Raw genomic sequence first — 57671 nt, forward strand, 5'->3', positions numbered from 1 at the left:
TTCAGCGGATAGCCCGCCACCTCCATCTCCATCTTCACGAAGCCGAGCGTCTGGTTGTTGAAGACCAGCACCTTGATGGGCCACTCGTAGCGCCCGGCAGTCACGAAATCCTGCATGGACATGCCAAAGCCGCCGTCCCCGCAAAAGGCCCAAACCTCGCGCTGCGGATCCAGTGCGGCGGCTCCCAACGCCGAAGGCAACCCGGACCCCAGTGACGAATGGTTGAACGACCCCACCATGCGCCGTCCGCCTTTCATCCGGGTATGACGCGCCACCCAGACCGTGCATTCGCCGATGTCCATTGCAAATATCGCGTCATCGGCAGCCTGGTCGGAGACCTGCCGCGCGAACAGCTGCGGGTGGAGTGGCTCGGTGTCGCGCTCGAGGCTGGAGTCGCGGTCTTGCTGCGCAAGCCATTTCGTACACAGCTTGACCTGGTGATCGGCAAACGACCTGTCATCCTTCGCTGCCAACTTAGGCAAAAGCAGATCCAGCGTCGCGCCCACATCCCCCAGCAATCCCGATGCGATGGGCGCGCGGCGTCCCAGATGTTCTACGTTGCGATCGATCTGGATGATTTTTGCTTTTTCCGGCAGGAACCACTCGTATGGGAAGTCCGTTCCCAGCATCACCAGAACATCGCAGTCGCGCACTGCATGATACCCGCCGGGATTGCCGATCAACCCAGTCATCCCGACCACGTTGGGATCATCATAGTCAAAGATGTCCTTGCCCTTGAGGGAATGCGTGATCGGCGCATTTAGCCGCTGGGACAGAGCCAGAACCTTCTCCCTGGCTTCTCGACATCCCACGCCGGCGAAAAGGGCGACTTTCTTGTCCGCGTTGATGATCTCGGCCGCACGGTCGATTTCGGATTCGGGCGGAATCAGCGTTGATGGCGTTTTCAGGATCGGGTGCAGTTGGTGCAAGCTGGGCACCTGCTGTTCGGATACGTCGATGGGCAGTTCGATCCGCACGACCTCGCGGTTGATCAAGGCGCGTTGCACGGCGATCTGAGCCAGTCGCGGCATCTGGTCCGGCGAATTGATTACGGCCTGATAGCCGCAGACATCCTCGAACACTTTCTCAAGATTGACTTCCTGGTGGTACCCGGTCCCGCGTTCCCGATGGGCGACCTGACCTGTGATCGCCACGACCCCTGCACCCTCGCGCCGGGCATTGTACAGCCCATTGATCAGGTGAAGCGCTCCGGGACCGACAGTTCCGGCACAAATCCCGATCCCGCCGGTCAGATGCGCCTGGGCATAGGCTGCATAGGCTGCGTTTTCCTCGTGCCTGACTCCAATCCATTCGAACCGGCCATCCCCGCGCATGGCTTCGAGCAGGGGGTTGAGCGCATCGCCCGTCACGCCAAAGATCTGGCGCCCTCCGGCATCCGAGAGAATATCCAGCAATACCTTGCATACGGAATTCGACGTCATGACCTGCCCTCTGGTTCCGACCCCATCGGGCCTGTCCCGATAGATCGTGGGCAGGTTGCCCTTTGATTGCAAGCCTTTGTACGGCCACCCCAAGCATCGGGCGGATTTGCGGTGGCTTAGTTGCGGCGGTTGAACCCGGGCGGCACAGCCGCTATCCAAATCCAAACCCCACAGGCGGAGAAGCGTCCTTGGCCAAAACTCAGGCGGCAGTTTCGGGGAAGCCCATGATGTACGCCGCCGTCTTTGTCGGCGGGGCGGCTGGGTCGATCCTGCGCGAACTGTTTGCGCTGGAAATCCCGGGGATGCCGTTGCTGACATCGACCTTCGGCATCAATGTCGTGGCCTGTTTCATTCTGGGATGGCTCTACGCCATACGGGGCCGGGTGCATGCCCATGTTCTGCACCTCGGGGCCGTTGGTTTCTGCGGCGGATTGTCGACGTTTTCGTCCTTTGCCGCCGAACTGGAACGGATCGCCGAAACCGACGGCTGGTCGGTCATCTTGCCGTTGGCGGCCGAAGTCATCTGCGGTTTGGGCGCGGCCATTCTGGGCGAGGCAATTGGACGCCGCCGCCACTCAGGAGGGCGGGCCGAATGACCGATCTGTATCTGCATGCGGTGTTTGGGCTGGGCGGCGGACTGGGAGCAGTCCTTCGCCACTGGGTCGCGCGGGCCATCACCCACGACCTGCCGGTTTCAACACTGGTCGTGAACGTATTGGGCAGCCTGTTGTTGGGGCTTTGGATCGGGTACCTGGGCGGGCCCGTGGAGATGGCCGAAGAAGAAAAGCGCCTGGTTTTCGGCTTTTGCGGAGGGTTCACGACATTCTCCAGCTTTGCCTACCAGTCTCTTGAACTGCAGCGCGAGCGGACGATTGTCCTTGCGGGTGGAAACATGCTGCTCAGCCTCGGACTGTGCTGGCTGGCCCTGTGGCTGGGACTGTGGGTGATGGGCTAGCCGGACGCTACATGCCCGGCATGTGCATCCGCATGGCCAGATTGCCCAGGATCCAGACCGTTCCAAGAATGATGATCAGCAGAACCAGCGTCGAGAACAGGACCAAATCCAGATCTTCGCGGCTGCTGCGGCGACGGTCGATATGCAGGAAATAGACCAGTTGAACGATTAGCTGCGCCAAACCCAACAGCCCAATTGCAAGGTAGACACCCTTGGTCTCGATGCCGAACCAGTAGGCGATCGCAAACACGGTGAGTGTCAGCAACAGCGAGCCGCCATAGCCGATCACATACCGGCGCCGCTCGCGCCTGTGCATCTCGGACCGTTTATCCATAGGTCAGCCCTCCGAAATACACGATGGTGATGATGCCGATCCAGATCAGATCAAGGAAGTGCCAGAACAGTGCCAGCCGCACCACGCGCGAAATCACGAGGTCGGTCATCCCCATGACCCGCAGTTGAATGCCCAGAACGACCAGCCACACACAGCCCGCCGCCACATGCAGCCCGTGCAGAGGCACCAACCCGTAGAAGGCGGACAGGAAACCGCTGCGCTGCGGGATGCCACCCTTTTCCGCCATCGACATGAAATCGCGGATTTCGAGGACCAGAAAACTCAGCCCAAGCAGCAGCGTAACCCCGAACCACAGGACGATCCGACCGCGCGGCAGGTTGTATTTCAGCGCCAGCATGGCAAGTCCAACAGTCAGGCTGCTGGTCAGCAGGATCAGGGTCTGGGCAAAGATGCTGTAGAGATCGAACAAGTCGTGCGGGCCAGGACCACCGGCCTGCGCGTCGATCATGGTGATGTAGACGCCGAACATCAGCCCGAAATAGACCAGGTCGCTCATCAGAAAGACCCAGAAACCGAAGGTCACCACTTCGGTCGCCTTGTGGGCGCTGGCATGACGCCGCCCAAGGTTCAGACCTGGGTAACTGTGGGTTGGTGCAGGCTTCATGTCGCTGCCTCCAGATCCGGTCGGGCAAGCCCGGTGTTTTCTGGCGCACCTTCGTGATCCCGGTTCACAGGGGTCGCGTTGCGAACCAAGTCCAGCCAGGCCTCGTGCTGCCTGCGCACGTCTTCAGCTGAAACCACTTCTTCGGTATCGGTCTGAAAGGTCCACAGGATGAATGACAGGATCATCATCACGGTCATCAGCGCCGCCAGCCACCAGATCCACCAGACCAGCGCAAACATCCACGCACCGCTGAGCACGCAGAGCACGAAACCGATACCGGTGTTGCGTGGCATAGTGATGTCCTCGTACCGGTCGGGGTGCGGGTAGGCCTCGCCACGCTCTTTCGCGGCGGCAAAATCGTCGCGGTCCGTGACATGCGGGATGATCGCGAAATTGTAAGGCGGCGGCGGGGCCGGGATCGACCATTCCAGCGTGCGGGCGTCCCAAGGGTCGCCAACCGATACGCGGCTCTGTTCGCGGTTGCGGATGCTGACCCACAGCTGCACGACGACCGACAGCAAGGCCGCCAGAATGACCAGCGCGCCGATGACGGCCGTGATCATGTAGGGGTGAAAGCTCGGGTCCTCCCAACTGTAGGAGCGGCGCGGCATACCCATCAGGCCCACGAAATACAGCGGCAGGAAGGTCAGCATGAAGCCCACCGTCCACAGCACGACCGATATCCGCCCCCAAGCCTCGTCCAGGCGGAAGCCGAACGCCTTGGGAAACCAGTAGTTGTAGCCCGCAAGCAATCCGAACAGGACACCTGGCAGCAACACGTTGTGGAAATGCGCGACCAGGAACAGCGTATTGTGCACCTGATAGTCAACGGTTGGGTTGGCCAGGATCACCCCGCTGAGCCCCCCGATCACGAATAACATCAGAAAGGCCAGCCCGTACAGCATCGGCACCGAGAACCGGATGCGGCCGCGATACAGGGTGGCCATCCAGTCATAGACCTTGACGCCGGTGGGTATGGCGATCAGCATCGTGGCGATGCCGAACACCGCATTGATCAGGGCGCTTTGGCCCATGGTGAAGAAATGGTGCAGCCAGACGGTGAACGACAGTACCGCGATCGACATGGTCGCGATCACCAGCGAGTTGTAGCCATAGAGCCGCTTGGCCGAGAAAGTCGCGAAGACTTCGGAATAGATGCCATAGGCCGGCAGAACCAGAAGATAGACCTCGGGGTGGCCGAACAGCCAGAACAGGTTGGCATAGTTCATCATGTTGCCGCCCAGGTCATTGGTGAAGAAATGGAAATCAAGATACCGGTCGGCGGCCAGCAACAGTGCCGCCACCCCCAGGGGCGGCATGGCGAACACGATCAGGATCGAGCTGCAGATGATCGTCCAGCAATACATCGGCAACCGCATGAATTTCATCCCCGGCGCGCGCAGCTTGTAGATCGTGACGGCAAAGTTGATCCCCGTCAGGGTGGTGCCAATGCCCGACACCACGATCGCCCAGATCCAATAGTCCGGCCCCACGCCTGGATTGAAGGCCGCGCCGGTATAGGGCGGATAGGCCGTCCAGCCGCCGGTGGAAAACTCGCCCACCACCAGGCTGACCATCAGCATCATCCCCGCCGAAACCGTCAGACCGAGGCTGATCTGGTTCATCACCGGAAAGGCCACGTCGCGCGCGCCGATCATCAGCGGGACAAGGAAATTCGCCAGTCCGAACACGAAAGGCACCGCAACGAAGAAGATCATGATCGTGCCGTGGGTGCTGAACAGCTCGGCAAAGTGTTCGGCCTCGAGGAACCCCTCGCCCGGCCCGGCCGCCTGTTGGGCACGCATCACGACGCCTTCCAGAACGCCGCGCGCCAGCATGACGATGGCAAAGACGATATACATGATGCCGATCTTCTTGTGATCCGCGCTGGTCAGCCAGTCACGCCACAGCGGCCCCCACAGGCGAAACCAGGTGAGCAGCCCCAGAACCGCGACCACACCGACGATCACGACGCCCGCCGCGGCATTGGCCACGATTTCATTCGTATTGGGATCCTGGATCAGCCCGGCGATGGGGAAGGCATCCCAGTTCAGACGGCCGAAGAAACCGGACTCGGCAGATGTCATTGCTTGTCCTCCTGCCCGTATTGAGCGGTTCCCGGTTGCTGATCCTGTGGCAGAGGTTGCCCGTTGTGATACCGACCCAGAATGCTGTGGAACAGGTCGCCGTCATCCAGACGGAAATACAGCGCATTGTCCGGCATCTGCGCGGTGCCAAGCGCGTTCTGAACTTCGTCCCGGTCCGTCCGCATGGCCAACGTCCGGTAGGTTGAAGGGTCCAGAACGATACCGTTCTGCCGAACACGGTCGACCCATGAGTCGAAATCCGGCGGCGGCATCGCGACCGTCTGGAACTTTTGCTTGGTGAAGCCGCGCCCGTTGTACTGGGTGTTTTCGCCCTGCATTTGTCCGGGGGCATCAGCCACGAGATGCAATTGGGTCGTCATTCCCGGCATCGCATAGATCTGCCCGGCCAGGGCTGGAACCATGAACGACTGCATCACCGTGTCCGTCGTCAGTGTCAGGGCGACCTGTTGTTTTGTCGGTACCCCGAACTCACCCACCGTCGCGATGCCCAGGTCGGGGTAGATGAACAGCCATTTCCAATCCAGCCCCACCACCTGCACGCGCAGGGCCGGTTCATCGCCGAACGGGGCCGCGTAAGGGTCCAGCCGATGGGTTGCTTTCCAAAGATAAAAGGACAGCAGCGCCACGATCACCACCGGCACACCCCACATCGCGGTTTCCAGCATGGGCGAGAAATCCCATTTGGGCCGATAGGCAGCCGGGCTTTGCGCGCCGCGCCGATAGCGTAGAGCGATCAAGGGGACCAAAACCAAAACCGGAATGACCGCGATCAGGATCAACGCGGTTGCGCGCACCAGGTGTTTTTTTTGGACCGCCGCAATAGGACCTTGAGGATCCATGAAACTGTCGCTGGCCAGAGCCGATTGCGCCGTGCCCAACCACAATACGACCACGATCAGCGCTGTCAGTACCGCAGGTATAGTCCTGTTTCCACTCACGCCGGATCGCCCTCATCAAACCTCAGGTTGGTGCAACTATCGGCAGAGTCAGCAAATTTCACAAGGTTTTTCCCCGGCGGCCAGGAACCACGTCACCGTCGAGTTGACTTGACCGGTGGCTCGGGTCAGTCATTGTGTCATGCGTTTACTGCTTTTTCTGATTGGACTGATCGCGTTTTCCGGCGCAGCGATCGCGCAGGACCGAGCTGTGGTCGAGCGGCAGTTTCAAAACTGGTTGCAGCAACAGGTGTGGCCGTTGGCCCGGGCACAGGGTGTATCGCGCCGCACGTTTGACAGCGCAACCGACGGGGTTCGCCTGAATTGGGAGCTGCCTGATCTTGTTCCGCCGGGCTCTCCTACACGGGCACCCAAAAAGCAAGGGCAAGCCGAGTTCGGGTCCCCCGGCCGGTATTTCAACGCAAATTCGGTTCAGGGTGCCGCCACCGGCGGTCGGGGTATGGCCAAGCGTCATGCGGAAACGCTGCGCCGGGTCGAGGAACAGACCGGCGTTCCCGCCCGGATCATCCTTGCGGTCTGGGGCCGAGAAAGCGGCTATGGGCAGGTTCCGATCCGGCATGACGCGATCCAAGTGCTGGCCACCAAAGGTTTCATGAGCACGCGCGCGGATTATTTTACCGGCGAACTGATCGCCGCGCTGCAGATCGTCCAGGGCGGTCACGTGAATGGCCGCGCGATGAAAAGCAGCTGGGCCGGCGCGTTGGGCCAGCCGCAATTCATGCCGACCAGCTTTTTGAACCACGCGGCCGACGGCAATGCAGACGGCCGGGCCGACATTTGGGGGTCGGCAGACGACACGATTGCGTCGATCGGAAACTACCTCGCGCGGCACGGTTGGGTCAGCGGCCGCGATTGGGGCTTCGAGGTGACTGTACCGGCGTCTGTGTCCTGCGCGCTTGAGGGTCCCGACCAGGGCCGGGCGATCCGCGACTGGGTTGCCATGGGCATCACACGCGTCTCGGGCCGCCCCTTCCCCGAACACGAGCTGCGCGGCGAGGGCTACCTGATGATGCCAGCTGGCCGGAACGGTCCGGCCTTTGTCGTAACGCCCAATTTCTACGTTCTCAAAGACTATAACATGAGCGACCTCTACGCCCTGTTCGTGGGCCATGTGGGCGATCGCATTCAGTATGGCGTGGGCGATTTCAAAGGCCGCTGGAGCAAGGTGGGCGGTCTTAACCGGTCGGATATCGCGACCATGCAGCAGGCGTTGATCGCGATGGGGCACGACGTGGGTGGTGCCGACGGGCTTCCGGGGTACAAAACCCGCCGGTCGATCGGCCGCTGGCAGGAAGAAACAGGCCAGCGCGCCACCTGTTTCCCAGAGGCCGACATGAAATCGCGGTTGCGTCCCTGACCGCTGGCGATTCGCCTGATTGGGCGAAAGCGGGCGGCGAAATTCTGCCGAAACAGACCGCGCCACAGACTGCAATCCTAGCGGCCTGGGCACGAAAATATCGCAACGATACACGCCATCGTTACAAAATTTCAGCGACCACGCGTCACGAAGTTTCTTTCTACCTTTAGGCGATCCGGACTCATGGGAAGGCTTTAACCCTGCCCAAAATAGTGGCACGGTCTCGGCCAGCGAGAGGAAGCTCTTGCATCCACTTCACCGACTGCAATCCAAAAAGCTGCGACGCAGTGTTCCTTGCGAATTGGCACAACCCAAAATCGAAAAGAACCGGGTCCCAGCGGATGTCGGGCAACCAGGGCCGCCGGACGCCATCCCATATGGATGCGCAGACCGCCGCCACAATAATTGGGAGAAGATCATGAACACCATCCTTCGAAACTCGGTGGCGGGCCTGCTGTGCTCGACCTTCATCACCGGTGCCGCGCTGGCCGCGGGCACCCATCCAGTCACCGGCGAGCCGCTGGCCGACGACCAGACCTTCGTCTACCGCGTACTGGATGAGCACAGCTCGGTCGACCCGCAAGTGGTCGAGGACGTGTCGGGCGCCGAGATTGTCCGCGACCTGTTCGAAGGTCTGATGAACCAGGACGAAGACGGCAACCTGGTTCCGGGCGTGGCCACCGGCTATACCACCAACGAGACCAAGGACGTTTACACCTTCACCCTGCGCGACAACGCCAAGTGGTCGAACGGCGATCCGGTCACCGCACATGACTTCGTTTTTGCCTGGAAGCGTGCCGTCGATCCGGCGCTGTCCTCGCCCTATGCCTGGTTCATGGAGCTGATGTCGATCGAGAACGCCGCCGAGATCATCGCAGGCGACAAGCCGGTCGACGACCTGGGCGTCAAGGCGATCGACGACCACACGCTGGAAGTGAAACTGAGCGCGCCGCTGCCCTATTTCCCGCAGATGACCACGCACTCGACCACCTTCCCGGCCCCGCAGAAGGTCATCGAGCAGTTCGGCGATGAATGGACCAAGCCCGGCAACATCGTCTCGAACGGCGCCTATGTCCTGACCGAGCACCTGCCCAACGAACGCTCGGTGCGCGAGCGCAACCCGATGTACTGGGACAACGACAACACCATCATCGACAAGGTCGTGGCCCTGGTCATCAACGATGAGAATGTGGCCCTGACCCGTTATCTGGCCGGTGAGCTGGACCGCACCGAGGTTCCCGCAGGCCAGTTCCCGCGCCTGAAGAAGGAATACCCGAACGAGGCGATCAGCTTCCCGCGCCTGTGCAACTACTACTACACGTTCAACCTGTCCGACGGCGGCCCCGAGGCCTTCAAAGACCCGAACGTGCGTCAGGCCCTGTCGCTGGCGGTTGACCGCAAGATCATCACCGAGAACATTCTGGCCGGCGGTCAGCCCGAAGCCTACACCTTCGTGCCCGAAGCAACCGCTGGGTTCACCCCGCCGGTCGTCGAAATGGCGTCGATGACCCAGGCCGAGCGCGACGAGCTGGCCAAGGAACTGCTGGCCGAGGCCGGATACGGTCCCGACAACCCGCTGAGCTTCGCGATGGTCTACAACACCTCGGAGGCGCACAAGAAGGTCGCCGTGGCTCTCAGCCAGATGTGGAAGCAGAAGCTGGGCGCACAGGTGGAACTGGCCAACATGGAATGGAAGATCTTCCTGGAAGAGCGCGGCAACCAGAACTTCGAGCTGGCCCGCGGCGCATGGTGCGGCGATTACAACGAAGCCTCGACCTTCCTGGATCTGCTGCAGTCGGATTCCGGCTATAACGACGGTAAGTACAACAATGCCAAGGTCGACGAGCTGCTGGCCCAGGCCAAAACCTCGGACGATCCGGCCCCGTTGTACACCGAGGTTGAGCGGATCATCGCACAGGAAACCCCTGTGATCCCGATCTACCACTATGCCGGTGTCTACATGATGGACAGCGACGTGGGGAACTGGCCGGTGAACAACGTCGAGCAGAACTGGTACTCGAAGAACCTCTACAAGATCGCCGAGTAATCATCATCCTTTGATCGCGCCCTGCCCCGGACATGCTCTGGGGCAGGGCCAATAATTGGGGGCATGAAATGCTTGCCTATGTCATCCGGCGACTGCTGATCGCCGTTCCGACGATCCTGTTGCTGATCGTCGCCAGTTTCTTTCTGATGCACTTCGCGCCCGGCGGGCCCTTCACCTCGGAGCGGCCGTTGCCGCCGCAGGTTCTGGCCAATATCGAGGCGCGCTACGGGCTGGATCAGCCGCTGTGGAAACAGCTGTGGGATTACCTGTACAACATCGTCGTGCATTTCGATTTCGGCCCATCCTTCAAGTTCAAGGACCGCGACGTGAACGACATCATCGCGCAGGGCTTTCCGATTTCGCTGACCTACGGAATGCTGTCCTTCCTCGTGGCCACGCTGGTGGGTGTCAGCTTGGGCATCGCCGCTGCGATCCGCCACAACAGCTGGATCGACTATTTCGCCGTGGGTCTGGGCATCGCCGCCCAGGCGCTGCCGAACTTCATCATGGGCCCGATCCTGATTTTGACCTTCACCCTGTGGCTGGGCTGGCTGCCGGGCGGCGGCTGGAACGGGGGTCAGTGGCAATACCTGATCATGCCCGTCATCGCGCTTGCGACATCGTACATGGGCTCGATCGCGCGGATCACCCGGTCGTCGATGCTCGAGGTTCTGAATTCGAACTTCATCCGCACCGCGCGGGCCAAGGGCCTGCCGACCCGCACCGTGATCTGGCGTCACGCGCTGAAACCCACGCTGCTGCCGGTAGTGTCCTATCTGGGCCCGGTCTTCGTCTATGTGCTGACCGGTTCGGTCTTCGTTGACATCTATTTCTCGACCGGCGGGCTGGGGCAGGCCTATGTGGGTTCGGCCCTGTCACGCGACTATGCGGTGTTGCTGGGGGTCACGATCCTCTATGGCGTTCTGACCGTTCTGGTGAACCTGCTGACCGACCTGGCCTATGCCTGGTTCGATCCGAAAATCCGTTACTGAGGGGTCTGGCAAATGCTTGGAAAATCTCAGAAAGCCGCCCATCTGGCCGAAGACATCACCGATTACACGGTCATTCAGGGCCGGTCGCTGTGGCAGGACGCGCGGATGCGTTTTGTCCGCAACAAGGCCGCCATGGCCAGCGTGTTCATCCTGGGCTTGATCGTGCTGTTCACGATCATCGGGCCTTACTTCGCCGTCTGGAACAACGAGGAAATCGACTGGAACGTCATGGGCGACGTGGCCGGCATGGGCATGCCATCCATCGAGACAGGGCACTATTTCGGCGTCGACGATCTGGGGCGCGACCTGTACAGCCGGGTCATCCAGGCCACCACCACCTCGTTGCTGGTGGGCCTGATCGGGGCGGCCACCGCGCTGATCGTCGGCACCTGCTACGGCATCGCCGCCGGCTACATCGGCGGGCGCGTCGATGGCGTGATGATGCGCTTCGTCGACATCCTGCTGGCCATTCCGGCCACGCTGGTCATCATCCTGCTGCTGGTCGTGGCGGGGCGGTCGTTCTTCATGCTGTTCATCGCGCTGGGTGCGGTGGGCTGGCTGACAATGGCGCGGATCGTGCGCGGCCAGACCCTGACCCTGAAGAACCGCGAGTTCATCGAGGCCGCCCGTGCCGCCGGTGTCAGCGAGTTCACCATCATGTACCGCCACATCCTGCCCAACCTGCTGGGCGTTGTGATCGTCTATGCTTCGCTGCTGGTGCCCGAGATGATCCTGACGGAGAGCTTCATCTCGTTCCTGGGGCTGGGGATTTCCGAGCCCTATACCTCGTTGGGTCGTCTGATCGCCGAGGGCGCCGGAACCATGGGTTACGGCACGTTGTGGCAACTGATGTACCCCCTGGCATTTTACGTCACCATCATCATCACGATGTTCTTCATCGGCGATGGCCTGCGTGACGCATTGGATCCGAAGGACCGCTGACATGAGCCTGCTTTCCGTAAAGAACCTGAGCGTTCAGTTCGACACGCCCGACGGGGTGGTCGAGGCCGTCAAGAACATCAGCTTTGACATCGCGCCGGGCGAATGCCTGGGCATCGTCGGCGAAAGCGGGTCGGGCAAAAGCCAGACCTTCATGGCCGCGATGGGCCTGCTGCCGCCGGCGGGCCGGGCCACCGGGTCGGTGCTGCTGAACGGGCAGGAAATTCTGAACCTGCCCGTGAACAAGCTGAACCAGATCCGCGGAGATGACGTGGGCATGATTTTTCAGGACCCGCTGACCGCCCTGACCCCGCATTTGCGGGTCGGCCAGCAGATGCGTGAAGTCTTGCAGGTGCACGAAGGCCTGCAGGGTTCGGCCGCGCGGCAACGGTGCCTGGAATGGCTGGACCGCGTGCGCATCCCCGAGGCCGCGCGCCGTCTCGACCAGTTCCCGCACGAGCTGTCGGGCGGGATGCGCCAGCGGGTGATGATCGCCATGTCGATGCTGTGCAATCCCAAGCTGCTGATCGCCGACGAACCGACCACCGCGCTGGACGTGACCGTTCAGGCCGACATTCTGGACCTGATGGTACGTCTGCAAAAGGACGAAGGCACGGCCATCGCCCTGATCACGCATGACATGGGCGTCGTGGCCCGCATGTGTGACCGGGTGCAGGTCATGCGATTGGGTGAGTTCGTCGAGGCCGGTGACACGCGAGAGATCTTTCACGCGCCCAAGCACGACTATACCCGCACCCTAATCGAGGCCATGCCCCGCATCGACGCGGGGGACGCGCCCAAGGCGGTAGAGACCGACGAGGCGCCGCTGCTGAAGGTCGATGACGTCAAGGTGCATTTCCCGATCCACGTTCCGGGCGGCATCTTCGGCCGCAAGGTGCCGTTGAAGGCGGTGAACGGCGTCAGCTTTGACATCCGCAAGGGTGAAACCCTGGGCGTGGTCGGTGAATCGGGCTGCGGCAAGTCCACCCTCGCCCGTGCCGTGCTGCAGCTGATCGAGCCGAGCGCCGGAAATGTCAGCTGGCTGGGCCATCCGATCGTCGGGCTGAAACGGGCCGAGCTGAACAAGTACCGCAAGGATCTGCAGATCGTGTTCCAGGACCCGCTGGCCAGCCTGGACCCGCGGATGACGATCTCCGCCTCGATCGCAGAACCGCTGAAGACCTATCGCCCCGACCTGACCGAGCGCGAACGCAAGCAGATGGTCGCCGAGATGATGGAACGGGTCGGCCTGAACGCCAACATGATCAACCGCTACCCGCACGAGCTGTCGGGCGGGCAGAACCAGCGGGTGGGCATCGCACGGGCGATGATCAACAAGCCCAAGCTGATCATCTGCGACGAGGCGGTCTCGGCGCTGGACGTGTCGATCCAGGCGCAGATCGTGCAGCTGCTGAAGGAACTGCAGCAGGAGTTCGGCCTGTCGATGATCTTCATCAGCCACGACCTGTCGGTGGTGCGCGCGGTGTCGAACCGGATCATGGTTCTATATCTAGGTCGGATCGTCGAACTGGGCGATGGCGAGGTGATCTGCGCGAACCCGGTTCATCCTTATACGCAATCGCTGATCTCGGCGGTTCCGATCCCGGACCCGGATGTCGAGCGCAGCCGCCAGCGGCTGAAATTGCCGGGCGAGTTGCCCTCGCCGATGGATCCCAAGGCAGCGCTGCGGTTCCTGCCCAGCCGTCTGGCGGCGGGTCAGACCGACTATGTTCCCGCGCTCAGCGAGATTTCGCCCGGGCATTTCGTGGCTGAACACGATCCGCTGGAAGCGATCATGGCGAGCGCTTGATCCAGTCCCCGAAGCCGGGCAACCGGCTTCGGGGTGCTTGCCCGTTAGGGCAGAGATATTGGAAATGGGTATTTTGACTTTGCCATGACCAGATGGCACCCTTCGGTCGTTTTCGGCCTGTTTCTTCGGGCATCATTGATTGATCCGGTTTCGCAGCCTAAGAGGAAGCCCCGGATGCACCACGTCCGCCGGCTAAGTTTTTGAATTTGAGAGGTCACATGTCACGCAAGGTCACCAAGGCGATTTTCCCTGTCGCAGGATTGGGCACCCGGTTTCTTCCGGCAACGAAATCCGTTCCGAAGGAAATCATGACGCTGGTCGACCGGCCCCTCGTTCAATATGCCATCGACGAAGCACGCGCTGCGGGTATTACAGAGTTCATATTCGTCACATCACGCGGGAAATCGGCGCTCGAAGACTATTTCGACCACAATCTCGTGCTGGAGCAGGAACTGAAGGCCAAAGGCAAGGATGATTTGTTGGAGGTTCTCGAGAACACCAACATGGAAAGCGGTGCTATCGCCTATATCCGCCAACACAAGGCTTTGGGCTTGGGACACGCCGTATGGTGCGCCCGCCGCCTGATCGGCGATGAACCCTTCGCGGTCATGCTGCCGGACGACGTTATTGCAGCCGACAAACCCTGCCTGCAGCAGATGGTCGAGGCTTACGAGGAAACCGGCGGCAACATGGTCGCCGCGATGGAGGTCGCACCCGAAAAAACCAGCTCGTACGGGATACTGGACGCCGCCGACAGTTCCGGCAAGGTGATCCGCGCCCGCGGCATGGTCGAAAAGCCCAAGGCCGACGAGGCTCCGTCGAACATGGCGGTCATCGGTCGATACATTTTGGGGCCATCGGTGCTGTACAACCTCAATCAGATGAAGAAAGGCAGCGGCGGGGAGATCCAGCTGACCGATGCCATCGCCGAAGACATCGGCAACGGTGTCCCGGTTTTCGGATACCGCTTCGATGGTCAACGGTTCGACTGCGGATCCAAGGCGGGCTTCCTGCAGGCCACCGTGGCTTTTGCCTTGGCCCGGAATGACCTGCGCGACGATCTGAGCGCCTATCTGAATGATATTGTTGCCACAGGTCGGGCCGCCCAATAAGCGGCGGTCCTTCACCCACCCTGTGATGACTGCGATAAAACGTCAGAAAACCAGCCGAAAAGCCCATTCGTCATGACCACCATCTATCCCGTCATTCTGTGCGGCGGCTCCGGAACCCGCCTGTGGCCGCTGTCCCGAAAAAGCTATCCCAAGCAGTTCGTGCCTCTGGTCGGAAGCAGCAGCCTGTTGCAGAACTGTGCGGACAGGATGCGAGGGCCCAAGGACGCACCGTACGCCAAGCCCCTGATACTCACCAATGAATCGTTCCGCTTCATCGTCACCGAGCAGCTTACCGCCATTGGTGTCGACCCCGGTCCGATCCTCATTGAACCTGAGGGCCGCAACACGGCTCCGGCGGTTTTAGCGGCCGCGCTTTACCTGTCGAAGGTAGACCCGGATGCTTTAATGCTGGTGGCACCTTCCGATCACGTCGTTCCCGAAAAATCCGCGTTCCACGCGGCGGTTTCGCAAGGTGTGACCGCCATCGAGAGGGACCGCAATCTGGTGACGTTCGGGATCACTCCGGACCGGCCGGAAACCGGATATGGATATCTGAAGCTAAGCGCTGCGCCCGACGCGACAGGTGCTGCGGTCGCATTGGACCATTTCGTTGAAAAGCCCGATCTGGATCGAGCTAAAGCCATGATTTCCGATGGCAGTTACCTGTGGAATTCCGGCATTTTCCTGTTTGCGGTGCGCGACATCATCGCTGCGTTCCAGGACCATGCACCCAACCTGTTGCCGCCGGTACAGACTGCAGTCGAGGACGCGAAGGCCGATCTTGGCTTTCTGCGACTGGACGCATTGGCCTGGGAGAAAGTCGAAGACATTTCGATCGACTACGCGGTCATGGAGCGGGCCAAAAACCTGAGCGTTGTTCCCTATGCCGCCGGCTGGTCGGATGTCGGCAGCTGGTCGGCCGTCCAGGAGCTGAGCAGCCCCGACGAAAACGGCGTTGCGACCACCGGTGAGGTGACGACGATCGACTGCAACAACGTGTTGATCCGGTCCGAGTCTGCCTCCCAAGAAGTCGTGGCCATGGGGCTCGAGAACATGATCGCGGTGGCCATGCCGGATGCCGTTCTGGTGGCCAGCATGGACAAGGCACAGGACGTCAAACAGGCCGTGGCCGCCCTGAAAGCCAAAGGGGCACCGCAGGCCGAAGCTCTGCCGGTCGACCATCGCCCCTGGGGCTGGTTCGAGAGCCTGGTTGTGGGCGAACGATTCCAGGTCAAACGGATTCACGTTAACCCCGGTGCGGCCCTGAGCCTGCAGTCCCACCACCACAGGTCCGAGCATTGGATCGTCGTGGAAGGTACCGCCAAGGTCACGATCGATGACGAGGTTCGTCTGGTCAGCGAAAACCAGTCTGTCTACATCCCCCTTGGCGCGGTTCACCGCATGGAAAACCCCGGCAAGGTGCCCATGGTCCTGATCGAGGTCCAGACCGGCGCCTACCTCGGAGAGGACGATATTATCCGATACGAGGATGTCTACGCCCGCAGCTGATCGTGGCTGAACACCGCGGCTCTGATCGCTAACGGTTCACGCTTTGGGCGAACAAGACAGAATCAGCTGACTTACCGCCATCGTAAAACCATACACAGCCGCCCCAAAAGGGCGGCTTTGTTTCGTTTTTGGAAATCCATAAGTAACCAAATCCTTTTTGTGCCGTTCGCACGTGAAAGCGGGGATTCATCCCATCCGCGGCAGGGTGGCGCGCAGCGAATTCCGTGAATCGATGGCCCAAGGAGGATCCCGCCCGTGTCCCAAATCACCCCCCGTTTGAATCTGCCGTTTCTGCAACCCTCACAGGCGCAAAAACACGTCACCCACAACGAAGCGCTGCGGCAGCTGGACCTGATCGTGCAGCTGAGTGTTGTGGCTCTGGATGAAACCATTCCACCTGCGGCACCAGATCAAGGTGCCATCTACGGCTTGGGGGCCAGCCCGACAGGCGCCTGGGCGGGGAAGCCTGGGCAACTCGCGGCTTGGCTGGACAATGCTTGGGTCTTTGTCACGCCGGCAAACGGATGGCGTGTTTGGGACCAAGCCGGCGCCGCGCTCAAGGTCTGGGACAACGGCGGATGGATCGATCCTCCGCTCAATACTGCGAACCTTGCCGGGGTCGGGGTCGCAACCGGATACGATCCGACCAACCGCCTTTCGGTTCGGAGTCCCGCCACATTGCTGAGCCATGACGGGAGCGGCCACCAGTTGAAGGTCAACAAGGCGAGCGCGACTGACACCGCCTCCCTCCTGTTTCAGTCCAACTGGACCGGTCACGCCGAGATGGGCCTTGCGGGCAGTACCGATTTTTCCATCAAGGTTTCACCGGACGGCGGCACTTGGACCGAGGCGGTGCGCGTGGATGCCACATCGGGAACGATCAGTGGCGCGGCCGTTCAAGCCAACCCTGAAGATGTAACACCCGGACGGCTGATGCGAGCCGACTACGGATATGGCCCGGGTAACCTCTTGGGTCCGGTGACGCAGTCTGGCGGGACCCCGACCGGCGCAGTGATCGAACGCGGCGCAAATGCGAACAGCGAATTCGTTCGTTTCGCGGACGGAACCCAGATCTGCACCCTCGCGGCGAGCGCGGTGGCCTGTACTGTCGGCAAGGGGCCACTGTTTGCAAGCGCCCAGAATACTTGGACTTTCCCCGCGCCTTTTGCTGTGGGCAGTACTCCAACCCTAAGCGGCAGCGGTAATGCCCTGGGACGGTTCATCAGCTTCGATTTGCCGACCGAAACGCAGGTAGCGTGGCAAGTTCTGTCGCCGGTATCCGATCCGGCGGCAATACCCCCGGCGGTCTCGGCCATCGGTCGCTGGTTCTGATCAGCGAACGCACCCGGTCTTTGGGCCGGGTGCCTATTTGGCCCGCAGGTCGTCGGCCGTTTGATCAAGGAACCAGGCATAGGTCTCGCGGATACCATCTTCGAGGCCTATGCGTGCCTTCCAGCCCATCTTGGCCAACCGGGAAACGTCCATCAGCTTGCGCATCGTACCATCTGGCTTGGTGGTGTCCTGCGTGATCCGGCCGGTATATCGGGTGATTTTGGCGATCAGTGCGGCCAGCTCGGCAATTGAAACGTCCTGCCCGCAGCCCACGTTTATGTGGCTCAGCATGGGTTGCGTATTGGCCTGATACACGTCCTGCGGCAAATCCATTACGAACAGCGATGCCTCGGCCATGTCATCGACATGCAGGAATTCACGCCGCGGCTTCCCAGTTCCCCAGATCACCACCTCGTCCAGCCCGTCTCGTTTGGCTTCGTGGAAGCGGCGGATCAGTGCTGGCAGAACATGGCTGTTCTCAGGGTGGAAATTGTCGCCCGGCCCATACAGGTTGGTCGGCATGACCGACCGGTAGTCGACCCCGTGCTGGCGGTTGTAGCTTTCGCACAGCTTGATTCCGGCGATCTTGGCGACCGCATAGGGTTCGTTCGTCGGCTCCAAAACACCCGTCAGCAACGCGTCTTCGCGCATCGGCTGCGCTGCTTCACGCGGGTAGATGCAGGAACTGCCCAGCTGCAAAAGACGCCGTACGCCGGCCGCAAAAGCCTGATGGATCACGTTGCACTCGATCATCAGATTTTCGTAAATGAAATCTGCAGGATACGTGTTGTTGGCGTGAATCCCCCCCACCTTGGCAGCGGCCAGGATCACGACGTCTGGCCGCTCGGCCTGCATGAAGGCGCGGACGGCCGCCTGATCGGTCAGATCCAATTCGGAATGGGTTCGGGTCACCAGTTCAAGCGCCTCACCATCAGCCTGGCGCGCCTTGAGCTGACGCAGGATTGCTCCACCCACCATGCCACGATGTCCGGCGATGTAGATCTTGCGCATTTCTGCCTCCTCAGCCGTTTTCCAGGCTGACCGGCAATTCGAACCCGTGCTCTTTCAACAAGGCGTGTCGCTTGGCGGTTTTGAGGTCTTCCAGAACCATCTCTGCGCACATTTCCTGCACGGTCAGCTCCGGCTCCCAACCCAATTTGGCCTTGGCGTTCGACGGGTCGCCCAGCAGCGTCTCCACCTCGGCTGGGCGGAAATACTGCGGGTCGATCCGCATGATCACGTCGCCGGGTTTCAGCGCTGGGGCGTTGTCGCCTTCAATCGCCGTCACCGTTGCGACCTCGTCCACACCGCTGCCCGAAAACTCCAAGGTGAGCCCAAGCTCGGCCGCCGACCATTCGATGAATTGGCGCACGGAATACTGCTTGCCGGTGGCAATAACAAAATCCTCGGGCTTGTCCTGCTGCAGCATCATCCACTGCATCCGCACGTAATCCTTGGCATGGCCCCAATCGCGCAGGCTGTCGATATTCCCCATGTAAAGGCACTTCTCCAAGCCCTGGGCGATGTTGGCCAGACCACGCGTGATCTTGCGGGTGACAAAGGTTTCGCCGCGGCGCGGGCTTTCGTGATTGAACAGGATTCCGTTGCAGGCATACATCCCGTACGCCTCACGGTAATTGACCGTGATCCAATACGAATACAGCTTGGCCACCGCGTAGGGCGAGCGGGGATAGAACGGGGTCGTTTCGCGCTGCGGAGTTTCCTGGACCAGCCCGTAGAGTTCCGACGTGGACGCCTGATAGAACCGGGTCTTGTTCTCAAGTCCCAGGAACCGGATCGCCTCAAGCAGGCGCAGAGTGCCGATGGCATCGACATCCGCGGTATATTCCGGAGACTCGAAGCTGACGGCCACGTGAGATTGGGCGCCCAGGTTGTAGACTTCGTCGGGCTGAACCTCCTGGATGATGCGGGTCAGGTTCGAGGTATCGCTCAGATCGCCATAGTGCAGGCGCAGCTTCGGATCAGGCTCGTGGGGGTCCTGATAGATGTGGTCGATCCGCTGGGTGTTGAACGAGGATGCCCGACGCTTGATCCCGTGAACCTCATAGCCCTTTGCCAACAGAAATTCGGCCAGGTAAGACCCGTCCTGTCCGGTAATTCCGGTGATCAGCGCTTTTTTGGTCATCAGTTTGTTCCACCAGTTTCATGGACGCCCATTTGTCGCCCCAAAAACAGCAAGATGTCATGGAATGCAACCCGAGGCCACTGTGAGGCATTGAAACCGGCGGAAGTTTCTCCGAATGTGTGGCCGCCCGAGGTGGCATTGGTAACAAGGGAATTTGAATAATGCGTATTGCGATGATCGGCACCGGATATGTGGGTCTGGTGTCGGGTGTGTGCTTCTCGGATTTCGGCCATGACGTCATTTGCGTCGACAAAGCCGAAGCTAAGATCCAGATGCTGCAGGACGGAAAGGTTCCGATCTACGAACCGGGACTGGATGTTCTGATGGCCAAGAACGTGGCCGCTGGCCGGCTGAGCTTTACCACCGATCTGGCAAATGCGGTGAAAGGCGCGGATGCCGTCTTTATCGCTGTCGGGACACCAACCCGCCGCGGCGACGGCCATGCGGATCTGACCTATGTGATGGCAGCGGCCGAGGAAATCGCCCATGCCATGGATGGCTACACCGTGGTTGTGACAAAATCCACGGTTCCGGTCGGAACCAACCGCAAGGTTCAGGAAGTTGTCGCAGCAGCCAACCCCGAGGCCGAATTTGATGTCGCCTCGAACCCGGAATTCCTGCGCGAAGGCGCTGCAATCGACGATTTCATGCGTCCGGACCGCGTCGTTGTAGGGGTCGAGAACGACCGCGCCGCCGAGGTGATGGCCGAAATCTACCGCCCACTTTACCTGCGCGATTTTCCGATCCTGACGACGGATCTGGAAAGCGCCGAAATGATCAAATATGCGGCAAATGCCTTTCTCGCCACCAAGATCACATTCATCAACGAAATCGCTGGCCTGTGCGAGCGGGTCGGTGGCGACGTCAAGGAAGTGGCGCGCGGCATCGGCTTGGATGGGCGAATCGGAAACAAGTTCCTGCATGCCGGCCCCGGCTACGGCGGATCATGCTTTCCCAAGGACACCGCGGCGCTTGCGCGGATCGGACAGGAACATGCCTTTCCAATGCAGATCACCGAAACCGTCATGCGCGTGAATGACGAGGTCAAAAAACGCATGATCGAAAAGATCCGCGAAGCTTGCGACGACAGTTTCAACGGCAAGACCGTGGCGGTTCTTGGGGTGACTTTCAAACCCAACACCGACGACATGCGCGACGCTCCATCACTGACCATCGTGCCCGCCCTGATCGGTGGCGGCGCCAAAGTTCGCGTGGTCGACCCTCAGGGCCGATCCGAGGGTGAGGCTCTGCTGCCGGGTGTAGAGTGGGTCGAAGACCCGTATGCCGCTGCCAAGGACGCGGACGCAGTGGTGCTGTTGACCGAATGGAATGAGTTCCGCGCGCTGAACCTGACGCAGATGGCCGCTGAGATGAAATCTCCACGCATGGTCGACCTGCGGAACATCTATTCACGCGACAAGGTCAAGAAATCTGGTTTCGAAACCTATGTCGGGGTTGGGCGCTAGGCGTCCAATCCCCTGGCCTTTGGGTTTCGAACCCGGCTCAATCATAGAGCGGAACGGTGGCCTTGGCCCCAGCTGCCAGCGCCTTGCCCAGATCGCGCCGCACCTGTTCGTACAGGGCAAGCGACTCGTCAGAAAACAGGGTGACGGGCGGATCGACATGGATGAAGTTTCCCTGCCGGTCCTTTCCGCGCGCGACCATCGCGTAGTCGCGGTCCGCCACCAACTGCTTCGCATTCGGGCTGATATAGCGGATGGCCATCCCGATACGTCGATCGTCCGACCGGTTCGGACCCGAGCCATGAATGGTCAGCCCGTGGTGAAGTGACATCTGTCCGGGCGCCAGTTCGATATGGGTTTTGTCTTCCTCGGCCACTTCGACCGCAATCTCTTGCCCGCGCGACAACAGGTTGGTTTCGGAATAGGTGTCATTGTGCGGAAGTATTGGGTTCCTGTGGCTGCCCCGGACAAAATCCATGCAGCCGCTTTCCACGGTTGCCGGCGACAGGGCCAGCCAGGCCGTAACCTGATCCGGGGTCTCTCCCATCCCCCAATAGGTCAGGTCCTGATGCATGCCAACCGTCTGGACGGTGCGCGGCTCTTTGATGAAAAACTCGGCCGACCAGATCATGATGTCCGGACCCAAGACGCCTTCGACGGCATCCAGTATACGCGGATCCATAGCCAGTCGCGCCGCCAGCGGCATGACGAGGTGTGAATTCACGCGCTTGTAGGTATTCAGCGGTAGAGGCAGATCGGCGGCCATCCAGTCGCGTTCAATCTGTTCGAGTTCCGAGCGCACCTGCGCGGCCTCGTCAGCAGACAGAATATCCAGCGGAAACAGGAAGCCGTCTTCCCAGTATTGCGCTGCTTGCGATGGGGTCAGTTTGTGCCGGGCCAGGTCTTGGATGTCGGGCATGGGTGCACCTTTTCGGATCGGTTCACGCACAGCCTAGCCGAACCGGTCTTGCGACGAGAACGCAAAGCCTTGCCTGTCAGGATAAGTTCAGCTTAGCCTGGTTGCCATGTCGACCCGCATCCCCTCTCTCAACTGGCTGCGCGTTTTCGAGGCCGCGGCCCGAACCGAGAGCTTTGCCCGTGCTGCCGCCCAGTTGAACATGTCGGCCGCCGCTGTAAGCCAGCAGGTCAAGGCGCTGGAAACTCGTCTGGGGACACCGCTGTTTCATCGACATGCCCATGCCGTCACTTTGACCGAGGCCGGGCGGGCCTATCTGCCGGTCGTGCAGCAATCGCTGGTGATGCTGGAATCGGCCACTACTGGCCTGTTCGGCCAGACCCGGGACCAACGGCTGTATGTCCAATCCGTGTTGTTGTTCGCGCAAGGGGTGCTTGCGGCCGGTCTGACCCAGTTCCAAGAATCCCATCCTCAGATCAACCTGTCCCTGACGACCGGGAACCGGATCACCGACTTCGCCAATCGTTTTACCGACCTGCAGATCGTGTTCGGCAACCCGACGCTGTTCGGGGCCGAGGGTGACATGCTGTTGACCGAGACCCTTTTTCCCGTGGCGCCACCGGACATTGCCGAACAGATCCGCACTCCACTGGATCTGGCCCGGTTTCCGCTGATCGAGGTTTCGACCCACAGGGCCAGCTGGCCGCATGTGTTCGAAGCCCTCAGGCTGCCGGCCGGGCAGGCCCAGTATTTCTTCGCGGACAACTCGGTGATGGCGGCCGAGCTATCCGCGCAAGGGGTCGGGATCGCCCTGGCCCGCGCGCCCGCGTCTGACCGGATCATGCGGATGTCGGGCCTGGTGCCGTGTCTGCCCGAGGTGGCCGTGCCGGGCCGGGATGCCTACCACCTGATCTACCCATCACGGGCCACATTGCGGCCGCCCGCGCGTGCGTTCCGCGAGTGGTTGCTGGACTATAGCGCGGCAGCCCAGACCCGATAACGGCCCTGCCCGGTCACTTCGCGGATCAACCCACGTTCGGTGAACTTGTCGAGATTGCGTTGCACGGCTGCACGCGAGGCTTGCGTCAACTCCTCGGCCAATGGCGCGGAAACCATGGGCCATGCGGTCAGCACATCGATCAGGACCGGCGGCGTCCGCCCGCTGAGATCCGTGGTGGCCTCGCGCGCCCGGGCCTCCCACGCGCTGACGCGATCCAGGTGCAGCAGCGCGGCCAAGGCCGCCTGCCCTGCCCCCCGAACCCAAGCGTTGAGTTTTTCCTCTGGCGTGCCGATGCCGCGCAGCGCCCCGGGGCCCGACAGTGCCAGCGGCATGAACAGTGCCCCGCCCCGACCCATCGTGGCCGCGTGCCGCGCAGCGATCACCGCTGCTTCGGTATCCTGTCCATTTCCTTGCGACAGCGCGCGCCAAGCGTGAAAGGCAATGGCCGACTGCGTGACAGGGTGCAGGGCTTGTGCGCTGTCCATCACTTCGGCCAAGTCCGCGACCGCTTCTGGAACTTCGTCTATCCCCTGAGCCATCCGGTCCAGAAAGGCGGCCAGTCCCGATTGCCAGCCGCCGTCCGACGGCCCTGCGCCCGAAGTCAGTCGCCGAACCGCCCAACCCGCCCGAAACAATGCTTGCACATCGTCCCCGGTGGCTCCGATGCGCAATCCGGTCCACAGGGCAAGCCGATCAACACTGATCCGGTCACCGGTCCACCACCCCAGGTCGGATACGTCCATCAGGGCCAGCCGGTGGGTCCACCCCTTTGGACCACTGCGCAGCCGCTCGTCCAGCGCCCCGAAGGTCAAGGCCAGATCCGCCAATCCCTGCGCCACTTCAGCTTGGGCGGCGCGCCAGTCCCGTGGGTCGAACAAAGCGCCCCGATCGGCACGCGGACCCGGCGGCAACATGTCCTCGGGCGCCACTACATCTTCGGGCGGAAGAAACCAAAGGTCTTCGTCGTCCGGCGGATCGACGTCATAGATACTGCGCGGCCCGTCCAGGACATCGTCCTCGTCCGGGTCCGGGTTCGTGGCCTTGGTCGTCATGCCATGCATTGTTCGGCCAATCGCACCGGTTCACAAGAGGTTTCGCACAAGGCGGCTCAGCCGGCGAATGTCTGAGCCAGATAATCCAGCTGCACGGTCAAATCGTTGTCCGGCCGGTTCCCCAACAGCATGTATCCGTATCCGTCCCTCGCCCACCGGGCCGTTGCAAGCCCGCTCAGGACTTCCTGTTTCAACGCTGCATTCGGCGCGCCATCGCCCTGACGGATCACACACAGCGCAAAGGGATTGCCATCAGCGTCGGCAAAAACGATCTGAACCAATGGTTTGCCCTTGAAGGACAAAACCTGCGCGGCCTTCAGTTCCAGCCCCGGCAAACCTTCAAGCGAATCCCGGTTCAACGGGCGGCCCAGTTTCTCTTCGGCCAATGAGATCTGGGCGTCGACGACCGCCGGCGGGTATTCGAGCGTTGCAATCGAATCCGGCGTGTAAAGCGATTGATACAAGGCCGCCTGTTCTGCCCATCCCATCGGTTGTGGGCGGGTCAGCCAAAATGTCAGAGATACGGCCAACACGGCCGCGGCAGCCGCGACGCCCAACAGGCGCCAGGGCCCCGCCGAAGCCGGAATCCTAGGCGGCAGTTCAACTTGTGGCGCGGCGGCGGGAATGTCACGGAACACCTCGCCAACCACCGGCGCAATCGGATCCAGATCCATCAGGCGCTGTTCCAGTTCCGGATCATCCTCAACAGCGGCCTCGATGGCATCGCTCTCCTCAGACCCCAATGAGCCTTGCAGATAGGCCTTTAGCGTATCGTCGGAAAAGGTCATGAGTCCCTCCGTCGGTCGGACGCACCGGCATCCTGCGGCATCGCAGCTTGCAGTTTCTTACGGGCATTGGAAAGCCGGCTCATGATCGTACCAATCGGAACCTCCAGCAACGCGGCGGCCTCGCGATAGCTGTAGCCCTCGACAAAGACCAGCATGACCGTTTCGCGTTGTGCCTCGGGCAGTTGCATCACCTGTGTAAACACTTCCCGCGCAAAAATATTCATTTCGGCGTCGGTACCCGGCGCGATCAATTCGGCGTCCGGCGTTGTGGCCAACCCCTGGGACTTGCGCACGGTCCGCGCCCGCAGCTCGTTCAACCAGATCGACCGGCAGATCGTCATCAACCACGAATCCAACCGATCAGTATGCGTAACCTGATGGCTTCGCTCCAACGCGCGCAAGCAAGTTGCCTGGGTCAGGTCGTCGGCAACATCCTGCGCCCCCGACAGAGCGAGCGCAAACCGCCAGACGCGTCTGGAATACGCCCCAATCGCCTGACGCACGGCCTGTTCCGAACTGTTGAGGTCATCACTGGGCACTTGGTCGATCCATGTTAAGGCACGCATCCCACGACGCCAGAACTGGCACAGACAGAGAAGAATTGAAAACGCTTTCTTTACGGTCGCTTGGCCTCAGCGTCCGACCGCCTCCTCGGACGCTCGCTTGGCAGCCACCAGCGCCAGCAGTTGGTCCTTGGTTCGTCCGATATGCGCGGACAGAAGCGCGCAGGCCTGCTCGACCTGCCCATCCCGGGCGAGGCGCAGCAATTCGCGATGCTCTTTGCGGGCCGGTTCGCGTTGTTGCATCACACTGAGATGCATTCGGATGTACCGGTCCGACTGCAGGCTCACGCGGTGCAGCAGCTCGTTGGTCAGGCTTCGGTTCGCGGCCGCGTAGAGGGCCGAGTGGTACTGATAGTTCAGCGCGCCCCACCGGCTGACGTCATTCGCGTCGTACGAGGCCTCCATCTGCTCCAACAAGTGTTCGCAGCGCGCGAAGTCAGATTGGGTCATCTGCGGAATTGCCCGGCGAAAGAGGTCGGTCTCCAACAGCGACCGCAGGTCGAAGATCTCGCCGATTTCGGACAGGGAATGGCGCGTGACCCGTGCCCCGCGATTGTTCGTCAGCTGCACCAGACCTTCGGCATCAAGCTGTTTCAGCGCCTCGCGCACCGGCATGCGCGACACGTCATAGTCTTCGGCCAATGCCTCCTGACGGATGGTTTCGCCTTCCGCCAGGTCACCGCTGAGAATGCGTTCACGCAAGTCGGACGCGATTGCATCGGGAAGGCTTTGACGGGTGATTGCACGTTTTGCTGCCAAGGGTCTGTCCGCATTTGCATTTTGGATACAAATATCCGCCCCGTGCCGCTTTTCCAACCGCCTATTGGGTTGAACAGGGCTAGGGTTCCCCGCTACCCATTTGGCAACTGAGATCAAACCGAGGGACAGACCATGAGCGAAACGGTACGGCTGACGCCCGAAGAAATGACCGACCTGAGCCTGAAGGTTCTGTCCCATGTGGGTTATGGCTCTGACCACGCTCAGGCGATCGCGGAACTTTTGACCACTTGCCAAATGGACGATTGCCAGTCGCACGGGCTGTTTCGCCTGTTCATGTGCGCCCAGACCATGCAGGCCGGCAAGATCGACGGCCATGCGCAGCCCCAGGTCGCCCCCTCGGAGAATGCCATCGTCCGTGTCGACGCGCAGGGCGGCATGTCGTTGCTGGCGTTCCAGAAAGGCCTGCCGCATCTAATCGAGAAGACCCGCACCCACGGGATCGCGGCCATGGCGATCAACCGCTGTTTTCATTTCTCCGCCCTGTGGCCCGAGGTCGAAGCCCTGTCGGTCGAGGGGCTTGCGGCCATGGCGATGGTACCCAGCCATTCCTGGGTGGCCCCTGCGGGGGGCACGCGCGGCAGCTTGGGCACCAACCCGCTGGCCTTCAGCTGGCCCCGCATGGGCCGGGACCCGTTCACCTTCGATTTCGCCACCAGCGCCTTCGCCCGCGGCGAGATCGAGCTGTACAAGCGCGCGGGCAAACCCCTGCCCGAAGGCGTGGCGATCGACAAGGACGGCAACCCCACGACCGACCCGCAAGCGGCGCTGGACGGCGCGATGCTGACCTTCGGCGGCTACAAGGGCTCGGCCCTGTCGATCATGATCGAGCTTCTGGCCGGCCCGCTGATCGACGACCTGACCAGCCTCGAGAGCATGGAGTTCGCCCAAGGAACAGGCGGCGCACCATACCACGGCGACATCATCATCGCCTTCGACCCCGACCAGTTCAGCGGCGGGCGACGACAGGCCAACGACGCGCGGGCCGAGCGCCTGTTCGCCGATATCCTTGATCAGGGCGCGCGCCTGCCGTCACAGCGCCGCTTTGCCGCCCGCGCGCGCAACACCGCCCGGGGATATGCCGAGGTTTCCGCGCAACTGCATCACGACCTGCTGGCCCTTCTGGACTAGCGCCCCCAGGTGTCGCGCAGGCGGTAGCCTTGCGGCCAGGGGTCGTCGGGGTCCAGCATGTGCTGGTGGATGCCGGTGATCCATCCGCGGCCCGAGATCTCGGGCAGGATGGCGGGGCGGTCGCCAACATGGGTTGTGCCGAGTATACGGCCGGTAAACCGCGAACCGATGATCGAGACGGCCTCAAAGCTCTGGCCCGGCCGCATCTGCCCCCGCGCGGCCATCAGCGCCATGCGGGCCGAAACGGCGGTGCCGGTGGGAGAGCGGTCGACCTTGCCGGGCTGGATCGCCACCGCGGATTGGCCGGTCAGGCCGGTTTCGGTTTCGGCCAACGGTCCGCAGAAGGCACAGAACGAGATGTGATCCCAATCCGGGTTCTCGGGATGGACAAAGCCCAGCTGCGCGTTGGTGGCATCGGTGATCGCCACCCCCAGGCGGGCGATGTCGGCGGCCTCGTCCTCGGTGATGCGCAGCCCCAGCGCCGCCGCGTCGACCACCACGAAACTGTCCCCGCCATAGGCGGTGTCCACCGTCAGGGTCCCCAGCCCCTCGACCTCGAGCGGCGCGGCGAGGCGGTCGGCAAAGCTGGGCAGGTTCTGGACGAAGATCCGTTCGGCCTTACCGTTGCGGCATTCGGCCCGCACCTGCACCAGCCCGCCCGGCGCCTCGAGCGTCAGGTGGGTCTCCGGCTCGGTCATCGGCAGGATGCCCCCGTCCAGCAGCACCGTCGCCACGCAGATCGAGTTCGAGCCGGACATGGGCGGGGTGTCCTCGGGCTCCATGATGATGAAGGCGGCGTCGGCATCGGGGTGTTTGGGCGGCACCAGCAGGTTGACATGGCGGAACACGCCGCCGCGCGGCTCGTTCAACACGAAGTTGCGCAGGGTCTGGTCGCGGGCGATGAAGCTGCGTTGCGCCCAGATCGTGTCGCCGGGCGGCGGGGCGACGCCGCCGACGATCACGTCGCCCACCTCGCCCTCGGCATGGGCCGAGATCACGTGGATGGTCTTGCTGCTGCGCATCTCCCGCTCAGAACCGGGTGGCGGCGAAGGGATCGACCGGGATGGCAGGATCGGTGCCGTCGACCAGCGCGCCCACCAGCTCGGCGGTACCGGCCGACTGGGTCAGGCCCAGATGGCCGTGCCCGAAAGCATAGACCAGGTTCGGCGATTTCGAAGACCGCCCGATCACCGGAATGCTGTCGGGCAGCGAGGGGCGGAATCCCATCCATTGCGTCCCGCCTTCGGTCTTCAACCCCGGCAGGAACTGGCGCGCCTTGTTCAACAGGGTATCGGCGCGTTTGAAATTGGGCGGCAGGTCAAGCCCGCCCAGTTCAACCGCGCCGCCGATGCGCACACCGCCGTTGATCTTGGTGGCCACGAAAGCATGCCGCGAGAACGCCAGATGCAGCCGCAGGTCGAACGCGCCCGGCGGCAGGGTCGTGTTGTAGCCGCGCTCGGTCTCCAGCGGAACACTGTCGCCCACTGTGCGGGTCAGGTGGTGCGACCACGCCCCGGCGGCCACGACCACCTTGCTGGCATCCGCCGCACCCTGATCGAAGCGCACCCAGACGCCCGTGTCCGACAGCTCCAGCGCGCGCACGGGGCGCGTGTCGATCATCCCGCCACGGTCGCGGAACACCTGCGCCAGATGCTCGACCCAGCGTTTGGGATCGACGGTATTCCACCAGTGCGGCGTGAACCCGGCATGGGTAAAACGCTGGCTGAGCCCGGGCTGAATCTCGGCGATCGCTTCGGGGCTTTCCAGCAGATCGAAGGCGATGCCATGCTGGCGACGCAACTCCCACGTGGGCAAGGCGGCGCGGAACTCGACCGCGCTTTCGTACAACTGCAACTGCCCGTCGCGCTGCATCATCGCCTCGCCACCCGTATCGGCGATCTGCCGTTCGGTCGCGGCCTGGCACAGGCGCATCAGGCTGGCCTGCGCGGCGACCAGCGCCTGATACCGGCTGGGGCGGCTGGCCCGCCAGAACCGCCACATCCACGGCGCGATCTGCAGTGCATAGGCGGGCGGGATCGACAGCGGCCCCAACGGGTCGAGCAGCCATTTCGGGGCCTTCTTCATGATCCCTGGGGTGGCCAGAGGTTCGACCTCGGGGAAGGCGAACGCCCCGGCATTCCCCGCCGAACTGCCCGCGGCCACGCCTTCGCGGTCCAGTACCTGAACCGTGTAACCCCGACGCTGCAATTCCAGCGCCGCGCTGATACCAACGACGCCGGCACCTATGACGATGACATCTTTCTTCATGTGATCTCTATACCCGAACGGAATGGATCGGCGGGATCAAAAATCAGGCGGCTTTCGGCCATCACGAAAGCCTGACCGGTGATCGAGGGGATCACCCCGCCGTTCGGAGCAGGCTGATAGGACAGCCGATAGGGGCTGCCGATGACGCTGGCTTGTACGATTTCGTCACCGGGCGCCAAGCGCCCGTCGGCCGCCAGACAGGCCAACCGCGCCGAACTGCCTGTGCCGCAGGGCGAGCGGTCATAGGCGTCATCGGGGCACAGAACGAAGTTTCGGCTGTGCACGACAGGGTCCGGTGCGGCCTCCTGAAAAATCACATGATCGATCGGCTCGCCCGCTTCGCCGCCCACGCCCTGCGCGACCGAGGCCTGTCGAATGGCGACGCCCAGATCGGTCAGTTTCCGGATGTTCGCGGGCTCGACCGGCACCGGGCTGGGATCGACGATAAAGAACCAGTTGCCGCCATAGGCCACATCACCTGAAACCGGCCCGAAATCCGGAACGTCGATCGTCACGGCCTGATGCACCCGCCGGCTTTCGATGTTGGTCACCGTCACTGTGTTGGGATCGTGCAGCTTCACCGTGACCACTCCCGCTGGTGTTTCGATCCGGTGCGAACCAACACCGATCCGCCCCAGATAGGCCAGCGTCACGGTCAACCCGATCGTGCCATGCCCGCACATGCCAAGCACCGCATCCACGTCGAAATAGATCACCCCGGTCACGCAGGACGGATCGACCGGAGGCACCAGCAGCGCCCCCACCATCGCTGGCTGACCGCGCGGCTCCAGCATGACCGAGCGCCAGAACGGGCGGTGCTGGGTCGCCAAAAGCCCTGCGCGCTCGGACAGAGGACCGCGGCCCAGATCGGGCGCGCCGTCCAGAATCACGCGCGTGGGCTCTCCGCCGGTATGGCTGTCGATCACATGCACGCGGCAATCACCCCGCCTTGCTTTGACCAGTCTGCAAACCAGGCGCGGAACAAGCCGTACTGCTGTTCGCAATAGTGGCGCTGCGCATCCGTCAGCGCGTCGGTTTCATTGAAGTGCAAGCGGTACTCTTCCTCGCCGTTCAGCACCAGAAGGTGCTTGTAATACAGAACCAGATCGGGGCCTTCATCGAAACTGGACAGCACGTGAATGGCCTCTGTCAACTCCTGCGCGCGCTGGCGAGCCTCGGCGCTGCCAGAAGCCGCTTTTTTCGACAAAGCGGTAAGCAGCAGAACCTCTTTGGGCAGTACGTTGCCGATGCCGGTGATTGCGCCGGTTGCGTCGCAATTGACGATGCCATGATAAACCGCCGTATCGACCCCCACCATCAGCGTCACCTGATCATCGCGGCCGGTAATGTTCTCAGCCGCGTATCGCAGATCGTCCTTGCCACCGAATTCCTTGAAGCCCACCAGATTGGAGTGCTCGGCCCGCAGCGCAAAGAAAAGGTCGGCGCGGGTGGCAAACCCGTAATGCGGACTGTTGTAGATGACCGCCGGAATATCCGGTGCCGCCGCCAGGATGGCCTTGAAATGGTTGCGCTGCGCCATGACCGAACTGCCGCGCGACAGGACCCGCGGGATAACCATCAACCCCGCAGCACCCACCTTTTGCGCATGCGCCGCATGCGCCACGGCGGATTGCGTGTTGACCGCCCCGGTGCCCACCACCACGGGCAGGCCCGCGCCGACCAACTGCTCGACCCCTTCCATCCGCTGTTCGTCGGTCAGCAGTGGCCAGTCGCCCATCGACCCGCAGTAGACGACCGCGGACATGCCCGCCTCGATCATCTGCTGGCCCTTTCGCACCAAGGCGTCAAAGTCGGGCTGACGGTCGGGCGTACAAGGAGTCATGAGCGCCGGCATGGTGCCGGTAAAGACGTCGGGTGACATGTGGCCGATCCTTTCCAAGTTGCCCGCGTCCATCGCCGGGCGTTCAAATCCATTGTCTCAATCTCGCAGTATCGGATTTTGTATCCAAAATCCATCCGATTCGTCTGACAAAAGAAAAACGCGCCAGGCAGATGGCCCGGCGCGTTGACACTTTCCAACTGAACAGCGGTTCAGCGCAACCGCATCCCGCTTTCCGGGTCGAACAGCATGGCCCGTTCAGGCCGGACCGAGATTCCGATCCGCTCTCCCGTTTTGCTGCGCTGGTCGTCCCGCTCTTCGACGATCAGCTTGTCGCCGTTGGGCGTCAGCAAATAACTGTAGGAGACGCCGCCAAGCGCCTCGGTCAGATCGACAGTACAGGTGTCGCCGGACCGATCCACGGCAATATGTTCCGGACGGATCCCCAGGATCACCTTCCTGGCATCGGTCGGCACGCCATTGGTGACGGGGATCGAGTCCGTCAGAGCGGGGTGGCGCACCGTTCCATCGACGACATCGCATTCCAAAAAGTTCATTGCGGGCGAGCCGATGAACCCCGCCACGAACCGGTTGTCGGGGTCGCGATACAGATCCATCGGAGCGCCGACCTGCTCGATCCGGCCATCGCGCAGCACGACGATCTTGTCGGCCATGGTCATCGCCTCGACCTGGTCGTGGGTGACGTAGATCATCGTCGCGCCGATCTCCTGGTGCAGACGGGCGATCTCAACCCGCATTTCCACGCGCAACTCGGCATCAAGGTTCGACAGCGGCTCGTCAAACAGAAAGACCTCGGGGCCGCGCACGATGGCCCGGCCGATGGCGACCCGCTGACGCTGACCCCCCGACAAAGCCTTGGGCTTGCGCTTGAGATACGGGTCCAGTTTCAGGATTTCCGACGCTTCGACCACCTTCTTGTCGATCTCGGCCTTGGGCACACCGTTCATGCGCAGACCAAAGCCCATGTTCTCGGCCACGGACATGTGCGGATACAAGGCATAGGTCTGGAACACCATCGCGACACCGCGCTTGGCCGGGTCCATGTGGGTCACATCGCGCTGACCGATACGGATTTCGCCCTCGGTGGTTTCCTCCAGCCCGGCGATCATCCGCAACAGGGTGGATTTGCCACAGCCCGACGGCCCGACGAAAACGCAGAACTCGCCGTCCTCGATTTCCAGATCAATGCCGTGAATGACCTGGGTCTGGCCATAACGCTTGATTGCGCCCTTCAGGGTAACGCCTGTCATGATGCTTGCATCCTGTCCTTGCGGCCCTCGGGGAACCGCCATGCTTCGGCTTCGGCCCCGATCTGGTCGGCCGATCGCCGAACCCGAGGGACCCATTTCTTCAACTGGTCGAAATCCATGCGCTGGGTCGATCCGGTAATCGAGATCGCCCCCAGCACCCGCCCGCCCGATGTCAGGATCGGGCAGGCCACGCAGATGATGCCGGGCTCGTGCTCTTCATCATCCATGGCGAACCCCCGTTCGCGGATCCGGGCCAAATCCGCCCGCAGCACCTCCTCCGAGGTCAGCGTCTTGTCGGTAAAGCGGTGAAAGCTTTGCTGCGAGATCGCCTTGTCCAGCCGGTCATCATCCAGAAAGGCGAGCATCGCCTTTCCCACACCGGTGCAATAAGCCGGGCCAACTTTTCCGGCCTCGGAATACATCTCGACCGGGTTCTTGGCATTGCGCTTGTCGACGTACAGAACTTGGCTCGAATCCAGCTGCGCGAGGTGCACCGTCTCGCCGGTTTCCAGGCTGAGCGCATCCAAGATCGGCCGCGCGATCGGCGCGAGCGAGCTTTGCGTCCAGGCCGAATGCGCCAGCCGCACCAGCCGCAGCCCCGGCGAATAGGTCTGCCGGTCAGGGTCGTAAGACAACATGCCCTGATTGGTCAGCGACTGTAGAAACCGGTACAGCGACGCCTTGGGAAAGCTGCTGCTTTCCAGCAATTCGGCAAACCGCACAGGCCGGCCGAACGCCGCGACCTGTTCCAGCACGTCACATGCTTTGCCGATGGTTCCGTCACCTGCCACGGGTCTGATTTCTCCTCCACTTCCCCTTGCGGACGGGCCGCGAGGGTATTGACAAGCCTAGCCGATTCGATGTGTAGTTTTCAATATATAAAACTTGGTTTCACTATTTGGAACCACTGAATGGAAGCTAAGGGAGGAAACCATGCATTCCATGTTCAAGCGCACTGCGGCGGCTCTGGCGGCCAGTGTGGCACTTGCAGCGCCCGTTTCGGCAGAACTGACCGGCGAGCTGCGAATCTTCCTCGACACATCGAATCCGGCGCCGCGCGCGACGATGGAAGCGATGATCGAGCGGTTCGCGGCTCAGCACCCGGGTTTGGAAATCGAGACCACGGTCATCGACCGCGAGGCGTACAAGACCCAGATCCGCAACTTCCTGACGGCGGATACGCCCGACGTTGCGACCTGGTACGCGGCCAACCGCATGAAGCCTTATGTCGAGGCCGGACTGTTCGAAGATGTATCGGACCTGTGGGCCGAGCCGGAAATCGCCGAAAACCTGGCCTCGACCAAGGGTGCGATGACCATCGACGGCAAGCAGTGGGGCGTGCCCTACACCTACTATCAGTGGGGCGTCTACTACCGCAAAGACATCTTTGACGAGCTGGGCCTGTCCGAGCCGACCACCTGGGAAGAAGAGCTGGCCAACTGCCAGAAGATCGTCGACTCGGGTCGCGCCTGCTATACCATCGGCACCAAGTTCCTGTGGACGGCTGGCGGCTGGTTCGACTACCTGAACATGCGCACAAACGGCTTCGACTTCCACCAGCAACTGGCCAATGGCGAAGTCAGCTGGGAAGACGACCGGGTCAAGCAGACCTTCGCCAACTGGAAGCAGCTGATCGACATGGGCGCGTTCATCGACAACCACCAGACCTACAGCTGGCAAGAGGCCCTGCCCTTCATGGTTCAGGGTGATGCAGCGGCATATCTGATGGGCAACTTCGCGGTGGCTCCGCTGCGCGAGGCCGGTCTGACCGACGACCAGCTGGACTTCTACCAGTTCGTCGCGATCAACCCTGATGTCGAGCTGGCCGAAGATGCGCCGACCGACACGTTCCACATCCCGGCGAACGCGTCGAACAAAGAAGCCGCGCGCGAGTTCCTGCGTTTTGTCGTTTCGGCTGACGAGCAGACCGAAATCAACAACGGCAAGAACCTCGGACAACTGCCCGTCAACGCCAAATCCTCGGTGGATGACGACAAGTTCCTGCAGGAAGGCTTCAAGATGCTGTCGACCAACAGCCCCGGCGGCGTCGCCCAGTTCTGGGATCGCGACGCACCGGCGGAAATGGCCAAAGTGTCGATGGAAGGCTTCCAGGAGTTCATGGTCAAGCCGGACAACCTGGACAGCATCCTGGCCAAGCTGGAACGCGCACGTCAGCGCATCTATGACAACTGATCGGGTTGTGGCCGGGGCAACCCCGGCCACGCCGTAGCCAAACGCAGGACGGGCACGATCCCGTCCTGCCCATTCCAAACCGGGATTGACCATGACCGCTGTCGACGTCACCGAACACGAAAGCTGGTTCCACAGAAATCAGCAACGTATCGCACCCTGGCTGTTTCTGGCTCCGGGCGTGCTGTTCTTCATGGTCTACGTGATCATCCCCGTATTCCAGTCCTTCAACCTGTCGCTCTACGAATGGGACGGGCTGGGCGCGGCCGAATATGTCGGAATGCGCAACTATGTAGACCTGTATTGGGAATGGGTCGATCGTGACGCCTTCTATGTCTCGCTGAAGAACAACCTGATCTGGCTGATCATGTACCTGCTGGCAATCCCGGCTGGTCTGTTCATCGCGCTGTTCCTCAACCAGACGGTCTGGGGAATCCGGTTGTACAAATCCCTGTTCTTCTTTCCCTTTGTCATCAGCCAGGTCGTAGTCGGGCTGGTCTTCACCTGGTTCTACGACCCCACTTTCGGACTGCTGAACGAGCTTTTGGGCTTGGTCGGGTTGGGTCCGCTGAACGTTCTGGGTGATGAACGCTTCGTAACCTACGGCATCATTTTCGCGGGCCTCTGGCCGCAGACCGCCTATTGCATGATCCTGTATCTGACCGGCCTGAACGCCGTGGACCCCGAACAGATCGAGGCCGGCCGGCTGGACGGCGCCAAGGGCGGGCGGATGCTGTGGCATATCATCCTGCCGCAACTGCGCCCGGCGACCTTCATCGCCTTCGTGGTGACCATTATCGGCGCGCTGCGCTCGTTCGACCTGATCTCGATCATGACGCAGGGCGGGCCGTTCGGGTCAAGCCGCGTGCTGGCCTATTACATGTTCGAAGTCGCCTTGTCGGAGTACGGGTTCCGCATGGGCTATGGCGCGGCCATCGCCGTGATCCTGTTCCTGATCATGCTGTGCTTCATCGCCTACTTCCTGTGGTCGATGTACCGCGAAGAAAAGGGGCACTGAGATGTTTCCCAAACCGATCGAAAAACAACCCCGCGCGGCGCAGATTTCCTATCAGGCGATGCTGCCGGTCGCCCTCCTGCTTTGGCTCGGCCCGCTGCTGGCGGTGGCCCTGTTTTCCATCAAGCCCGAGGCGGATTTCACCAACGCCAACTACTGGGGTCTGCCCTCCAGCTTTGAAGGCGCCAGGAACTATGGTCAGGTGTTCTTCAACTCGGACATGCCGCGCTATCTGCTGAACTCGTTCCTGATCACGGTTCCCACGGTGATCGGCGCGGTGGCGCTCAGCTGCATGACCGGATTTGCGCTGGGGATCTACAAGTTCAAGTCGAACCTGTGGATCTTCTTCATGTTCGTGGCCGGCAACTTCGTACCCTTCCAGATCCTGATGGTGCCGGTGCGGGACCTGACGCTGGACTTGGGGCTGTACAACACGAAAACCGGCCTGGTGCTGTTCCACATCGCGTTCCAGACGGGGTTCTGCACGCTGTTCATGCGCAACTTCATCCGCGCCCTGCCCTTTGAGTTGATCGAGGCCGCCCGGGTCGAGGGCATCAGCGAATGGCGCATCTTCTGGTACGTCGTCCTGCCGCTGATGAAGCCCGCGATCGCCGCGCTCAGCGTGCTGATCTTCACCTTCATCTGGAACGACTATTTCTGGGCCGTCGTGCTGACCCAGGGGGCCGAGAGCCAACCCGTCACCGCCGGGATCACCAGCTTCAACGCGCAGTTCCGCGCAGCGTATCACTTGATGAGTGCCGGCTCGATCGTCGCGGCCCTGCCGCCGGTGGCCATGTTCTTTCTGATGCAGAAACACTTCATCGCGGGTCTGACCCTCGGTGCCGTAAAATAACGCCTAGTCAAGGTTTACAGTCATGACCAAGATCACCTTCATCGGTGCAGGTTCCACGATTTTCATGCAAAACATCGTGGGCGATGCCCTGCTGACCCCGTCGCTGGCCGACAGCCATTTTGCCCTGATGGACATCGACCCCGAGCGTCTGGCCGAAAGCGAAACCGTCGCGCGCGCGATGATCCGCTCGGTCGGGACCGGCGCGACCGTGTCCACCCATACCGACCGCCGCGCGGCGCTGGACGGGGCCGATTTCGTCATCACCGCCTTCCAGATCGGCGGCTACAAACCCTGCACCGTCACCGATTTCGAGATCCCCAAGCAATACGGCCTGCGCCAGACCATCGCCGACACGCTGGGCGTGGGCGGCATCATGCGCGGCCTGCGCACCGTGCCCGTCCTGTGGGATGTGGCACGCGACATGGCGCAGCTGTGCCCGAATGCCACGCTGCTGCAATACGTCAACCCGATGGCCATCAACACCTGGGCGCTGGCCGAACGGTTCCCGGCACTGAAACATGTGGGCCTTTGCCACTCGGTCCAGAACACCGTCGAGGAGCTGGCCCATGACCTGGACCTGCCTAAGGATGAAATCCGCTATCGCGTCGCGGGCGTGAACCACGTGGCGTTTTTCCTGCGGCTGGAACATCAGGGCCGCGACCTGTATCCGGCGCTGCGCCGGGGCTATCACGCGGGCCAGCTGCCCAAGGCGCCGCTGCTGATGCCACGCTGCCCCAACAAGGTGCGATACGAGGTGATGGATCACCTTGGCTATTTCTGCACCGAAAGCTCGGAACACCTGGCCGAATATGTCCCGTGGTTCATCAAGGACGGGCGTCAGGACCTGATCGACCAGTTCCAGATCCCGCTGGACGAATATCCCACCCGCTGCGAAGAGCAGGTCGCGAATTGGAAGGAACAGGCCAAGACCCTGACCGACGGGCGCGACATCAAAGTGATCCGCAGCCACGAATTCGCCGCCGACCTGATGAACGCAATCGTCACCGACACGCCCTATGTCGCCTATGGTAACCTGCCCAATACCGGGCAGATCCCGCAGCTGCCTCTGGGCGCGGCGGTCGAAACGCCCTGTCTGGTCGACAGCAACGGTGTGCAGCCCTCGGTGGTGACCGACATCCCGCCGCAGCTGGTCGCCCTGATGCGCAGCCAGATCAACGTGCAGGAACTGACCGTGCGCGCCTTGGTCGAAGAAAACCCCGAACACATCTACCACGCCGCCATGATGGACCCGCACACTGCCGCCGAACTGGACCTGCGCCAGATCCGCAGCCTGGTCAGTGACCTGCTGACCGCCCATGCCGACTGGCTGCCAGATTGGTGCCGCCCGGCCCGCGCGGCCTGATCATCCAGCAAACACACAAGAAAACCACGACCCAATACGAAAAAGAAACACAGACATGAAGAAACGCCGCTCACAGCACTGGTACGGCAAGCTCGATAAGGACGGATTCATCCATCGGTCGTGGATGAAGAACCAGGGCTTTCCCGATCATGTGTTCGACGGACGCCCGATCATCGGCATCTGCAACACATGGTCGGAACTGACGCCGTGCAACTCGGGCCTGCGCGACCTCGCCGAAGGCGTCAAGCGCGGCGTGTGGGAGGCCGGCGGCTTTCCCGTCGAATTCCCGGTGATGTCGCTGGGCGAAACCCAGATGAAGCCCACCGCCATGCTGTTCCGCAACCTGCTGGCCATGGATGTCGAGGAATCGATCCGCGCCTATGGCATCGACGGTGTGGTGCTGCTGGGTGGCTGCGACAAGACCACGCCGGGCCAGCTGATGGGCGCGGCCTCGGTCGATCTGCCCACCATCGTGGTCAGCTCGGGGCCGATGCTGAACGGCAAGTATCGCGGTCAGGATATCGGCTCGGGCACCGATGTCTGGAAGTTCTCGGAAGCCGTGCGCGCCGGCGAGATGACCTTGCAGGATTTCATGAACGCAGAATCCGGCATGAGCCGGTCCAAGGGCGTGTGCATGACTATGGGCACGGCCTCGACCATGGCATCGCTGGTCGAGGCGATGGGCATGAGCCTGCCCACCAACGCCGCCCTGCCTGCCGTCGATGCCCGCCGGATGGCGCTGGCGCACATGACCGGCAAGCGCATCGTTGAGATGGTGGACGAGGACCTCAAACCCTCGGACATCCTGACCAAAGCGGCGTTTGAGAACGCCATCCTGGCCAATGCCGCAGTGGGTGGGTCAACCAACGCCGTGGTGCACCTGCTGGCGCTGGCCGGCCGGGTGGGCGTGGACCTGACCCTGCAGGATTTCGAGATCGGCTCGGACATTCCGCTGCTGGTCAACTGCATGCCCTCGGGCAAGTACCTGATGGAGGATTTCTGCTATGCCGGCGGGATGCCGGTGGTCCTGTCCGAGCTGAAATCGCATCTGCGCCCGGCCAGAACCGTTCTGAACAAGGACATCTCGGCCCACTATGAGGGCGCGGAATGCTTTGACCGCGACGTGATCCATTCCTTCGACGACCCGGTGAAACCGGCCGCCGGGCTGCGCGTTCTGCGCGGCAACCTGGCGCCGAACGGGGCGATCGTGAAACCCTCGGCCGCCACCGACAGCCAGCTGGAAACGGAAGGTGAGGCCTATGTCTTCGACAGCATCGAGGACCTGAAAGCCAATATCGACCGCGACGACCTTCCGGTGACGCCCGAGACCATCCTGGTGCTCAAGGGCTGCGGGCCAAAGGGCTATCCGGGCATGCCCGAGGTCGGCAACATGCCGATCCCCGCCAAGCTGGTGAAACAGGGCGTGCGTGACATGATCCGCATTTCTGACGCACGCATGTCGGGCACCGCCTTCGGCACAGTGATCCTGCATGTCAGCCCCGAGGCGCAGGCGGGCGGCCCATTGGCGCTGGTGAAAACCGGCGACCGCATCCGCGTGTCCGCCAGCAAGGGCGAGCTGGAACTGCTGGTCGACGAACAGGAGCTGGCTGCCCGCCGCGCGGCCTGGCGGCCCGACGACCCGCATTACACCCGCGGCTATGCCAAGCTGTATATCGACCATGTCCTTCAGGCCGACCGCGGCGCTGACCTTGATTTCCTGGTGGGCAAGGACACCCGCCTTGTGACCAGAGAGAGCCATTGATGACCCACCCAGCCACCTTCCATGACCTGAACGGCGCATCCGTCTTCATCACCGGCGGCGGGTCGGGCGTGGGCGCGGCCCTGACCGACGGGTTCCTGGCCCAGGGCGCCAATGTCGCCTTTATCGGCCGGTCGGACGCCAGCGCGTTCGTCGAAGAGATGCGCGCCAAACACGGCCGCGCGCCTTTGTTCCTGCAGGGCGACATGACCGACACTGCGCTGCTGCACGAAACCATGACCAAGGCCGCCGAGGCCCACGGTCCGCTGAACGTACTGGTCAACAATGCCGCCAATGACAAGCGCCACAGCCTCGAGGAAACCACGACCGAGTTCTGGGACTGGATGATCGAGGTCAACCTCAAGGCCTATTACTTTGCCTGCCAGCAGGCCGCGCGCCAGATGGCCGAAACCGGCGGGTCGATCATCAACTTCAGTTCGATCAGCTACATGATGGGCAATGCAGGCTATCCGATCTATACGACGGCCAACGCCGGAATCACCGGCATGACCCGTTCGCTCGCGCGCGAGCTGGGGCCGAAGAACATCCGCGTCAACGCGCTGGCGCCCGGCTGGGTGCTGACGCAGAAACAACTGGACATGTGGGCCACGCCCGAAGATCTGGCCGCGCATATGGAACGCCAATGCCTGAAGGAGCATCTGAGCCCGGACGACATGATCGCGCCGACGCTGTTTCTGGCATCGACGGCCAGCCGCGCCATGACCGGGCAATGCATGGTCGTCGATGGCGGCGTGGTCACAACGGGGTGAGGACATGAACACCGAGTGGATCGCAGTAGACTGGGGCACCTCGCATCTGCGCGCCTGGGCGATGCAGGGCGACACGGTGCTGGACCACGCCCAATGCGACCGGGGCATGGCAACGCTGGGCCGGGATCAGTTCCAGGACGCGCTGCTGACGCTGGTCCAGGGCTGGCTGGACGCGGCGCCGGTCGACGTGATCGCCTGCGGCATGGTCGGTGCCCGGCAAGGCTGGGTCGAGGCGCCCTATGTGGCGGTGCCGGCCAAGCCGATCTCGACCGTTCCGGTGCGCGTGCCCGGCACCGATCCGCGCATCCGCGCCTTCGTGGTGCCCGGCCTGAAACAGGACGATCCCGCCGACGTGATGCGCGGCGAGGAAACCCAGATCGCCGGCTACCTGTCCACGCGCCCGCATTGGGATGGCGTGATCTGCCTGCCCGGCACCCACACCAAATGGGTGCAGGTCAGCGCCGGCGAGGTCGTCAGCTTCCGCACCATCATGACGGGTGAACTGTTCGATCTGCTGGGCCAGCACTCGGTGCTGAAACACTCGGTTGGCGAAGGTTGGGACGACGACGCCTTTGCCACGGCCGTCGCGGACACGCTGTCAAAGCCCGAGCAACTGGCCGGGCGGCTGTTCGGGCTGCGCGCGGCCGACCTGCTGCACGGGCAGGATCCGGCCACCGCCCGCGCCCGCCTGTCGGGCGCTCTGATCGGTGCCGAACTGGCCGCCACCCGCCCCTATTGGCTGGGTCAGCAACTGGCCATCATCGGCGCCGAAGCCCTGTCGCACATCTATGCCACGGCGCTGCAGCAACAGGGCGCGTTCGTCGAAACCGCCGACGCGACCCAGGCCACGCTGGCCGGTCTGCTGCAGGCCCGCACCCTCACGAGGCAAACCGCATGAGCCGCCCCATCATCGCCATTCTGCGCGGGCTTGACCCGGTGCAGGCCGAGGCCGTCGGCCAGGCCATTCTGGACTCCGGCATCGACCGGATCGAGGTGCCGCTGAACTCGCCCGACCCGCTGGACAGCATCGGCCGTCTGGCCCGCGCGATCGGCGACCGCGCGCTGGTCGGGGCCGGAACCGTCCTGACCATGGATGAGGTCGAACAGGTGGCTGCCGTGGGTGGCAAGCTGATCGTGTCGCCCAATTGCGATGCCGACGTTATCGCGCGTACGGTGGGTCTGGGCCTGCAAAGCTGGCCCGGAGTCTATACCCCGACCGAGGCCTTCACCGCCCTGCGCGCAGGGGCCACCGGGTTGAAACTGTTTCCCGGCGTGATGGCCGGACCGGTGGGGCTGGCTGCCATGCGCCCGATCCTGCCCAAGGGCACGCAGGTCTATGCCGTTGGCGGCGCGGGGCCCGAGAATTTCGGCGACTGGCTCAAGGCCGGGGCCGACGGGTTCGGCATCGGCTCGGCGCTGTTCAAACCCGGAATGTCCGTGGACCAGATCGCCGACAACTCACGCCGGATCGTCGCCGCCTTTGACGAGGCCACGCGATGAGCCAGGTCTTTGACGACCGCCCGTGCGCGTTGGGCGAAGGCCCGCTGTGGCACCCCGAACGGCAACAGCTGTTCTGGTTCGACATCGTCAACAAGCGCCTGATGACCCGCGACGCGGATGGCCCGCAGAGCTGGGATTTTGCCGAGCACGTCTCGGCTGCAGGCTGGATCGACCGCGACACACTGCTGATCGCGTCGGAAACCGGCCTGTGGCGGTTCGGGCTTGAGACCGGTCACAAGGACCGCATCGTCGCGCTCGAGGCCGACAACCCGGTGACCCGCTCGAATGACGGGCGGGCTGATCCGTGGGGCGGGTTCTGGATCGGCACAATGGGCAAGCGCGCGGAACGGGGCGCGGGGGCGATCTATCGCTTGTGGCGGGGTGAGCTGCGGCAGCTGGTGCCGGATGTGACCATCTCGAACGCGATCAGTTTCGCGCCCGACCGGTCCTGCGCCTATTTCTGCGACACGGCCACCGGGCAGGTGCGGCGCTGGGGTCTGGACCCGGAAACCGGCTGGCCCGAGGGCGACAGCGCGGTGTTTCTGGACCTGCGCGCCGAGGGTTTCAACCCCGATGGCGCGGTCGTCGATGCCATGGGCAATCTGTGGCTCGCGCAATGGGGCGCGGCGCGGGTTGCGGCCTATGACGCCGGCGGAGCCTTCCTGCGCGCGGTGCCTTTCGCGGCGGCCCATACCTCGTGCCCCGCATTCGGCGGGCCGGAACTTACGACGCTGTTCTGCACCTCGGCCCGCGAAGGGCTGGATGCGGACACCATTGCGTCGCACCCCACCAACGGAATGACCTTTGCCGCCGAAAACGCGGGCCAAGGTCAGGCGGAATACAGAGTCATCCTATGAACCCCGAACTTGGCGTTTGCTATTACCCTGAACACTGGCCGCAAGAAATGTGGGCCGAAGATGCCGCGCGCATGGTCGAGGCCGGTCTGCGCTGGGTCCGGATCGGCGAATTCGGATGGAGCCGGATGGAGCCGGAACCGGGCCGGCTGACATTCGACTGGCTGGATCAGGCCATCGAGACCCTTGGTGCGGCCGGGCTGAAAGTGGTGCTGGGAACCCCCACCGCCACGCCGCCGCGCTGGATGCTGGACCGGCACCCGGACATGCTGGCGGTGGACGAAAACGGGCAGCCGCGCAAGTTCGGCTCGCGCCGGCACTATTGCTTCAGCCATCCCGGATATATCGATGAGTGCGTCCGCATCGCCCGGATCATGGGCGAACGCTATGGCCGCAACCCGCATGTGGCCGCCTGGCAGATCGACAATGAATATGGTTGCCACGACACCACCGTCAGCTATTGCGAGCCCGCGCGGCAGGCCTTCCGCCGCTGGTTGGCCGAACGCTATGGCTCGGTCGAGGCGCTGAACGCGGCCTGGGGCAACGTGTTCTGGTCGATGGAATACGGCGATTTCGATCAGATCGACCTGCCCAACCTGACTGTGACCGAACCCAACCCAGCGCATGTGCTGGCCTTCCGCCGGTTCAGCTCGGATCAGGTGGTGGCCTTCAACCGGGCACAGGTTCAGGTGCTGCGGCCCCTGACCGACGCGCCGCTGCTGCACAACTACATGGGCCGGATTCTGGATTTCGACCATTTCGAGGTGGGCGCCGATCTGGATATCGCCACCTGGGACAGCTACCCGATCGGGTTCCTGTCCGACCGGCTAGAGGCCGACGCGGCGCACAAGGCAGCCTTTCTGCAACAGGGCGACCCGGACATGCAGGCCTTTCACCACGATCTGTACCGCGCCGTCGGACGCGGCCGCTGGTGGGTGATGGAACAACAGCCCGGACCGGTGAACTGGGCGCCCTACAACCCGGCCCCCTTGCCAGGCATGGTGCGGCTTTGGTCGCTTGAGGCCGTGGCCCACGGGGCCGAGGTGGTCAGCTATTTCCGCTGGCGGCAGGCGCCCTTTGCGCAGGAACAGATGCACGCGGGCTTGCTGACGCCGAACAACCACCCCGCGCCCGGTCTGGCCGAGGCGCAGCAGACGGCCGCGGATCTGGCCATGCTGGGACCGGTCGAACCGGTGCAGGCGCGGGTGGCCATCCTGTTCGACTATCCGTCGGACTGGGCCTGGGCGACCCAGCCTCAAGGCGCGGGGTTCAACTATTTCCGGCTGGTGTTTTCCGCTTATCGCGCCCTGCGCCGCGCCGGGCTGTCGATCGATGTCTTACCGGCCTCGGGCCTGTCAAGCGCGGACTATGATCTGATCCTCGCCCCCGGGCTGGCCACGCTGGACGACGCGCTGGCCGACCGCTTGCAGACGGCCGCCAAATTGACGGTTCTGGGCCCGCGCAGCGGGGCAATCACGGCTGATTTTCAGATCCCGGCCCAAGGCCGCCCCGGCCTGCAAGCGCTAGACTGCGATGTGGCGCTGGTGGAATCCCTGCCGCCCGAAATCACCCGCCCGGTTCAGAGCGGCGGAGCGGCGCAGCACTGGGTCGAGCGGCTGACCGGTGACGCGCCCGACCTGCAGACCTTCGAAGACGGGACCCCTGCGCTGAAGGGCAGTGACCAGCTTTGGTATCTGGCCGGGTTCCCGGACGAGGACCTGTGGGACCGGATCATTGAAATGGCCGCGCAGAAGGTCGGGCTGACCCTGCACCCGATGCCGCCTGGCCTGCGGCGGCGCGAGACCGCGACCCATGACTTCCTGATCAACTACAACGCCACACCGGTGGATTGGAACGGCCACAGCATCGCTGCCTGCGGAGTCGCCATCCTGAAACGCAATCCGCCCGGCCAGGAATGAACCTGAACCGGGCGGATGTGGTGCTCTGGTAGGCGCTTCTTCCTACTCGTCGGTCTTCAGACTGTTTGGATCGAAGACGTTGCCGAACCCACTGTTGCCCGAAGGCTGATCGTCAGGCTCGGCTGAGCTTTCGTCGTCCTGACCACCCAATGTGTTCGGAGCGAACACATTGCCAAAACCGCTGTTGTTAGACGGTTTGGGCGTGGATTGCTGAGCGTCGCCTTGCTCGGCCTCGCGCTGCTTGCGCTGCTCCTCGCGTTGCTTGCGCAATTCCTGAATGCGCTGCTCGGCTTCCAGACGCTTTTCTTCCTTGACGTCCGCGATACACTGGGCCGGGTTGTAGGCCATGGCCGTCCCGACGACAGTGATCGTTGCCACGGCGAACATGACCAGCAGCACGGCCGCCATGTTCCCCGAGAAAAAGCTGGGCAACTTGATCTTGCCCGCCAGCTCCTCGACCGTGGCTTCCTTGCGCGCGGCGGCGACCAGTTCCTGACGCTTCAACTTGGCTTCGTTCAACAGGGCGAAGAAAACGGTCAGCGCCACGATGATAAAGGCCAGCGCCGAAATCGCAGGTGTAATGCCGTAGCGCACCTTCTGAGCCAATTCGATTGTCAGTGTCGGATATTCGCCGAACGTGAAGGTGGTGGTGTTGTAGTTCTCGAACGAGGCAAGAAACGCCAGCACCGCCGCCGAAGCAATCGCCGGGCGCATGAACGGGAGCAGGATCTTGCGAAACGCCTGTGCATGCGTTGCGCCAAGGTCCAGTGCCGCCTCGGTCAGCGCCAGGTCATATCGCTGCAACCGAGCCACCAGAACCAACATGCAATAGCTGGCGATGAAGGTGGATTGGCCAATCACGGTCAAGAAAATACCGTTCGACAAGAAGCTGTCGGCACCCAGCCCCAGCATCCGGTTGATCCGGTCCCAGAAGACCAGCGTCGAGATACCCAGAACAACGCCCGGGATCAGGATCGGTGCGATGATGATCGTGTAGTAGGTGGCGCGCAGCTTGGGCCAGATCTGGGTCAGCATCAACGCTCCAGCCAAGCCCATCGCCACCGACAGAACCACGGTTCCCGTGCCGATGATCAACGAGTTCTTGATGCCGTTCAGGATGCGTTGGTCCTGAAACAACTCGCCGAACCACTGGAAGGTCAGGCATTCCCACGGGCTCATGCGCGGGAATCCAGATGAGTTGAAGGCGGTGATCGACATGATCACCAGCGGACCCAGCAGGTAGGCGAAGAAGATCGCCAGATAGACCCAGATGCTGATACGGAGGAAGGACATGTTCATTTCCCGATATCCCCCATGTTCACCTTGAACAGGCGCATCATTGCCAGCACGAACAGGATACAGGTGACCAGCAGAACGATGGCGTAGGCTGCGCCTTGTGGCCAGTCGTTGTTGTCATTGAACTGCTGATAGATCAGTTGCGTGAACCACAGACTGGATGGCCCGCCCAGGATTTGCGGTGCGGCCAGCGCACCGGCCGACAGCATGAACACCATCGTACAGCCGGAACTGATGCCGGGCTTGGCATAGGGGATGACCACCCTCCAGTGGATCCGCCACCACGGAGCGCCCAAGTCGCGCGCCGCTTCGATCTGGTTTCCATCCAGGCTTTCGATGACATTGTACATCGGGAAGATCATCAGCAGGATGTACGCGTAGCCGAGGCCCGCATAGAGCGCGATGTCGTTGCGGATGAAATCAAACGGCGTGTCCCAGATCCCCAATCCGACGAACAGCGTGTTCAAAACACCCGTCTCTCCGAAGATGATGCGCAGCGCAAAGGCGCGCAGGATCTCGTTGATCCAATAGGGGATGATCAGCATGATCGCGAAGATACGGATGTGATTGCCCTTGGACTGGCCCAGGTAATAGGCAATCGGATAGCAAATGATCAGGTTGAAGATCGTCACGCAGACCGCGGCGATCAACGTCCGGAAGAACACGCGCAGATCAACGGCGTTGTAGGACTGGCTACCGCCTTCCGGGCCGTAGATCAGGTATTTGTAGTTCTCCAGCGTGTACACGTCCTTGGGGCCGCCGATTTCCGGCGGCGGCAGGTTGGGACGGAAGGAAAAGTCCAGCATCGACAGCTGCGGCAGGATGATCAGGCCGATCGTCCAGAACAGGACAAGTCCCAGAATCGCGAGCCCCATGCCGAAACCGTTGCGGTTGAAGAAGTCCCTGAGGAAGCCAGGCATCGTCGGGCCTCCTTATTCCGCAGCCAGCTCACCCGCCGGAACGACGACCGCGTTGCGGGTTTCGTATTCCAACGTGATGTTCTGCCCGGTGTGATCTTTGAACGACTGCCCGTGGTTCGGGATCGAGACCTTAATCTCCTTGCCGCCCTCTCCTTCGGTGAAGATGTTGAAGACGTTGCCTTCGAATTCCTCGTGGGTCACCCGTGCCGTGACGAAATGATCGCCGCTCGTCCCCTCGGGTGCAATCGAGAACGCCTCGGGTCGGATGAACATCATGGCGTCGTCACCTTCGGCCAACTTGCCCTGATTGGCGGTCGATATCCGCGCCACCAGATCGCCGGACCGGTTGGTCGAGATCAGGGCCTCTTCGCCCATCACTCTTTTGACCTTGCCGCGGAAGACGTTGTTTTCGCCCACGAACGAGGCGGCAAAAGCGGTTGTCGGGTCGTTGTAGATGGTCTTGCCATCGGCGATCTGGTCGATCACGCCAGCGCGCATCACGGCGATGTTGTCCGACATGGTCAGGGCCTCGCCCTGGTCATGGGTGATGTAGATGAATGTGATGCCCACACGCTTTTGGATTTCGCGCAGCTCGGTGCGCATGTGCTGGCGCAGCTTGAGATCCAGCGCCGACAGCGGTTCGTCCAGCAGCAGCACGTCTGGCTCGGCGCATAGAGCGCGCGCGATGGCCACTCGTTGGCGCTGACCGCCCGACAATTCGCTGGGCAGCTTGTCGCCCTGATCCGGCAGGGCGATCATGTCCAGCAGCTCGTCCGCGCGTTTGCGCCGTTCGGCGGCGCTGGCCCCTTTGATCTCCATCGAAAAAGTTATGTTCTCCCACACCTTCATGAGCGGAAACAGCGCGAGGTTCTGAAAGATCAGAGCAGTAGGACGCTTGTTCGGCCCGATGCCCTTCATGTTCTTGCCGCCGATCAGGACATTGCCTTCGCTGGGCTCGAGGAACCCCGAGACCGCTCGAAGGATCGTGGTCTTGCCGCAGCCCGAAGGCCCAAGGAACGAAAAGAAATCGCCCCCGTTGATGTTCACGTTCGCATCTCGCACAGCGACAAAATCGCCGAAGCGGATCCACAGGTTTTCCAGATCAACTCCGATCCCTGCACTCATTTTTGGTATCTCCCTGTGATGCAGCCTCAGGCCGCACCGCATCGTTGTCCGTCACGCGGGGCAAACGCGTGCGGGGTCCAAAGGCCCCCCGCGCGACAACGCGAGGGGCGCGATCTCAAGGCGATCAGGCGCTCTTGAACTTGTTGACGAACTCGGTCCGGGTCTCGGCATACCACGGTGCTTCGGCAGGCCACGGGTTCAGGTTGGCCAGCGAGTCGCCCGGATAGGCCTCGGCAAAGTTCTTCTTGTAGGTGTCGCCCGAATACTGGTCGGCACCCAGAACCGGCGAGTTGTAGCCGTGGCTGTCGATTGCGACACCGGCCGGCTTGGCCTGATAGGCGAAGTCAATGAAGGCGTAGACCTGGTCGATATTGGTTGCGCCGGTCGGCATCGAAATACCGTCGACCCAAGCCATCGCACCCTCGACCGGAGCCTGGTAGTGCACCGGTTCGCCAGCGGATTTCAGTGCCAGCGGCGGACCATCCCAAGTCTGTCCGACGACAACCCCTTCGTTCAGCAGGCCGTTCTTCTGGGTGTCGGCATCGTTCCAGATCAGTTTGATCCGGTCCTTGCGGGCGATGCACCAGTCGGTGATCTGACCCCAGACCTTGCGCATGGTGTCTTCGTCGCCATATGCGGCCCAGACCGAGCCGGGCTCCATCTCGCCGATGCGCTCCATGTACAGACCCGCGCCCAACATCATCGAATGCGCGCGACCCATGGTCTTGCCGGCGTTTTCTTCCGACCAGACGTCACCATAGGACGGAGCGTCGCCCTCGGGCAGCCACAGGTCGGTGCGATAGGCAATGCCTTCGGTACCCCAGATATGCGGCAGCCAATGCGCGCCGCTGTCACCAAAGTTCCAGGCATCGGTGCCGATCTTGGCCATCGCCGGGTTGACCTTGTCGATCGGGACCCTGTTCATGTCGAACGGCTGCAGAAGCTCCAGCGGCTCCCACTGCAGCGAGCGGTTGTTGGTCGGCGAAACGATATCAAAGCCCTGGCCCTTGGTGGCCTTCATCTTGTTGATGATCTCTTCGTTCGAGCCAATTCCGGTGTAGTTCACCTTGATCCCGGTCAGGGTTTCGAACTCTTCGATGAAGCTGGGCGGCAGGTAATCCGACCACATCAGGATGTTGACTTCGCCCGAAGATGCAAGGGCGCTTTTGCTGTACAGAGGTGCCGCCAGCGCAGCTGCGCCGGCCCCTTTCAACACCGTACGACGGCTGAAGTTTGACGATTTGGTCATTCGTGTTTCTCCCGTGTTTGGACTGAGTTTTGTTTTTTATCCGTGCGTCACGTTAGAGTTTTGCGGTCGCCCCGTCAGTCCAAAAAGTGACAGTTTGCGAAATTCTTAGGTCCAGTTCCCTCGGAAGCCCAAGCCCGGAGCCTGCCCAAACAGCACGCGACTCTGCGGGAATTCGCGCAAGGATCATATATCAAAAGGGCCGACGATACCTAACGGCGCATCGGAACTGGCCTCATGTCGCGAAGGGAGATCACGCGAATTTTTTACGCAGCCGCCTAATCGATGCGCACCATTTCAGCCGCAAAAATCGATTTGCGACGAATTCAGACCAGAATCACGACGCGGTCGGAGCTATTTGCGCATTGACCGGCCGTCATGAAACAGGTGGATCTTCTCCGGCGCGGCAGTCACCGAAACCGTCTGACCACGCAAGCCACGATGGATGCCCGGCAGTTTGCCGATCACCGACTCAGCGCCGGGGGCTTTCGCGAAATAGAGCAGCGTCACCTCGCCCAACGCTTCGGTAAAGTCCACGGTCCCGGTCACGATGGGGTCACCGTCGGCGACCACCAGATCCTCGGGCCGCACACCCACGTTGACCTTCTTGCCGGCGTCGGCGTCCTCGGTCGGTATGGCCGAAACTGCCGTCCCGCCACAGTCCAACGCAACGGTCGTGGTGGCACCGGTGCCGGTGATCGTGCCCGGCAGCAGGTTCATTGCGGGCGAGCCGATGAACTGGGCCACGAATTCATTGTCGGGCGTCTCGTACAGCTCCAGCGGCGTACCAACCTGTGCGATGCCCTTGTTGGCCAGAACCACGATCCGGCTGGCAAGGGTCATTGCCTCGACCTGATCGTGGGTCACATAGATCATCGTGCTGTCGGGCATCGCCTCTTTCAGACGCGCGATCTCGATCCGCGTGGCCACCCGCAGCGCGGCATCCAGGTTCGACAGCGGCTCGTCGAACAGATAGACCTTGGGGTCGCGCACGATCGCCCGGCCGATGGCGACCCGCTGACGCTGCCCGCCCGACAGGGCCTTGGGCAGCCGGTCCAGAAACGGATCCAGCTGCAGGATCTGCGCCGCGCGGTTCACCGCGGCGTCGATCTGATCGGCGGGCATCCTGGCGATCTTCAGGGCAAAGGCCATGTTCTCGCGCACGGTCATGTGTGGGTACAGCGCATAGCTCTGGAACACCATGGCGATGCCGCGTTGTGCCGGGGGCACGTCGTTCATCACCTGCCCCTCGATTTCCAACGTCCCGCCCGATATTTTCTCCAGACCCGCGATCATCCGCAGCAGGGTGGACTTGCCGCAGCCCGAGGGGCCGACGAACACGATCAACTCGCCGCGCTCGATCTCGAGGTTGATGTCCTTGAGGACATCGACATTGCCATAGGTCTTGGCGACATCGGTCAGCTTGAGTTCGGACATGGGTTACCCTTTCTCTCGGACCATCAGGCAGAATTGCGACGGCGCCAGCGTGACGCGGCCCTGCGCCTCGATAGCGCCCAGATCCTGAGCGATGCAGCGCCAGTTGCCTTCGGGCAGGTCGATTTCCGCGGCGCCATCGCCCAGATTGAAGGCGCAGAACACCTGCTGAGTATCATCCTCGCGCAGGAAGCTGAGGATCGGGCCGGTTTCGCGCATGTCGGACTGGGTGCCCGACATCAGCGCCGGATACTCATGGCGCAAAGCGATGGCGCGACGATAATGGTTCAGCGCCGATCGCGGGTCTGCGTCCATCCGGTCAACGGCGCGCTCGGCCTGCGCGGTGCTGACGGGCAGCCAGGGCGCACCGGTGGTAAAGCCTGACTGTTCGTCCTGCGCGGCCCAGACCATGGGCGTGCGGCAGCCGTCGCGGCCCTTGTATTCAGGCCAGAACTCGATGCCATAGGGGTCCTGCAGGTGCTCAAAGGGCACGTCGGCCTCGGGCAGGCCCAGCTCTTCGCCTTGATACAGGCAGGCAGAGCCGCGCAGGCACATCAACAGAACCGCGTGCTGGCGGATGCCGGCCTCGTCCAGATCCCAGCGCGAGGCGTGGCGCTGTACGTCGTGGTTGGAGAACGCCCAGCACGGCCAGGCGTCGCCGGCCTTGGACAGAAGCTGGTCGAACACATGCTTGGTGTATTCTGCTGACAGGCGGCGTTTTTCCAGAAACTCAAAGGCATAGCACATGTGCATGCGCTTGTCGCCACGGGTGTATTCGCCCATGATCTCGAGCCCACGCTGAGCATCGCCCACCTCGCCCAGACAGGCACGGCCGTCATATTGGTCGGTCAGGGCGCGCAGCCGTTCTAGGAAGGCGATGTTTTCCGGCTGGCTCTTGGAATACAGGTGGTCCTGATGGTTGTAGGGGTTGACCATCGGCGCGATGGTTGCGTTGCGCTGATCCAGCGGCAGCGCCGGGTTGTCGCGCAGTTGCGCGTCGTGGAAGTAGAAGTTGATCGTGTCCAGCCGGAACCCGTCAACGCCCATGTCCAGCCAGAACCGCGCCACGTCCAGCAGCGCGTCCTGCACGTCGGGGTTGTGGAAATTCAGGTCCGGCTGCGAGGTCAGGAAGTTGTGCAGGTAGTACTGCTGCCGGCGCGTATCCCACTGCCAGGCCGAGCCGCCGAAGATCGACAGCCAGTTGTTGGGAGGGGTCCCGTCAGGCTTGGGGTCGGCCCAGACGTACCAGTCGGCCTTGGGGTTCTCGCGATTGCTGCGGCTTTCGACGAACCACGGATGCTGGTCCGAGGTATGCGACAGAACCAGGTCGATCATCACCCGCAGACCCAGACCATGGGCGCGGTCCAGCAACGTCTGGAAATCCTCCATCGTGCCGAACATCGGATCGATGGCGCGATAGTCGCTGACATCGTACCCGAAATCCTTCATCGGCGACTTGAAGAAGGGCGAGATCCAGATCGCATCGACCCCCAGACCGGCGATGTAATCCAGCCGCTGGGTAATGCCCCGCAGGTCTCCGATGCCGTCGCCGTTGCTGTCCTGAAAGCTGCGCGGGTAGATCTGATAGATCACGCCGCCGCGCCACCAGTCGGACGCCGTCTTGGTTGAATGCTTGAGGTCCACGTTGTTCTGCACGTTCATCACACGCCCTTATTTGACTGAACCGGCCAGCAATCCGCGGACCAGGTATTTCTGCATTGCAAAGAAGACGACCAGCGGCACCGCGATCGACACGAATGCGGCCGTGGCCAGGATTTCCCAGTTGCCGCCACGGGTGCCCAGAAGCTCGACGATACTGTTGGTCATCACGGTAGTCTCGCCGGATGCGTCGATCAGGAACACCTTGGCCACCAGCAGGTCGTTCCATGTCCACAGGAACTGGAAGATGGCGAACGAGGCCAGCGCCGGAAAGCTCAGCGGCAGGATCAGCTTGGTGAAGATTTGAAATTCGGTGGCGCCATCGACCCGCGCATTCTCGATCAGGTCGCGGGGCAGCCCGGCCATGTAGTTGCGCAGAAGATAGATCGCCAGCGGCATGCCAAAGCCGGTATGGGCCAGCCAGACGCCCAGATACCCTTTGCCGATGCCTATGTTCAGGTGGAATTTCAGCAGCGGGATCAGCGCCAACTGCAAGGGAACCACCAGCAGACCGACCACCGCGGCGATCAACAGCGCACGGCCCGGGAAATCCATCCAGGCCAGCGCATAGGCCGCGAAAGCCGCCACCAGGATCGGAATGATCGTGGCCGGAATCGTGACCGTCAACGTGTTGAAGAACGCCTTGGCCATGCTGTCAGTGCTGTCCTCGGCCAGCAGGACCTTGTGGTAATTGTCCAGCGTGAATTCGGGCGGCAGTTCGGCGGTCACGAAGACCCGCGTGCCCCGGCTGCCGGTGAATTCCTCGGTGTTCTCCATCCGGTAGTCGCCATTGGCCTGAACGGTGACCGTGCCGCCCTTGCGCAACTCGGCCGTCTGGCCCGGCTCAAACGCATCGATCTCGCGCGAACTGATGCCCCATTTCGAGATGCGCGCCGTGGTTCCGGCGTCAAACAGGTTGCCCTCGATCACATACAGGCCGTTTTCCTGCACCTGGGTGTCGGGCGCGGCGCTGCGCAGCGTCAGGTTCTGCTCGGACGGGAAAATCGCCCGCCACCAGCCGCTGGTCGCGATCTGGTCCGCCGTGCGGAAGGACGAGATGAATAGGCCCAGCGTGGGCACCACCCACAGCACCACCAGAAAAAGAACCGAGGCATGTACGGCCCATCTGAGCGCCGGGCGGGTTCCTGCGATTTCACTCATGACGCACCCTCCTATTCCATTTCCTTGCGCGCGTTGCGCACGTTCCAGACAAGGATCGGCGTCACCAGCAGCATGATCACCATGGCCGAGGCCGAGCCCACGCCCCAGTCATTGGCGCGGAACAGCTTGTCGAACATGTAGTTGGCCAAGACCTGTGTCTCCCACTGGCCGTTGGTCATGGCGAACACGATGTCGAACACCTTCAGCACGACGATGGTGATCGTTGTCCACACCACCAGGATCGTGGTCTTGATCTGCGGTACCTTGATCTTGAAGAAAATCTGAAACGGGCTGGCGCCATCCAGAATGGCGGCCTCGACCGTTTCTTCGGGAATGCCGCGCAGGGCCGCCGACAGGATCACCATGGCAAAGCCCGTCTGAATCCAGACCAGCACGATCATCAGAAAGAAATTGTTCCAGAACGGAATCGTCAGCCAGGTCTGCGGGTCGGTTCCGCCAAAGAAGATGTACAGGGCATTCAGCATTCCGATCTGGTCCTGCTCGACCGGGCGAGTGTCATAGACAAGCTTCCAGATCACCGAAGCGCCCACGAACGAGATCGCCATCGGCATGAAGATCAACGACTTGGCGATATTGCCCCAACGGATGCGGTCGGTCAGTTGGGCGACCAACAGGCCAAATGCTGTCGACAGCGCCGGGACCACGATCAGCCACAGCATGTTGTTGCGCATCGCTTCCCAGAATTTGGGCTCTCCCATCATCTGGGCGTAGTTGTCCAGACCCACCCACTCGTATCCGCCGCCGGGCACCCGGTCGGTCAGGGACAGGCGCAGCGTTTCCACCACAGGATAGGCCAGGTACAGCCCCAGCGCGACTAGAGCGGGGAATAGAAACAACCATGGCCGGACCATGTTTGCCCGATTGATGTTGCGCCCGGCGTTCGGGCCGCGCGGCGGGAACAGAATCTTGTCCAGAAACTGGTTGGACAGATAGAAGTAACCAACGCAGGCGGATACGCCGATGGCGATCGTCAGCAGACCTTGCAATGCGGGATGCATGTCACCCTCCCTGGCGACAATGGGTCGGGCAACCCGAAGGTCGGGTTGCCCGGTTTCACGGCTTTACTGGATCGCGTCCCAAGACGCCTGGATCTCGTCGGCCACTTCTTGCGCGGGTTTGCCACCGGCATAGTCGACCATGCCGGTCCAGAACGTACCAGCGCCAACCGCACCCGGCATCAGGTCAGACCCGTCAAAGCGGAAGGTGGTCGCACCCAGAAGAATGTCGTTCATCTTCTTCAGGGTCGGGTCCGAGAAGGCCGAGGTATCGACACCCTTGTGCGGGGTCAAAAAACCGCTGAGCGCCATCCAGGTCTCATGCGCCTCGGGCGTCTGCAGATAGGCGATCAGGTCATGCGCGGCGGGACTGTCATTGGTGATCGCCCACAGGGTGCCCGCGCCCAGAACCGGGCTGCCCAGATCCTTGCCTTCATAGGCCGGGAAGTAAAAGAAGTCCGCATCTTCACCCACGACCGTGCCTTCGGGGAAGAAGGCCGGGATGAACGAGGCCTGACGGTGCATGTAGCATTGCGGCGGCGAGCTGAACATGCCTTTGGGGCTGTCGCGGAAATCCGTGGTTGCAACCGCACCGGCCCCACCGGCGACGTAGTCGTCATTGCGGGCGAATGCGCCGAATTCCTCGATCGCGGCCACGACCTTGGGATCGTTGAACTTCAGCTCGTTGGCAACCCACGCGTCATAATCCTCGGGGGATTGGGTGCGCAGCATCATGTCCTCGACCCAGTCGGTCGCAGGCCAGCCAGTTGCGCCACCCGACCCCAGGCCGATGCACCAGGGCGTGCCACCATCTGCGACGATCTGGTCGGTCAGGGCCTTGAGTTCTTCCATCGTGGTCGGGACTTCATATCCCGCGTCCTCGAAATTCTCGGGCACGTACCAGACCAGCGATTTCACATCGACCTTGTAGAAGAAGCCGTAGAGATGATCCTGACCGTCCGGCCCAGCGTAAGTGCCCAGATCGACCCAGGACTGGCCCGCGGCATAGTTGTCCCGGATCCAGTCGGCGGTCCCGTCAGCAAGCGGTGTCAGAAACCCGGCCTTCGCCATGTCGGCAGCAAGACCCGGCTGGGGGAACACGGCGATGTTCGGTGCCGATCCGGCCTCGGCGTCGATGCGGATCTGCTGCTCGAAGCTGTCCGACCCGACATAGGCATATTCATGACCGGTGGCCGCGGCAAAGCCGTCCAGAACCTTTTCGACATTCTCCTGGTCCGGGCCAAGCCACGGGCCGAACACGGTGACCTTTTCGGCCTGCGCCGCGCCCGCCATCAGGGCAAACGTGGCCGCACCTGCCAAAAGCGAGTGTTTCATTGATTTTCCTCCCAACTGTATCCGCGCGTGTGAGACTCAGTTTTCAAAGCGCTTTGAATGTGGCCGTTATCCGCTAACATGTTGGCCCTGTCAATGGCTAGATTTTGACTTGGGCCGCCTGCGCCCATGTTTTCATGGTATACTGCAGAGAGTTGCAAAACAACTTGACGCAAGCGGCAAATCCCCACACAACAGGGCGCACACAAGCATTGAAAGCGATTTGAAACCGCTATGAACCTCAAGCAGCTCTCTCAGATCCTGGGTCTGTCACAGACGACAGTCAGCCGCGCGCTGAACGGTTACCCAGAGGTGAACGAAGAGACTCGCATGCGGGTTCAGGCGGCGGCGGCCAAACATGGCTATCGACCGAACGCGCGCGCCAAGGGGCTGGCGACGGGTCGGTCGATGGTGATCGGCCACGTGATCCCCATCTCGTCGCGCCACGAGATGGTGAACCCGATCTTCGGCGACTTCGTCGCCGGCGCGGTCAAAAAATATGCCGAGCACGGCTATGACATGATGTTCACCAATGCTGACGACACCTCGATCGAGGACGCCTATCGCAGCCTGTTCCAACGCGGGGCAGTCGACGGCGTAGTGTTGCAGGGCCCCAAAGTGAACGAGCCGCGGATCGAGGTTCTGACCCGCATGCAGGTGCCGTTCATCGTGCATGGCCGGTCGACCAGCGTCAGCGTGCCCTATGACTGGATCGACGTGAACAACAAAAGCTCGTTCCTTCGCGCCACCCGGTTCCTGATCGACCTGGGCCACCGGCGGATCGCGCTGATCAACGGGCTGGAGGACATGGACTTTGCCCAAAGGCGCCGCGACGGGTATCTCGAGGCGCTGAAACAGGCCGGTCTGTCGCCCGACCCGGCTCTGATGCGCAGCGCCGAGATGACCGAAGTCTATGGCCATCACGAAACCCGCGACATGCTGCGGCTGGACGATCCGCCGACCGCGATCCTGACCTCGTCGATGATCTCGGCGATCGGGGTGCGGCGCGCGCTGGACGAGGCCGGGCTGAAAATGGGCCGCGACGTATCGGTGATCGCCCATGACGATGACCTGTCCTATCTGAAGAACGGGCAGGACGTTCCGATCTTTACCGCCACCCGATCTTCGGTACGCCACGCCGGCGAACTGGCCGCCGAGATGCTGATCGAGCGCATCCGCGCACCCCACGATCCGGCCAAGACTAGATTGCTCGAGGCCGAACTGGTAGTCGGCGGCTCGACCGGTCCCGCCCCCAACAGGTTCTGAACATGAAATACACCCGCGCTGATTTCCCCAAAGACTTCCTCTTTGGTGTCGCAACCTCGGCCTATCAGATCGAAGGCCACGCACAGGGCGGCGCCGGCCCGACCCATTGGGACAGTTTCGCGGCCACGCCCGGCAACGTTGTGCGTGCCGAAAACGGCGATCTGGCCTGCGACCAACTGCACCGGTTCGAACAGGATTTCGACCTGATCCGCGAGGCCGGGTTCGACTGCTATCGCTTTTCCACCAGCTGGGCGCGCGTG

At 62.1% G+C, this 57671-nt stretch carries 51 protein-coding genes and 1 pseudogene (2 of these 52 cut by a window edge); 25 read left to right on the forward strand and 27 right to left on the reverse strand.

Translation table 11 applies throughout. From position 1 onward, the window contains the following. Nucleotides 1-1442, reverse strand: partial view of a thiamine pyrophosphate-dependent enzyme gene (locus ACR0NY_RS13955; RefSeq protein ID WP_170341895.1) — the 5' portion only. Its footprint begins 304 nt before the window's first position; 1442 of the gene's 1746 nt are visible here — the first part of the coding sequence; the start codon lies at nucleotides 1440-1442; the stop codon falls past the left edge of the window. 224 nt (nucleotides 1443-1666) lie between these two features. Between ACR0NY_RS13955 and ACR0NY_RS13960 the strand changes: the two genes are divergently transcribed. Continuing rightward, nucleotides 1667-2038, forward strand: a complete 372-nt coding sequence (locus tag ACR0NY_RS13960) for a fluoride efflux transporter FluC (protein WP_254429382.1) — start codon at nucleotides 1667-1669, stop codon at nucleotides 2036-2038. Then, nucleotides 2035-2397 (forward strand): fluoride efflux transporter FluC, encoded by a 363-nt coding sequence (locus ACR0NY_RS13965; protein WP_170341893.1) that lies wholly within the window; start codon nucleotides 2035-2037, stop codon nucleotides 2395-2397. The genes ACR0NY_RS13960 and ACR0NY_RS13965 overlap by 4 nt, the downstream gene beginning before the upstream one ends. Nucleotides 2398-2404: 7 nt before the next feature. Here the strand turns inward: ACR0NY_RS13965 and ACR0NY_RS13970 are convergent, their stop codons facing one another. From ACR0NY_RS13970 to ACR0NY_RS13985, 4 genes are read right to left on the reverse strand one after another with little or no spacing between them, the layout of a single operon-like run. After that, entirely contained in the window at nucleotides 2405-2731 is a 327-nt protein-coding gene (locus tag ACR0NY_RS13970; RefSeq protein ID WP_244952445.1) for a cytochrome o ubiquinol oxidase subunit IV, read from the reverse strand. Continuing rightward, a complete protein-coding gene (locus ACR0NY_RS13975; protein ID WP_170341891.1) occupies nucleotides 2724-3356 on the reverse strand; it encodes a cytochrome c oxidase subunit 3 in 633 nt (210 codons plus the stop codon). The genes ACR0NY_RS13970 and ACR0NY_RS13975 overlap by 8 nt, the downstream gene beginning before the upstream one ends. Then, nucleotides 3353-5443 (reverse strand): cbb3-type cytochrome c oxidase subunit I, encoded by a 2091-nt coding sequence (locus ACR0NY_RS13980; RefSeq protein ID WP_170369384.1) that lies wholly within the window; start codon nucleotides 5441-5443, stop codon nucleotides 3353-3355. Before ACR0NY_RS13980 ends, ACR0NY_RS13975 begins: the two co-directional genes overlap by 4 nt. Then, nucleotides 5440-6402 carry a cytochrome ubiquinol oxidase subunit II gene (locus tag ACR0NY_RS13985; RefSeq protein WP_367646362.1) on the reverse strand — a complete coding sequence of 321 codons (963 nt, stop codon included), beginning with the start codon at nucleotides 6400-6402 and terminating at the stop codon, nucleotides 5440-5442. Before ACR0NY_RS13985 ends, ACR0NY_RS13980 begins: the two co-directional genes overlap by 4 nt. 139 nt (nucleotides 6403-6541) lie before the next feature. Between ACR0NY_RS13985 and ACR0NY_RS13990 the strand changes: the two genes are divergently transcribed. From ACR0NY_RS13990 to ACR0NY_RS14025, 8 genes are all read left to right on the forward strand, one after another. Then, nucleotides 6542-7777 carry a lytic murein transglycosylase gene (locus tag ACR0NY_RS13990; RefSeq protein WP_170369385.1) on the forward strand — a complete coding sequence of 412 codons (1236 nt, stop codon included), beginning with the start codon at nucleotides 6542-6544 and terminating at the stop codon, nucleotides 7775-7777. Nucleotides 7778-8195: 418 nt separating this feature from the next. Beyond that, entirely contained in the window at nucleotides 8196-9824 is a 1629-nt protein-coding gene (locus tag ACR0NY_RS13995) for a peptide ABC transporter substrate-binding protein (protein WP_093963729.1), read from the forward strand. A 68-nt stretch (nucleotides 9825-9892) separates the two neighbouring features. Next, on the forward strand, nucleotides 9893-10816 hold the full coding sequence (gene oppB / locus ACR0NY_RS14000) for an oligopeptide ABC transporter permease OppB (RefSeq protein WP_093963128.1): 924 nt from the start codon (nucleotides 9893-9895) through the stop codon (nucleotides 10814-10816). Between the two features lie 12 nt (nucleotides 10817-10828). Next, nucleotides 10829-11758 carry an ABC transporter permease subunit gene (locus ACR0NY_RS14005; protein WP_170341885.1) on the forward strand — a complete coding sequence of 310 codons (930 nt, stop codon included), beginning with the start codon at nucleotides 10829-10831 and terminating at the stop codon, nucleotides 11756-11758. A gap of 1 nt (nucleotide 11759) precedes the next feature. Then, nucleotides 11760-13565, forward strand: coding sequence for an ABC transporter ATP-binding protein (locus ACR0NY_RS14010; protein WP_170341883.1), 1806 nt, complete (start codon nucleotides 11760-11762; stop codon nucleotides 13563-13565). A gap of 218 nt (nucleotides 13566-13783) precedes the next feature. Next, complete coding sequence (gene galU / locus ACR0NY_RS14015) at nucleotides 13784-14677, forward strand: UTP--glucose-1-phosphate uridylyltransferase GalU (protein ID WP_093963131.1); 894 nt, start codon at nucleotides 13784-13786, stop codon at nucleotides 14675-14677. Nucleotides 14678-14749: 72 nt separating this feature from the next. After that, nucleotides 14750-16186, forward strand: coding sequence for a mannose-1-phosphate guanylyltransferase/mannose-6-phosphate isomerase (locus tag ACR0NY_RS14020; RefSeq protein ID WP_170369386.1), 1437 nt, complete (start codon nucleotides 14750-14752; stop codon nucleotides 16184-16186). A gap of 255 nt (nucleotides 16187-16441) precedes the next feature. Beyond that, nucleotides 16442-17518 (forward strand): DUF2793 domain-containing protein, encoded by a 1077-nt coding sequence (locus ACR0NY_RS14025; RefSeq protein WP_170369387.1) that lies wholly within the window; start codon nucleotides 16442-16444, stop codon nucleotides 17516-17518. Nucleotides 17519-17551: 33 nt separating this feature from the next. Here the strand turns inward: ACR0NY_RS14025 and fcl are convergent, their stop codons facing one another. Beyond that, entirely contained in the window at nucleotides 17552-18529 is a 978-nt protein-coding gene (fcl, locus tag ACR0NY_RS14030) for a GDP-L-fucose synthase (protein WP_170369388.1), read from the reverse strand. Nucleotides 18530-18539: 10 nt separating this feature from the next. Beyond that, nucleotides 18540-19664 (reverse strand): GDP-mannose 4,6-dehydratase, encoded by a 1125-nt coding sequence (gmd, locus tag ACR0NY_RS14035; RefSeq protein ID WP_170369389.1) that lies wholly within the window; start codon nucleotides 19662-19664, stop codon nucleotides 18540-18542. 161 nt (nucleotides 19665-19825) lie between these two features. Between gmd and ACR0NY_RS14040 the strand changes: the two genes are divergently transcribed. Further along, nucleotides 19826-21130, forward strand: a complete 1305-nt coding sequence (locus tag ACR0NY_RS14040) for a UDP-glucose dehydrogenase family protein (RefSeq protein WP_170369391.1) — start codon at nucleotides 19826-19828, stop codon at nucleotides 21128-21130. Nucleotides 21131-21167: 37 nt separating this feature from the next. On the opposite strand, the gene ACR0NY_RS14045 is transcribed toward ACR0NY_RS14040, so the two are convergent. Beyond that, nucleotides 21168-22046, reverse strand: coding sequence for a phytanoyl-CoA dioxygenase family protein (locus ACR0NY_RS14045; protein ID WP_170369393.1), 879 nt, complete (start codon nucleotides 22044-22046; stop codon nucleotides 21168-21170). A gap of 106 nt (nucleotides 22047-22152) precedes the next feature. Between ACR0NY_RS14045 and ACR0NY_RS14050 the strand changes: the two genes are divergently transcribed. Next, entirely contained in the window at nucleotides 22153-23043 is an 891-nt protein-coding gene (locus ACR0NY_RS14050) for a LysR substrate-binding domain-containing protein (RefSeq protein ID WP_170341871.1), read from the forward strand. Here the strand turns inward: ACR0NY_RS14050 and ACR0NY_RS14055 are convergent. The 4 genes from ACR0NY_RS14055 to ACR0NY_RS14070 all read right to left on the reverse strand — a co-directional run bounded on the left by ACR0NY_RS14055 (nucleotide 23016) and on the right by ACR0NY_RS14070 (nucleotide 26205). Then, nucleotides 23016-24095 carry a helix-turn-helix domain-containing protein gene (locus tag ACR0NY_RS14055; RefSeq protein WP_170341869.1) on the reverse strand — a complete coding sequence of 360 codons (1080 nt, stop codon included), beginning with the start codon at nucleotides 24093-24095 and terminating at the stop codon, nucleotides 23016-23018. The two genes, ACR0NY_RS14050 and ACR0NY_RS14055, sit on opposite strands and share 28 nt — an antisense overlap. 56 nt (nucleotides 24096-24151) lie before the next feature. Continuing rightward, nucleotides 24152-24883 (reverse strand): hypothetical protein, encoded by a 732-nt coding sequence (locus ACR0NY_RS14060; protein ID WP_170341867.1) that lies wholly within the window; start codon nucleotides 24881-24883, stop codon nucleotides 24152-24154. Next, the gene (locus tag ACR0NY_RS14065) at nucleotides 24880-25422 is read right to left on the reverse strand and encodes an RNA polymerase sigma factor (protein ID WP_254920162.1); all 543 of its coding nucleotides are present in this window, start codon (nucleotides 25420-25422) and stop codon (nucleotides 24880-24882) included. Before ACR0NY_RS14065 ends, ACR0NY_RS14060 begins: the two co-directional genes overlap by 4 nt. A gap of 93 nt (nucleotides 25423-25515) precedes the next feature. After that, a complete protein-coding gene (locus ACR0NY_RS14070; RefSeq protein ID WP_170341865.1) occupies nucleotides 25516-26205 on the reverse strand; it encodes a GntR family transcriptional regulator in 690 nt (229 codons plus the stop codon). A 132-nt stretch (nucleotides 26206-26337) separates the two neighbouring features. Here ACR0NY_RS14070 and ACR0NY_RS14075 point away from each other — a divergent pair, with 132 nt between their 5' ends. Continuing rightward, nucleotides 26338-27354 carry an Ldh family oxidoreductase gene (locus tag ACR0NY_RS14075; RefSeq protein WP_170369395.1) on the forward strand — a complete coding sequence of 339 codons (1017 nt, stop codon included), beginning with the start codon at nucleotides 26338-26340 and terminating at the stop codon, nucleotides 27352-27354. Here the strand turns inward: ACR0NY_RS14075 and ACR0NY_RS14080 are convergent. The 6 genes from ACR0NY_RS14080 to ACR0NY_RS14105 all read right to left on the reverse strand — a co-directional run bounded on the left by ACR0NY_RS14080 (nucleotide 27351) and on the right by ACR0NY_RS14105 (nucleotide 33524). Beyond that, nucleotides 27351-28376 (reverse strand): trans-3-hydroxy-L-proline dehydratase, encoded by a 1026-nt coding sequence (locus ACR0NY_RS14080; protein WP_170369397.1) that lies wholly within the window; start codon nucleotides 28374-28376, stop codon nucleotides 27351-27353. The genes ACR0NY_RS14075 and ACR0NY_RS14080 overlap by 4 nt on opposite strands. A gap of 7 nt (nucleotides 28377-28383) precedes the next feature. Next, a complete protein-coding gene (locus ACR0NY_RS14085; protein ID WP_170369400.1) occupies nucleotides 28384-29622 on the reverse strand; it encodes an NAD(P)/FAD-dependent oxidoreductase in 1239 nt (412 codons plus the stop codon). After that, nucleotides 29619-30554, reverse strand: coding sequence for a 4-hydroxyproline epimerase (locus ACR0NY_RS14090; protein WP_170369402.1), 936 nt, complete (start codon nucleotides 30552-30554; stop codon nucleotides 29619-29621). The genes ACR0NY_RS14085 and ACR0NY_RS14090 overlap by 4 nt, the downstream gene beginning before the upstream one ends. Further along, the gene (locus ACR0NY_RS14095; RefSeq protein ID WP_170369404.1) at nucleotides 30545-31504 is read right to left on the reverse strand and encodes a dihydrodipicolinate synthase family protein; all 960 of its coding nucleotides are present in this window, start codon (nucleotides 31502-31504) and stop codon (nucleotides 30545-30547) included. The genes ACR0NY_RS14090 and ACR0NY_RS14095 overlap by 10 nt, the downstream gene beginning before the upstream one ends. Nucleotides 31505-31674: 170 nt before the next feature. Continuing rightward, nucleotides 31675-32733, reverse strand: a complete 1059-nt coding sequence (locus tag ACR0NY_RS14100) for an ABC transporter ATP-binding protein (protein WP_170369406.1) — start codon at nucleotides 32731-32733, stop codon at nucleotides 31675-31677. After that, nucleotides 32730-33524: an IclR family transcriptional regulator gene (locus ACR0NY_RS14105; protein ID WP_170369408.1), complete on the reverse strand. Its 795-nt coding sequence runs from the start codon at nucleotides 33522-33524 to the stop codon at nucleotides 32730-32732. The genes ACR0NY_RS14100 and ACR0NY_RS14105 overlap by 4 nt, the downstream gene beginning before the upstream one ends. A 142-nt stretch (nucleotides 33525-33666) precedes the next feature. Between ACR0NY_RS14105 and ACR0NY_RS14110 the strand changes: the two genes are divergently transcribed. The 10 genes from ACR0NY_RS14110 to ACR0NY_RS14155 all read left to right on the forward strand — a co-directional run bounded on the left by ACR0NY_RS14110 (nucleotide 33667) and on the right by ACR0NY_RS14155 (nucleotide 44956). Continuing rightward, on the forward strand, nucleotides 33667-34926 hold the full coding sequence (locus tag ACR0NY_RS14110) for an ABC transporter substrate-binding protein (RefSeq protein ID WP_093963148.1): 1260 nt from the start codon (nucleotides 33667-33669) through the stop codon (nucleotides 34924-34926). Nucleotides 34927-35017: 91 nt separating this feature from the next. Continuing rightward, nucleotides 35018-35941 carry a carbohydrate ABC transporter permease gene (locus ACR0NY_RS14115; protein WP_170369410.1) on the forward strand — a complete coding sequence of 308 codons (924 nt, stop codon included), beginning with the start codon at nucleotides 35018-35020 and terminating at the stop codon, nucleotides 35939-35941. 1 nt (nucleotide 35942) lies between these two features. Continuing rightward, entirely contained in the window at nucleotides 35943-36791 is an 849-nt protein-coding gene (locus ACR0NY_RS14120) for a carbohydrate ABC transporter permease (RefSeq protein ID WP_093963150.1), read from the forward strand. 22 nt (nucleotides 36792-36813) lie between these two features. Next, on the forward strand, nucleotides 36814-38154 hold the full coding sequence (gene melA / locus ACR0NY_RS14125) for an alpha-glucosidase/alpha-galactosidase (protein ID WP_170369412.1): 1341 nt from the start codon (nucleotides 36814-36816) through the stop codon (nucleotides 38152-38154). 55 nt (nucleotides 38155-38209) lie between these two features. After that, nucleotides 38210-39916, forward strand: coding sequence for an IlvD/Edd family dehydratase (locus tag ACR0NY_RS14130; protein WP_170369414.1), 1707 nt, complete (start codon nucleotides 38210-38212; stop codon nucleotides 39914-39916). Then, nucleotides 39916-40683: an SDR family NAD(P)-dependent oxidoreductase gene (locus tag ACR0NY_RS14135; RefSeq protein WP_170369416.1), complete on the forward strand. Its 768-nt coding sequence runs from the start codon at nucleotides 39916-39918 to the stop codon at nucleotides 40681-40683. The genes ACR0NY_RS14130 and ACR0NY_RS14135 overlap by 1 nt, the downstream gene beginning before the upstream one ends. Nucleotides 40684-40687: 4 nt before the next feature. Then, a complete protein-coding gene (locus ACR0NY_RS14140; protein ID WP_170369418.1) occupies nucleotides 40688-41581 on the forward strand; it encodes a 2-dehydro-3-deoxygalactonokinase in 894 nt (297 codons plus the stop codon). Continuing rightward, a complete protein-coding gene (locus tag ACR0NY_RS14145) occupies nucleotides 41578-42183 on the forward strand; it encodes a 2-dehydro-3-deoxy-6-phosphogalactonate aldolase (protein ID WP_170369420.1) in 606 nt (201 codons plus the stop codon). The genes ACR0NY_RS14140 and ACR0NY_RS14145 overlap by 4 nt, the downstream gene beginning before the upstream one ends. After that, nucleotides 42180-43040, forward strand: coding sequence for an SMP-30/gluconolactonase/LRE family protein (locus tag ACR0NY_RS14150; protein ID WP_170369422.1), 861 nt, complete (start codon nucleotides 42180-42182; stop codon nucleotides 43038-43040). The genes ACR0NY_RS14145 and ACR0NY_RS14150 overlap by 4 nt, the downstream gene beginning before the upstream one ends. Then, the gene (locus tag ACR0NY_RS14155; protein ID WP_170369424.1) at nucleotides 43037-44956 is read left to right on the forward strand and encodes a beta-galactosidase; all 1920 of its coding nucleotides are present in this window, start codon (nucleotides 43037-43039) and stop codon (nucleotides 44954-44956) included. The genes ACR0NY_RS14150 and ACR0NY_RS14155 overlap by 4 nt, the downstream gene beginning before the upstream one ends. Before the next feature lie 42 nt (nucleotides 44957-44998). Here the strand turns inward: ACR0NY_RS14155 and ACR0NY_RS14160 are convergent, their stop codons facing one another. From ACR0NY_RS14160 to ACR0NY_RS14200, 9 genes are all read right to left on the reverse strand, one after another. Then, entirely contained in the window at nucleotides 44999-46255 is a 1257-nt protein-coding gene (locus ACR0NY_RS14160) for an ABC transporter permease (RefSeq protein WP_170341833.1), read from the reverse strand. Then, nucleotides 46252-47172 carry an ABC transporter permease gene (locus ACR0NY_RS14165; RefSeq protein ID WP_170341829.1) on the reverse strand — a complete coding sequence of 307 codons (921 nt, stop codon included), beginning with the start codon at nucleotides 47170-47172 and terminating at the stop codon, nucleotides 46252-46254. Before ACR0NY_RS14165 ends, ACR0NY_RS14160 begins: the two co-directional genes overlap by 4 nt. A 12-nt stretch (nucleotides 47173-47184) precedes the next feature. Next, nucleotides 47185-48297 (reverse strand): ABC transporter ATP-binding protein, encoded by a 1113-nt coding sequence (locus ACR0NY_RS14170; protein WP_093963159.1) that lies wholly within the window; start codon nucleotides 48295-48297, stop codon nucleotides 47185-47187. A gap of 124 nt (nucleotides 48298-48421) precedes the next feature. Beyond that, entirely contained in the window at nucleotides 48422-49546 is a 1125-nt protein-coding gene (locus ACR0NY_RS14175) for an extracellular solute-binding protein (protein WP_170341827.1), read from the reverse strand. Nucleotides 49547-49897: 351 nt separating this feature from the next. After that, complete coding sequence (locus tag ACR0NY_RS14180; protein ID WP_170341825.1) at nucleotides 49898-50980, reverse strand: ABC transporter ATP-binding protein; 1083 nt, start codon at nucleotides 50978-50980, stop codon at nucleotides 49898-49900. A 3-nt stretch (nucleotides 50981-50983) separates the two neighbouring features. Beyond that, nucleotides 50984-52639, reverse strand: coding sequence for an alpha-glucosidase (locus ACR0NY_RS14185; RefSeq protein WP_170369426.1), 1656 nt, complete (start codon nucleotides 52637-52639; stop codon nucleotides 50984-50986). A 9-nt stretch (nucleotides 52640-52648) separates the two neighbouring features. Further along, nucleotides 52649-53797, reverse strand: a complete 1149-nt coding sequence (locus tag ACR0NY_RS14190) for a carbohydrate ABC transporter permease (RefSeq protein WP_093963163.1) — start codon at nucleotides 53795-53797, stop codon at nucleotides 52649-52651. Nucleotides 53798-53808: 11 nt separating this feature from the next. Next, on the reverse strand, nucleotides 53809-54816 hold the full coding sequence (locus ACR0NY_RS14195; RefSeq protein WP_093963164.1) for a carbohydrate ABC transporter permease: 1008 nt from the start codon (nucleotides 54814-54816) through the stop codon (nucleotides 53809-53811). 63 nt (nucleotides 54817-54879) lie between these two features. Further along, nucleotides 54880-56148 (reverse strand): ABC transporter substrate-binding protein, encoded by a 1269-nt coding sequence (locus tag ACR0NY_RS14200; protein WP_093963165.1) that lies wholly within the window; start codon nucleotides 56146-56148, stop codon nucleotides 54880-54882. 231 nt (nucleotides 56149-56379) lie between these two features. Here ACR0NY_RS14200 and ACR0NY_RS14205 point away from each other — a divergent pair, with 231 nt between their 5' ends. Continuing rightward, nucleotides 56380-57411 carry a LacI family DNA-binding transcriptional regulator gene (locus ACR0NY_RS14205; RefSeq protein ID WP_170341820.1) on the forward strand — a complete coding sequence of 344 codons (1032 nt, stop codon included), beginning with the start codon at nucleotides 56380-56382 and terminating at the stop codon, nucleotides 57409-57411. 2 nt (nucleotides 57412-57413) lie between these two features. Next, nucleotides 57414-57671: pseudogene (locus tag ACR0NY_RS14210) on the forward strand (GH1 family beta-glucosidase) (its annotated part continues 1041 nt past the right edge of the window); the annotation flags it as partial.

Source organism: Ruegeria sp. BJ5 (assembly GCF_056537865.1).

Bases quoted from the DNA above. Each gene is read 5' to 3' on its own strand.
- ACR0NY_RS13960 (WP_254429382.1), top strand. From the start codon at position 1,667: ATGATGTACGCCGCCGTCTTTGTCGGCGGGGCGGCTGGGTCGATCCTG.
- ACR0NY_RS13965 (WP_170341893.1), top strand. From the start codon at position 2,035: ATGACCGATCTGTATCTGCATGCGGTGTTTGGGCTGGGCGGCGGACTG.
- ACR0NY_RS13970 (WP_244952445.1), bottom strand. From the start codon at position 2,731: ATGGATAAACGGTCCGAGATGCACAGGCGCGAGCGGCGCCGGTATGTG.
- ACR0NY_RS13975 (WP_170341891.1), bottom strand. From the start codon at position 3,356: ATGAAGCCTGCACCAACCCACAGTTACCCAGGTCTGAACCTTGGGCGG.
- ACR0NY_RS13980 (WP_170369384.1), bottom strand. From the start codon at position 5,443: ATGACATCTGCCGAGTCCGGTTTCTTCGGCCGTCTGAACTGGGATGCC.
- ACR0NY_RS13990 (WP_170369385.1), top strand. From the start codon at position 6,542: ATGCGTTTACTGCTTTTTCTGATTGGACTGATCGCGTTTTCCGGCGCA.
- ACR0NY_RS13995 (WP_093963729.1), top strand. From the start codon at position 8,196: ATGAACACCATCCTTCGAAACTCGGTGGCGGGCCTGCTGTGCTCGACC.
- oppB (WP_093963128.1), top strand. From the start codon at position 9,893: ATGCTTGCCTATGTCATCCGGCGACTGCTGATCGCCGTTCCGACGATC.
- ACR0NY_RS14005 (WP_170341885.1), top strand. From the start codon at position 10,829: ATGCTTGGAAAATCTCAGAAAGCCGCCCATCTGGCCGAAGACATCACC.
- ACR0NY_RS14010 (WP_170341883.1), top strand. From the start codon at position 11,760: ATGAGCCTGCTTTCCGTAAAGAACCTGAGCGTTCAGTTCGACACGCCC.
- galU (WP_093963131.1), top strand. From the start codon at position 13,784: ATGTCACGCAAGGTCACCAAGGCGATTTTCCCTGTCGCAGGATTGGGC.
- ACR0NY_RS14020 (WP_170369386.1), top strand. From the start codon at position 14,750: ATGACCACCATCTATCCCGTCATTCTGTGCGGCGGCTCCGGAACCCGC.
- fcl (WP_170369388.1), bottom strand. From the start codon at position 18,529: ATGCGCAAGATCTACATCGCCGGACATCGTGGCATGGTGGGTGGAGCA.
- gmd (WP_170369389.1), bottom strand. From the start codon at position 19,664: ATGACCAAAAAAGCGCTGATCACCGGAATTACCGGACAGGACGGGTCT.
- ACR0NY_RS14040 (WP_170369391.1), top strand. From the start codon at position 19,826: ATGCGTATTGCGATGATCGGCACCGGATATGTGGGTCTGGTGTCGGGT.
- ACR0NY_RS14045 (WP_170369393.1), bottom strand. From the start codon at position 22,046: ATGCCCGACATCCAAGACCTGGCCCGGCACAAACTGACCCCATCGCAA.
- ACR0NY_RS14050 (WP_170341871.1), top strand. From the start codon at position 22,153: ATGTCGACCCGCATCCCCTCTCTCAACTGGCTGCGCGTTTTCGAGGCC.
- ACR0NY_RS14055 (WP_170341869.1), bottom strand. From the start codon at position 24,095: ATGACGACCAAGGCCACGAACCCGGACCCGGACGAGGACGATGTCCTG.
- ACR0NY_RS14060 (WP_170341867.1), bottom strand. From the start codon at position 24,883: ATGACCTTTTCCGACGATACGCTAAAGGCCTATCTGCAAGGCTCATTG.
- ACR0NY_RS14075 (WP_170369395.1), top strand. From the start codon at position 26,338: ATGAGCGAAACGGTACGGCTGACGCCCGAAGAAATGACCGACCTGAGC.
- ACR0NY_RS14080 (WP_170369397.1), bottom strand. From the start codon at position 28,376: ATGCGCAGCAGCAAGACCATCCACGTGATCTCGGCCCATGCCGAGGGC.
- ACR0NY_RS14085 (WP_170369400.1), bottom strand. From the start codon at position 29,622: ATGAAGAAAGATGTCATCGTCATAGGTGCCGGCGTCGTTGGTATCAGC.
- ACR0NY_RS14095 (WP_170369404.1), bottom strand. From the start codon at position 31,504: ATGTCACCCGACGTCTTTACCGGCACCATGCCGGCGCTCATGACTCCT.
- ACR0NY_RS14100 (WP_170369406.1), bottom strand. From the start codon at position 32,733: ATGACAGGCGTTACCCTGAAGGGCGCAATCAAGCGTTATGGCCAGACC.
- ACR0NY_RS14110 (WP_093963148.1), top strand. From the start codon at position 33,667: ATGCATTCCATGTTCAAGCGCACTGCGGCGGCTCTGGCGGCCAGTGTG.
- ACR0NY_RS14115 (WP_170369410.1), top strand. From the start codon at position 35,018: ATGACCGCTGTCGACGTCACCGAACACGAAAGCTGGTTCCACAGAAAT.
- ACR0NY_RS14120 (WP_093963150.1), top strand. From the start codon at position 35,943: ATGTTTCCCAAACCGATCGAAAAACAACCCCGCGCGGCGCAGATTTCC.
- melA (WP_170369412.1), top strand. From the start codon at position 36,814: ATGACCAAGATCACCTTCATCGGTGCAGGTTCCACGATTTTCATGCAA.
- ACR0NY_RS14130 (WP_170369414.1), top strand. From the start codon at position 38,210: ATGAAGAAACGCCGCTCACAGCACTGGTACGGCAAGCTCGATAAGGAC.
- ACR0NY_RS14135 (WP_170369416.1), top strand. From the start codon at position 39,916: ATGACCCACCCAGCCACCTTCCATGACCTGAACGGCGCATCCGTCTTC.
- ACR0NY_RS14140 (WP_170369418.1), top strand. From the start codon at position 40,688: ATGAACACCGAGTGGATCGCAGTAGACTGGGGCACCTCGCATCTGCGC.
- ACR0NY_RS14145 (WP_170369420.1), top strand. From the start codon at position 41,578: ATGAGCCGCCCCATCATCGCCATTCTGCGCGGGCTTGACCCGGTGCAG.
- ACR0NY_RS14150 (WP_170369422.1), top strand. From the start codon at position 42,180: ATGAGCCAGGTCTTTGACGACCGCCCGTGCGCGTTGGGCGAAGGCCCG.
- ACR0NY_RS14155 (WP_170369424.1), top strand. From the start codon at position 43,037: ATGAACCCCGAACTTGGCGTTTGCTATTACCCTGAACACTGGCCGCAA.
- ACR0NY_RS14160 (WP_170341833.1), bottom strand. From the start codon at position 46,255: ATGAACATGTCCTTCCTCCGTATCAGCATCTGGGTCTATCTGGCGATC.
- ACR0NY_RS14165 (WP_170341829.1), bottom strand. From the start codon at position 47,172: ATGCCTGGCTTCCTCAGGGACTTCTTCAACCGCAACGGTTTCGGCATG.
- ACR0NY_RS14170 (WP_093963159.1), bottom strand. From the start codon at position 48,297: ATGAGTGCAGGGATCGGAGTTGATCTGGAAAACCTGTGGATCCGCTTC.
- ACR0NY_RS14175 (WP_170341827.1), bottom strand. From the start codon at position 49,546: ATGACCAAATCGTCAAACTTCAGCCGTCGTACGGTGTTGAAAGGGGCC.
- ACR0NY_RS14180 (WP_170341825.1), bottom strand. From the start codon at position 50,980: ATGTCCGAACTCAAGCTGACCGATGTCGCCAAGACCTATGGCAATGTC.
- ACR0NY_RS14185 (WP_170369426.1), bottom strand. From the start codon at position 52,639: ATGAACGTGCAGAACAACGTGGACCTCAAGCATTCAACCAAGACGGCG.
- ACR0NY_RS14190 (WP_093963163.1), bottom strand. From the start codon at position 53,797: ATGAGTGAAATCGCAGGAACCCGCCCGGCGCTCAGATGGGCCGTACAT.
- ACR0NY_RS14195 (WP_093963164.1), bottom strand. From the start codon at position 54,816: ATGCATCCCGCATTGCAAGGTCTGCTGACGATCGCCATCGGCGTATCC.
- ACR0NY_RS14200 (WP_093963165.1), bottom strand. From the start codon at position 56,148: ATGAAACACTCGCTTTTGGCAGGTGCGGCCACGTTTGCCCTGATGGCG.
- ACR0NY_RS14205 (WP_170341820.1), top strand. From the start codon at position 56,380: ATGAACCTCAAGCAGCTCTCTCAGATCCTGGGTCTGTCACAGACGACA.